This is a genomic window from Aeromonas sp. ZOR0001, from assembly GCF_000801015.1.
GTDB classification, from domain to species: domain Bacteria; phylum Pseudomonadota; class Gammaproteobacteria; order Enterobacterales; family Aeromonadaceae; genus Aeromonas; species Aeromonas veronii.
This window is the reverse complement of record NZ_JRJY01000033.1, coordinates 76,480-134,150: the sequence shown is the minus strand read 5'-3', so window position 1 is coordinate 134,150 and position 57,671 is coordinate 76,480. Positions and strand designations below refer to the sequence as shown.

Below are 57,671 nucleotides of genomic sequence, written 5' to 3'. Positions count from 1 at the left end.
ACACCGGTCTGGAAACCGAACACCGGAGAGATCTCGCCAGCGTAAGCAATGGGGCCACCCTCTTGCGGGTTCTTGGTAGCAAGGCGGGCGAAGACAAAGGCGAGGCCCATGGCGCCTACCAGACAGATTGCCCAGCTAAAGACAGAGATGGAGCCGATGGTGGCCAGTGCCGAAGGCAGCAGCGCGATGCCACTCCCCATCATGTTGCCGGCCACCACACCTGTACAGGCGATAAGGCCAATCTTCTTGCTCGTATCTAGGGACATAAGATCTCCGGTTCTATAAAAGGTCGGGTCGTCACATACACATTTGGCGGAACGCCCCGCCAAAGAATGGGCACAGACTAGGCCTCTCATCCCCGGAAAACATAAAGACCAGCTAACGGATAAAAATATGAGGCAACTTTTTTCGCCGCCTCGTCACTTTTGATAAAAACCATTTAAAAACAGTAAATTGACATCACATCACACAGCCGTCTTGATAAAACCTTGATATCCTTCCGCCCCATTTCTGCCCCTTGATAACCCCTTTATCTCGCCGTCTTGATATTTTTGGCCAGATAAACCCGGGATAAAGCAGCTCCCATTGCGCCCCCCTGCCCTTGCGGCCATTTGGAAGCCCTGCGGATCATCACCCTGAGTAGCCGCTCACCTCCTGCTTGACCCTCCGCTCGGCTCATCACAATCCAGGCTCAGAGGTAAAGCGCAACGGCGATAACCGGTCAGCAATGAGAAATTAGTCGTGACAGACAGCTTATCCCGCCGCCAACAATGAGCAGATGTCACAAGCTGCGTGCGCGGCGTGAAGCCGAACAAACGCGAGTGCAGCGAATGCCGCGGGCAAGACAAAGGCAGATAGTGGGGAGCAGCGGAGGATAAATCGGGCCGCACCAGAGCGACTATCCCCGGTGGCAAACAAGCAGGATTGAAACAAGCAGAAACAGCACAGGCCGCCCGAAGGCAGCCTGTGGATGAGGTCGGCAACCGCACCGACCGGGGGAAAACCAACACTGCGGTGTTAGAAGAGCTTCACCTTGCTCTGGCCCAGCGCATTGAACAGGGCCGGGGTGAGGCTCTCCATATTGCTGTAGAAACCGAGCTGCTGGCAGAGCAGATAGGTCTGCTCGGTCGCCTCCATCAGGAAGGCCTGACTGTAGGCATCACCCGCCGCCTCGGGGCGACCATCCAGCTCCGCCAGCTTGCCCTGCAGTATGTAATAGAGCACCGAGCGGCCGCGACTCGCCGCCTTCTCCAGCAGATAGTTGGCCTGCTGTTGCTGGCCGTTGAGGATCGCCTGCAGGGTCAACGCCTCCCACACCCGGGCTGGCAGGACGCCGCTGTTTTGCACCACGCTGGCGAGATGGGTGCCAATCCCCTGCAGTCGCTCGCTCTCGGATTTGCCCGCCAGGGTGGCCAGCGCCTCGCCCGCCAGATAGCGCTCCGCCAACAGCAGCGGCTGATCCGGATGGGCAATCAGCGCCTGCTCCAGCAGATCGATGCCGCGCTTGAGGGCGACCGGATCCCGGCTGTTGATGTAGTACTGCGCCTCCATCATCGCCATCAGGGAGGCATCATCGATCGGCCAGCCCATCCCCGGCTCGGCATCGGGTTGGTCGAGGGCGCGCAGCAGATCCTGGCTGCTGGCCTGCAACACGCCGTGCACACTGTGGCGACTGAGCTGGTACTGATGGCTGAACAGCACCCGGTTGGTGTTGATATTGCGATACTCCAGATCGAGATAGGTGCCACGGGGCTGGCGGGTGACCCGCACACTCAGCTCCTTGCCGGGCATGATGCCCCCCATCAGAGTGGTGGCGCCGTACTGCACCCGCAGCGGCGTAGCCACGGCCACTTCCCCCATCAGGGCTCGGGTAATGCCATCGGCGAGGCGCACGTTCTCGTTGTTGTCATCCATACCGGAGTGGAAGCGGAACACCAGCAGATTGGGATCCAGCATGGCATGCACCTGGGGGCTTGTGTGCTGGTAGCTGAGCATGCTGACAATGGCGATCAGCACGATGGCCACGAAGATATCGAAACTCACCATCTTCCAGCGACTGCGGGCATCCTTGGCATGGGTGGAGATGGCGCGGGTCAGGGGTCCGGCGGGAAAAGGGGCAACATTGGGCTGTGCATCATCATCCTGCTCAGCCGCGGGCGGGCTCAGATCGGAGAGAGTCGGGTTGTCGGAGAGAGCGGTATTGACCGCAGGAGCAGGCTGCTCGTCCGCCATCACCACGGAAACCACCTGCAGCGGCCTTACCGGTGCCACCAGCTTGTAGCCGCGCTTGGGTACGGTGACGATATAGTCGGTCGCATCGGTGCGACCATCTTTGAGGATCTTGCGCAGTTCGAAGATGGACTGGGTCACTACCTGATCGGTCACCTCGGCGCCATCCCACACCTCATTGATCAGGGCATCGCGGCCAAACACGGTGCCGGCATTGTGGGCCAGAAACCGCAACAGATTGACCAGTCTGGGTTCGAGGTAGACCTCGCGGTCGGGGCGACACAACATGTTGTCGTCAACGCTCAGGGTCCAGTCGTGGATCTCAAAAACCGATTCGCTCATGATTCACTCGCTGCAGATGGTGACAATGCACGATGAGAGAGACGCAAAACCCGGGCTGACTGAACGGAACAAGGCGCTATCACCACAGGTGACAGATAGAAAGAGAACCGAAGCAATCACATCTCTGAGAGTCAGTCTGGCCAGGCCATCCTGTTTACGTCTGAAGGGCATCCTTGCGGGCATTCCGACCACCGGGATCGGAAGGGATCACTTTAAGCAAAACGGGAGCTGGATCCCACTTTTTTTGGCTATAAATCGCCGTTGAGTTGATCCGACACCGCACTTTTCGGCAAATAGCGTGCCAACTAGTATTCATATGAACATCCCATATGCCGGAATCAAAAAGCCCTGAACATCAGGGCTTTCTCATTTCTTCGACCATCGGGGAGACGTTACTTCGCTACCGGAAGAGCATCCTGCTGACGACTGCGGCGCAGATGACGCCGCCACAACGAGAAGCCGCCGTAGCCAAGACTCAGCGCCACCGCATAGAGCAGCTGAGTGGCGAGCGCCACCAGCACCAGAGCGCAGAGCAGCACGCTTATCCCCGCCAGCCCCTTGCCCACCCCGCCGAGCAGGCGCCAGCCCGCCGCCATGCAGAGCAGATAGACCAGCACGAAGTTGCCGTTGGCGTAGCGGATCAGCTCATCGAGCGGCAGTCGCAGCCAGATGATGAGGGTGATACAGAGCAGGCAGATGGCGAGCACCAGACCGAGCGCCCGCAGCGGCGCGCCGCGCGCGGTGAGCACGGCCAGCGAGGGGGGTAACTTGCCTTCCCGCGCCATGCTCCAGATCAGCCGGGCAAAGCCCTGAATGTAGATGTTGATGCTGGCAAAGCAGGAGAGGTAACCGAGCACCGCCACCAGCCACTTGGCGGTGGGGCCGAACAGCAGCGCCAGCAGGGAGGGGATGGCGGTGGCATTTTTCGCCTCATCACCGTAGAGGCCATATTTGAGCACCACCAGCGAGTGGATCCAGTAGATAAGTCCCGCCAGCAGCACCCCGCCGAGCAGGGCGATGGGGTAGTCCCGCTCCGGCCGCTTGAACTCCTCCCCCATGTGGGCGAAGGCTTCCAGCCCGACGAAACACCAGAACATCACCGCCAGCGCGGTGGCCATAGGGGGCCACTCATCCGCGCTAGGCAATGGCCGGGCCGCATCGCGCCAGCTCACCTCCCCCTTGAACCAAATGAGCAGGGTGAGCCCCAGAATGGCGAGCGCAATCAACAGTTGCAGGTTGCCGGAGGAGCGCGCCCCGCGCAGCCCCAGCAGGAATACCCCGAGCAGGGTGAGCAGCTGGATGGCCCAGAGGGTCCACTCCCCCATCTCGAACAGGGCATGCCAGAAACCGGCGGCAATCATCAGGGCGGCAGGCAGCCCCACCGGCAGCACCGCCAGAAACAGGAAGGCGGAGAAGCGCTCGGCGCCGTTGCCAAAAGCGAGGCCAATCAGGTGCGGCGCACCGCCCGCATGGGGATAGCGACGACCGAGGCGAGCGAAGGTAAAGGCGATGGGCAGCACCAGCGCAATCAGCAGCAACCAGGCCCAGAGCGAGGCCCCACCCGCCAGCGAGGCGGCAGTCGCCGGTACCACGAAGATCCCGGTGCCGAGCAGCGAGGTGGCGAGCAGCCCCATCCCCTGCCAGAGCCCGAGATCCTTTTTCAACCCAGACATATCCTTTTGTCCTGACTAAAAAAACATCCCGCCATGTTAGGCTTGCCCCGCCCCTTTGTTAAGCACGGCAGCGAGAATATGCAGCCTTTTATTCAGGCTCGGACTCAGCTTGCAGGGATTCGGCCAGAAAATCCCCCAGCAGGGTGATTTTGAGCACCTGCCGCCGCGCCGCCGGATAGATGAAGTAGAGGATCTTGGCCGGGCTCTGATAGCGGCCAAGCAGCGGCAGCAGACGTCCTGCAGCGATATGCTCACGCACCTGTTCGGCGGGCTGTAAGGTGATGCCAGCCCCCGAGAGCGCAGCCGTCAACAAGGCTGGCCAGTGATTGATGCGCAGGCGCGAGGCGACCCGCACCTCCTCGCTCTGGCCATCCTCCCCGACAAACTGCCAGCGCTCGTGCTCCCCCCAGTTGCCGTGCAGGCACTGGTGGCGAACTAGATCGGCCGGATGACGGGGCACGTCGTAGCGATTGAGGTAGTCGGGGGCAGCGCAGAGGCGGTAGTGCTGGGTCAGCAGCGGACGGGCGATCAGCGCCTCATCCTGCGGGCGCAGGGTGCGGATGGCGGCGTCGAACCCCTCCTCCACCAGATCGACCCAGCGCGGGGTGAGCTGCAGATCCAGATCCAGCTTGGGGTAGCGGTCGAGAAAAGCGGGCAGCAGCGGCACCAGCCGGTGGTGGCCAAAGCTGAGGGGGGCGGCGATGCGCAGCCGTCCGGCCGGCTCGGCCAGCAGATTCTGGGTGAGCGACTCGGTCAGTGCCATCTCCTCCTGTACCCGCTGGCAGCGAGCCAAAAACAGCTGGCCCAGCTCGGTGAGAGTCTGCTGGCGGGTGGTCTTGTGAAACAGCTTGCCCCCCAGCCACTGCTCCAGTCCCAGCACATGCTTGCCCACCATCTGGGCGCTGATCCCCTCTTCGCTCGCCACCGCGCTGTAGGAGCCGAGATCCACCACCCGGGTGAAGATACGCATGCTGGTCAATCGGTCCACAACCCCTCCTTTTTGCCCGTTTCAAGGCCGTTTGGCCCGCGACCAGGACCCTGATTCACAACCAAAAGTTTAGTAAGAAATGGATTTTAGCCAATTTATTCAACTTTTAGTTACCAATACAGTGATGCAGTCCCTTCCCCACAGGATAAATTCCCATGAAAAGTACCTATCTGGCCGCATTACTGGTCGGTCTGCTGGCCAGCGGCGCCAGTCAGGCCGCCGAGAGCAGCTTTATCAGCAACCACGACCATGCCCCTGCCTCAGCAACTCAAGCCCGGCCCGATATCTTTCGGGTCAGCCTGCTCGGCACCGGCACTCCGGTGCCCCAGATCAGCCGGGGCGGTTACAGCACCCTGGTCGAAGCGGGCAACCAGAAGCTGGTGTTCGATTTTGGCCGCAACTCCGCCACCCGCCTGTGGCAGCTGCATATCCCCATCGGCCGGGTCAACGCCTTCTTCCTCACCCACTTTCACTCCGACCACACCAACGGGCTGGCGGATCTCTGGCTGACCGGCTGGCTGCAACCGGCCTATGGCCAGCGCCACGCGCCGATGGAACTCTTCGGCCCCAAAGGCACCACAGCTCTCGCCCGTGGCTTGCAGCAGGCCTACGCCACCGACATCGCCACCCGGGTCAAGGATGAGGGAACGCCGCTGGACGGGGTGGAGATCAACAGCCACGAGGTCACCGCCGGGGTGGTCTACAACCATGACGGGGTCAAGGTGACTGCCTTTGACAACGACCACGGGGTCAACATCAAGCCGTCATTCGGCTATCGCATCGACTACCACGGCCACAGCGTGGTGCTCTCCGGCGATACCCGCTACAGCCCCGAAGTAGTGAAGCAGGCCAAAGGGGCCGATCTGCTGGTGCACTGCGTCTCCATGACCTCTGCCGAGCAGATGAAGGCCAACCCCGGCTACAAGGCGATCGCCGGTCACCTCGCCTCCCCCGAGCAGGCGGCCCGGGTAATGAACGAAGCCAAACCGGCGCTGACCGTGTTCAGCCATATCGGCCTCAACGGCAAGATCAGGGTCAAAGATCTGGCGCAGGATCTGCGCGCCCGCTACACGGGCCCCTTCGTCATCGGCAACGACCTGATGCAGATTGATCTGCCCACCACGGCCTCCGGCAAGGGCTATGCCCTCTGGCAGTCGGAGAATATCGACAATAAATAGATGGCACGGATGCCGGTCAGCCATGGCCGGCATCCGCAATCGACACCGGGGGCTATCTTTAAGGGGTGTTTGACCACAAGGAGTTATCCCTATGAGCCTGAAATGGAAGCACCTCGCCCTGGCCACTCTTCCCTTGTTCGGCATGTCGGCCGCGCAGGCGGCGGTGTTGACCAGCCTTGAATGGCCCCCTTACACCAGCGCCAGCCTCCCTGAACAGGGCAAGAGCAGTCAGGTGGTGACCGCAGCCTTTGCCCTGGCTGGCGACCCGCTGACCATCAAGTTCTATCCCTGGCAGCGGGCCGTGGACGAGGCAACCAACAACCCAGAGGTACTGGGTTATTTCCCCGAGTATCTCGACCCCAAGAGCGGCTGCCTCTTCTCCGACCCCATAGGTAACGGCCCCCTCGGCTTTGCCCAGCGATCCGATCAGCCGGTCACCTGGCAGAGCCTTGATGACCTCAAGGGCAAGAAAATTGGTGTCGTCACCGGCTATGTGAATACCACCGAGTTCGACGAAAAAGTGGCCAGCAAGGCGCTCTCGGCCGATGCCACCAGCTCGGACAGCCAGAACCTGCTGAAACTGGGCAACGGTCGACTCGATCTGGCGGTCATCGACCAGAATGTGATGACCTATCTGCTGGAGAGCGATCCCCAACTCAAGGATGTTGCCGCCAACCTCGGCTTCAACGACAAGATCCTCGAGGACAAGTCCCTCCACGTCTGCTTTACCAACTCTGCCAAGGGGAAAGAGGCGCGGGACAAATTCAACAAGGCGCTGGCCAGCGACGAGGTGAAGAAGCTGATGAAGTAGCGATACCGCATCCGCTCGCCGCCCCAAACAGCCATAAAAAAAGCCGCCTCTTGCGAGGCGGCTTCTTCATTCAACTTGGTAACCGGAGTTATCAGGCAATCAGCTTGTAGATGATACCGGACATGGCGATCAGGCCGATGATGGTCACGAAGCCGTTGCTGATGTTGCCAGCGTATTTGCGCATGGCCGGAACCTTGGTGATGGCGTACATCGGCATCAGGAACAGCAGCATTGCGATGATCGGGCCGCCCAGGTCTTCAATCATGCCGAGGATGCTCGGGTTGATGGTAGCGATGGCCCAGGTGGTCAGGATCATGAACACGGCAGTGACTTTGTTCAGTTGCTTGGTGTCAACGTTCTTGCCCTTCTCGCGCAGCGCCTTGGCCATCAGGCCGTTCATACCTTCTTGCGCCCCCAGGTAGTGACCCAGGAAGGATTTGCTGATGGCAACCATGGCGATCAGCGGAGCCACAGTACCGATAACCGGGTTATCGAAGTGGTTGGCCAGGTAGGACAGGATGGAGATGTTCTGTTCTTTGGCAGCAGCCAGGTCAGCCGGGGAGAGGCTCAGTACGCAGCTGAATACGAAGAACATAACGGTCATCACCATCATGACGTGGGCGCCCAGCAGGATGTTGCTGCACTTCTTCTCGGCACCTTCACCGTAACGACCTTTGTTGTCCACCGCGAAGGAGGAGATGATCGGGGAGTGGTTGAAGGAGAACACCATTACCGGGATAGCCAGCCACAGGGTCTTGATGAAGTCACCGTTGAAGGCGTCGGACAGGGCCGGAGCTTCAGTGATGATGGCACCGTTCCAGTGCGGGATCAGGTAGAACGCCAGACCCATCAGGGTGAGCACGAACGGGAATACCAGCACGCTCATCGCTTTGACAATAACCTGGCCGCCCAGACGAACAACCGCCATCAGACCGAGGATCAGGGCCAGTGACAGAACGGCACGGGGAGGTGCAGACATGCCCAGCTGGTGAACAATCACGCTCTCGACGGTGTTTGTGATGGCGACTGAATACATCAGCACGATCGGGTAGATGGCAAAGAAGTAGAGCAGGGTGATGAATTTGCCTGCGGTCTTGCCGAAGTGCTCTTCTACTACTTCAGTGATGTCGCCATCACGGGTAGAGCCGGACAGCACGAAGCGGGTCAGACCACGGTGAGCAAAGAAAGTCAGCGGCAGCGCCAGGATCAACATGGCAACCAGCGGCCACAGGCCACCCACACCGGCGTTGATTGGCAGGAAGAGCACACCGGCACCGATCGCGGTACCGTACAGACCCAGCATCCAGACCACATCGGCCTTGTTGACGCCGCGGGAGGTGTTGCTGGCTAAACGACCATCAGCTGCAATATTCATGTCAGACATACGTTGTTCCTGTCATCTAGGAAAATGGGATTCTTGTTTGGTCGGGCCTTGGCCCGGTTCCATCTCCCTGGAACGCCTGCTGTCCGTCCTTGAAATTAACCTCTCGCCCCCCGGCAACCTGGCCATCACTCCTTGTGACAACAGGATTGCAACAAACAACAGTGCGAGATTTTGACCCTGAGGGTCGGCGCCCGTCTCACTTAACAACCGATTAACGCGCGCCACTCTTGATGGGCTGACTTTAATTAAATGCCCTTATTAATCACAGCGTTTTTTTGAATTAATCAACCAAAGTTTGATTTTGGTCGCCTTTCAGACGACCAAGATCACACTCAAAGCGCCTTATTGTGAGTTTTTTTTAACAATTCAACTTAGTTTCACTGGAATCAATGGCCTGCGAGCAGCTACATATTTGCAACAAGCCACCCGTTTAGCGCGGATTGTGTGCAGCACGGCCTTGGCGTACCCTTGTGACTCACGCCTTTTTGTTGATTGATGATGACCATTACCCGTACCGATCTCGCCGAACTGGCGGTATTTGCCGCCGTCGCCCGTCACCGCAGTTTCAGCAAGGCCGCCCTCGAACTCGGGGTCTCCGCCTCCGCCCTCAGCCATAGCCTGAAGGGACTGGAAGCCCGTCTGGGGGTGCGGCTGCTCAACCGCAGCACCCGCGCCGTGGTGCCGACCGAAGCGGGCCAGCGGCTGCTCAAGCAGCTGCTCCCCACCCTCAATACCCTGGAAGAGGCGCTTTGCGAGCTGGCCCGCAACAGCGATGAACCGGTGGGACGACTCAAGCTCTGCGCTCCGCGCGGCGCCATCGACAGCCTGCTGGCACCTGTGCTGATCGACTATCTGGCCCGCTATCCGCGGATGCAGGTGGAGGTGGTGGAGCAGGAGCTGATGCCCCGGCTGATTGAAGATGGTTACGATGCCGCGCTCTTTTATGGCGATCTGCTGCCCAAGGAGATGATCGGCATCCCCCTCGGCCCTCCCCAGCGCTATCTGGTGGTGGGCTCCCCGGCCTATCTGGCGGAGCACGGTACGCCGGAGCACCCGAGCGAGCTGAGCCGCCACGCCTGCATCGGCTATCGCCTCACTCCGCACCATCACTATCGCTGGGCCTTTGCCGCCGATGGCACCATGCTGGAGATCGAAGTAACCGGGCCGCTCACCACCAGCACCCCGGCCCTCTATCTGGGCGCCGCCGAGGCGGGGCTGGGGCTCGCCTACTGTCTGGAAGAGGAGGTGAGCCAGAAGGTCGCGGAGGGGAAACTGCTCACCGTGCTGGAGCCCTGGTGCCCCACCTTTGCCGGCTTCTACCTCTTCTATCCCAGTCGGCATCAGCTGGGCAGCGGGCTGCGCATCCTGATCGACATGCTCAAGGCGCACTACCAAAACCCCGGATTAGTGAGTAATACTCAGCAATTCATCAAGTGAAACCCTGATTATCACCAAATAAGTATTAATCTAGACTAGCTGTTCGATAATCGAACTCCCCGAGAGAACAGATATGTCTGCCTATTTAACACTGCGGCAACGGGCCATGACCCGTCGCTTCTGGGCTTACGCCCTCCCCTCCATTCTTGCCATGCTGGTCTCGGGGGCCTACTACCTCATCGACGGCATCTTCGTCGGCCACTATGTGGGCGCCGCTGGCCTCGCCGGGATCAACCTGGTCTATCCGGTCATCATGGTGCTGATCGGTCTGGCCGCCATGATCAGCATGGGGGCCGCCACCGCCATCTCCTTCCAGCAAGGGGCGAAAAACGACACGCTAGCCCGTCAGGCGCTGGTCAACGCCCTCTGGCTGCTGGCCGGTCTCGGGGTAGTTGCGCCGGTGCTGCTCTATTACACCCACACCGATATCCTGCTCGGGCTGGGAATTGAACAGGGCACCGAGACCTGGAAACAGGCGAGTGACTACCTCACCTGGATTGGCGGCGGTACCCTGCTGCTGGCCAGCAATCTGGCGGTGCCCTATCTGCTGCGCAACGATGGCCGCCCGAAACTGGCCATGGTGCTGGTGAGCAGCGGCGCCGTGCTCAATATCATCCTCAACTACATCATGGTGGGTCGGCTGGGGCTGGGATTAATCGGTACAGCGCAGGCCACCCTGATGGCAGAGGGTGCGGTGAGCCTGATCGGCCTTGGCTACTTCTTTACCCCCTGGGCGCGGCTGCGCCTCAGCTGGCGGGATCTGGTGCCCAACCTTCCCGCCATGCCGCACCTGCTCTTTACCGGTCTGCCGAGCCTGATTGCCCAGTTCAACCTCGGCCTGCTGCTGATGCTGCACAACAGCCAGCTGATGGTGTACGGCAATGTGAAGGATCTAGCGGGCTTTACCGTGGCCGGTTACACCGAAGCTGTCTTTATCGTCATTCTGCAGGGGCTGGCGTTCGGCATTCAGCCGCTCATCAGCAAGGCGGCGGGGGCCAAGCGCCACCGCAACCTCAAGTACCTGATGGAGATGGGGCTCAAGTTCACCTTTATCTACGGCATGCTGGTGTGGCTCACCATCCAGCTGCTGCCGGGACAGGTCGCCATGCTCTATACCGGCGACAAGGATCCCGAACTGCTGGCCGCTGCCATCAGCAGCCTGACCCTCAACCTCGGCGCCATTCCGCTGGAGGGGATCATCATGTTCGGCATAGTGCTGCTGCAATCCATGGCGCGTACCCGTCAGGCACTGGTCATCTCCATCGCCAAAACCGTGTTGCTGCTGCCGCTCATCTTCCTGCTGCCGCAACTGTGGGGCCGTGATGGGGTGCTGATGGCCCAGCCCGCGACCGTGCTGCTGCTCACCCTGCCGCTCTGCTGGCTGCTGTGGCGCGAGTGGCTGCGCCTGAAGATAGCCTGCGCGCCAAAAGCCAAACAGCGCCCACAACCGGCCCGCGCACGCGCCGCCGTCCAGCTGGCCCGTTAAGGCCACCCATCCCGCAAAACAATAAAAAACCGGCATCCATTGATGCCGGTTTTTGCTATATGGACGGGTCTGCCTGCTCTTACACAGGGATTCAGGCCAGCACTGCTGCCCACACTTATGCCAATACTTCTGGCCTGAGCTGGGCCATCAGCCCCGGGTTGTCGGAGTAATCCACCGGAATGGCCACCACCGCAGGCCCCTCCACCGCCAGTGCGGCCCGCAGGGTGGGGCGCAGCTCGTCGGCCGAGCGCACCGCGAAACCGGCCGCCCCGAACGATTCGGCATAGCGTTTGAAGTCGATGGGGCCAAAAGAGACGCCGGAGGTGCGGCAATACTTCTGCTGCTCCTGCATCGCCACCATGTTGTAGCCGTTATCGACCCAGATGATGTGAACGATATTGCTCTTGAGCCGCACCGCCGTCTCCAGCTCCATGCTCGACTGCATAAAGCTGCCATCCCCCGATACCGAGATCACCTTCTCACCCGGCCGCACCAGCGCCGCACCGATGGCCCACGGCAGTGCCACCCCCATGGTCTGCTGACCATTGGAGATCAACACCTGACGGGCGCGGAAGCTGTAAAGGTAGCGGGCAATCCAGATATGGAAGCTGCCCATGTCGACGCAGAGGGTCATGTCGTCGCGCACCAGATCCTGCAGCTCGCGCACGATACGCAAGGGGTGAACCGGATTGCCGTGCAGATCGTCGGCCCGCATCGCCAGTCGCAACCGCTGCTGGCGCACCCCTTGCAACAGCCGATCCACCTCGGGGGGACGGATTTTCGGATTGCCCATGATGCGGGTCAGCTGCAACAGGTTGGCACGGATCGACCCCACCAGCTCGGCGGTCGGGCAGTAGCTGCTGTCGATATCGGCAGGCAGCACGTCGATATGGAGGATGCGCCGCTCCCGGTCGCCATTCCACAACACGGGGTCGTACTCGATGGGGCTGTAGCCGATGCAGATCACCAGATCAGCCCCTGCCAGCAGCTGATCCCCCGGCTGGTTGTTAAAGAGCCCCACCCGTCCGGCAAAGTCATCGAAGTGGCAACTGTCCACCACCCCGGCAGCCTGATAGGTACCGGTCACCGGCAGCCGCGCCTTGTCGAGGAAGGCGCGCACTGCCTCGGCATTCTCCGGCCGGCTCGCCATCAGGCCGAGCAGCACCACCGGATTCTGGGCGTTGCGCAGCAGGGTCAATGCCTGCTCCATATTCTGCTCATCGGCGCAGCCCGGCTCCGGCACCTCGCGGGGCACCAACACATTGCCCTGCACCGGCTTGTTGATGATGTCCATCGGCAGGCTGACGAACGCCGCCCCCGGCCGTCCCAGCTCGGCGGCGCGAAAGGCGTTGGCCATCACTTCCGAAATTGCCGCCCCGCTGTTGACCTGGGCACTGAACTTGGTGACCGGACGGCAGAGGTTGACCGTATCCATGCTCTGATGAGTGAGTTTGAGGCCATCGGCACGGCGAACCGCACCGCCCAACGCCACCATGGGGTCCCCCTCCGAGGTGGCGGTCGCCAACCCGGTAATAAGGTTGGAGCAACCGGGGCCCGAGGTGACCAGCGCCACCCCCGCCTTGCCGGTGAGACGCCCCACGGCGGCCGCCATAAAGGCGGCGTTCGCCTCGTGGCGCACCACTATGGTCTCGATGGGGGAGTCCTCCAGCGCATCGAACACCCGGTCAATCTTGGCCCCCGGGATCCCGAACACCTGCTTGACCCCTTGCGCCTCCAGATGACGAACCACCAGCTCGGCACCGCACTTCCACTGTCTGTTTTCCATGATATTGCTCCTTGTCTATCAGCCTTCGGCGGCCTGAATGGCGCGATCGAGATCGGCGGGGTTGAGGTCGGCCTGCCGGAAAGCGGGATCCGATGGCAGGGCCAGATTGAGGTGACGCACCACAGAAAGTCGCAGGGTGCCGTGGGCCATGGTGTAGTCGAGCAGATGACCGCCCCCCTTGCGATCGGCGGTGATCATGTGCTCGTGAAAGCCCGCTACATTAACTCCCTGCACGAACGGCGGGCAGCGAAAGCCCACCAGAGTTCCCGCCACCGCGGCAAAGCGGAACAGCGGCTGCTGTTCGATAGCTTCCAGCATGGGGCGATAGGGGGGCTCCTGACGCGGCACGGTTCGTACCTTGGCCGTTTCAAACTGGCCGTCGAGGCGCAGGGCGACGAAGACGTTGTCGGAACCCACCAGCCGATCCACCCACTGGTGGATCTCGTCACGGCTCAGGGGGTGATCGAAGCGACGCTCCAGACAGGGGCGAAAATGGGTCATCACCGCAAAGGGGGTCTTCTGATCGGCGCGGGCGGGCCGGGCCGAGCCATCGGAGCGCAACTGGTGGATCTGGCGCTCGAAGGCGATCAGCTCGCCATCGAGGTGGTTGAAGGTGCCAAGGCCAAAGTCGCCGTGGCGCAGCAGCTCGCTCATGGTGGTCTCCCCTTCGTAGACCCCCGCCAGCAGGGCGCTCATCAGGGAACTCTGGTAGATCTCGCCACCGTCATGCTGCCTGCGCCAGCGGGAAAACTGCTGGCTCACTTCGAGGGCACAGCTGCACCCGGCACTGTCAGATGTTGCAATATGTTCCATTCGGGTTTCACCTCCACCGTGAATCCTGTTAGCGTTCGGATCCAATGGTGACTTGGTTCACATTTCAACACCAATACGCTGATCCCATGACTTTGAGACTCAATCGATATGGAACTTCGTACGCTCCGCTACTTCATGGCCGTTGTTGAAAAGCAGAATTTCACCCGCGCAGCCGAATCACTCAACATGGCCCAGCCGCCCCTGAGCCAGCAGATCCGCAAGTTGGAAGAGACCCTGGGCACCCCGCTGCTGCGCCGTTTGACCCGCAGTGTCGAACTGACCGAGGCGGGCGAGAGCCTCTATCGGGATGCGGCGCAGATCCTGGCGCTGGCCGATGCGGCAAAACTGAAGGTAAAGCGGATTGCTCGGGGCGAGCAGGGGGCGCTGAGGATCGGCTTCGCCGGTTCCACCGTGCTCCACCCTGCGGTGCTGACCCTGTTGCACGACTATCGGGAGCGCTACCCCGAGGTAGCCCTCAGCCCGCAGGAGGGCACCATGCCGGCACTGGTGGAAGCGCTGCGCAACGATCGGCTGGACGCCGCCATCTTGCGGCTCCCCTGCCGCGGTAGCGAGGGATTTGCCCACCACCTTATCGAGCAGGAGCCGCTGCTGATCGCCCTGCCGACCAGCCACCCCAAGGCCAAGCCGGGCCCCTTGCCACTGGCCTGCCTGAAGGACGAGAGTTTTATTCTGTTTCCCCACGCCATCGGGCCCGGGCTCTATGACGGCATCGTGGGTCTCTGCCGAGAGGCGGGCTTCGAGCCGATACTGGGGCCTGAATGTCCGCAAGTGATCTCCACCGTCGGCATGGTGCAGGCGGGCTTTGGCGTGACTCTGGTGCCCAGCTCAGTGGCGGCGCTGCGCCCGCTCGGGGTCAGTTATCACCCCATTGAGGGCAACGGCATGATGACCAGTATCAGTCTGGCGACACGGCCACACCCAAGCAGTGCCGTGCTGCGGCACTTTATCGCCCAGATCCGTGCCGCCCAGATACGACAAGGCCTCCCGAAGGAGGCCCTGTTGAACAAGCTTGAACCGGCCTGATGGCCAGCTTGCCTGATGCGACGGCTTATTTAACGGTACTGCTTATTTGACAGTCACCCGGGCAAACTTGCGCTTGCCGACCTGATAGACAGCGGTACCGGCACCGATGAGTGCCTTGCCATCGTCCAGCTTCTCGCCATCCACCTTGACCGCGCCCTGCTTGATCATCCGCAGCGCTTCGGAGGTGGTGGCCACCAGATCGGCCTCTTTCAGCAGGTTGGCAATGGCCAGACCTTCGCCTTCCAGAGCCAGCTCGATTTCCGGCATCTCGTCCGGGATGGCGTTCTTGGAGAAGCGCTGGGTGAAATCTTCGTGGGCCGCTTCTGCCGCAGCAATGTCGTGATAACGGGCGATGATCTCTTTGGCCAGCCAGATCTTCACGTCGCGCGGGTTGAGAGTACCGGCAGCGATGCCTGCCTTGAACTCTTCGATTTCAGCCAGCGGACGGAAGGAGAGCAGCTCGTAGTAGTTCCACATCAGGTCATCGGTGATGGACATGATCTTGCCGAACATCTCGCCCGGAGCGTCGTGAACGCCGATGTAGTTGCCTGCGGACTTGGACATCTTCTTGACGCCATCCAGACCCACCAGCAGCGGCATCATCAGCACACACTGGGTCGCCATGCCGGCATCTTTTTGCAGCTCGCGGCCCATCAGCAGGTTGAACTTCTGGTCGGTACCACCCAGCTCAACGTCCGCCTTCAGCGCGACCGAGTCATAGCCTTGCAGCAGCGGATAGAGGAATTCGTGAATCGCGATGGATTGGCCGCCGGTGTAGCGCTTTTTGAAGTCGTCGCGCTCCATCATGCGGGCCACGGTCTGCTTGGCCGCCAGCTTGATCATGCCGGTCGCCCCCAGCTCGCTCAGCCAGGTCGAGTTGTACTCGATGCGGGTCTTGGCCGGGTCGAGGATCTTGAACGCCTGCTCCGCATAGGTGAGGGCGTTGTGCTTGATGGCCTCTTCGGAGAGCGGCGGACGGGTGGCGTTCTTGCCGGAGGGGTCACCCACCATGGCAGTGAAGTCACCGATCAGCAGGATCACTTCATGGCCCAGATCCTGGAAGGTCTTCAGCTTGTTGAGGATCACGGTATGACCCAAGTGAATGTCGGGGGCGGTCGGGTCCATGCCCAACTTGATGCGCAGCGGGCGCCCTTCCTTCAACTTGGCGACAAGTTCTTCTTCAACCAGAATTTCTTCCGCTCCGCGCTTGATCTCGGCTAGCGCCACCTCGAGCTGGGACATTTTTTGACTCTCCATCACGATTCCACAGGGCCAAACATATTACTGGAATGGCGGGCCAATTGGAAAGGCTGTAAAATCCGTCCATTCTGCCCGACTTCATCTGCTTCTCATGGTTATTTGGCACGCCTTCAACGCACTCCCCCACTGGCACCGCAAGATGGTGCTGATCTTGAGCATCATGATCATGATGCTGGCTGCCTGGCCAAGCGAACAGGCAGTAGCAACACGGGTCGATGAAAACGGCAACGAAATTGCCCTGCGGGAACCGGCCAACGACAACGCGCTAAACGACGAGCTGCCAGCCGAGGCCGCCCAGCCCGTTACCCCGCCCAAACCGCGCTACATCACCAAGCAGGTGAAAGTACGCCGTGGCGACAACATGGGGGTGATCTTCCAGCGCATTGGCCTGAGCACCACGGATCTGCACCTGATCGACCAGCTCGAGGGCAGCGATCCCCTGCGCATGCTGCAACCGGGGCAGGAGCTCACCTTCAAGCTGACCGAAGATGGCCAGTTGCACAGCCTCTATTACCCCCACAGCTTGGAGCAGGCGCTCAAGGTGAGCCGCAAGGAGGAGACCTTTGTCGCCCGCAACGTCAAGATCGCCCTCGACACCCGCGAACAGGTAAGCAAAGGGGAGATCCGCTCCAGCTTCTGGGGCGCCGCGGTGGATGCGGGAATGACCGAAGATCAGATCATGGACTTGGCCGCCATCTTCGGCTGGGATATCGACTTTGCCCAGGACTTGCAGCCGGGGGACAGCTTCCGGGTGGTCTATGAAGACAAGTTCCGCGACGACGAGCGGGTCGCCTCTGGCGATATTCTGGCGGCCGAGTTCGTCAACCAGGGCACCGCCTACCGCGCCGTGCTCAATGAAGATGGCAACTACTACACCCCGGAAGGGAAGGCGATGCGCAAGAGCTTCCTGCGCGCGCCGGTCAACTTCAAATACATCAGCTCCAACTTCAACCCGCGCCGCCTCCATCCTGTGACCGGCAAGATCCGCCCCCATAACGGCATCGACTATGTGGCGCCGGTGGGCACCCCCATCATGGCGGCGGGCTCCGGCAGCGTGGTGGCCGCCGGTTACAACCAGTTCAACGGCAACTACGTCTTTATCAAGCATGCCGGCAACTATGTGACCAAGTACCTGCACCTCTCCAAGCGCACCGTCAACAAGGGGCAGCGGGTGAAGCAGGGGCAGACCATCGGTACCCTGGGTGGCACCGGCCGCGTCACCGGCCCGCACCTGCACTACGAATTCGTGGTGGGCGGCATTCACAAGAACCCGCGCACCCTCACCCTGCCGCAGGCAGAGACCCTGAGCGGCCGCGAGCTGGCCAACTTCAAAAAGCTGGCGATGCCGCAACTGGCCAAGCTCGACAACCCCGAGCTGCAGCTGGCCCAGAACAAGCGGGATAGTCGCGGCAACTAAGTCATCAGGGCTGGCAGGGTGAAGGCCCTGCCAGCCCCTTTTATTGAACCCGCGCCAGGCAATCAGATTGAAATGAGTCCACTTTCGGGCATAAGATGAGATGGAACACCGGGAGCGGCATGTGGCACGGAAGCAAGGGCTTATCTATCCTGTCTCTCTCACTCTTTTTCCGGTCCGCATTGAGGATGCAACATGGTTGAGCGTTATAGCGGTCTGATGTCAAAGACCACGCCATGTGGCATGGGATGAAAGCCGTTCCCCTCTTCACCCTCTCTGCACACCGTATTTTCGAACAGCAATGTAAGGAGACACCATGGCTGAGCGCTATATCGGTCTGATGTCGGGAACCAGCATGGACGGCATTGATGCCGTGCTGGTGATGATCGCCGGGGATGAACTGCGGGTCGAAGCGGCGCTTTGTCACCCCTGGCCGCAAGAGACCGCCCGCACGCTGCATGCCCTCTGCACCCCGGGCGACAACGAAATCGACCGCATGGGGGTGGCCGATAATCTGGTAGCGCGAGAGTTTGCCGCCGCCACCCACGCGCTGCTGGCCAAGGCGAAGCTTGAGCCCAAAGATATTCGCGCCATCGGCAGCCACGGCCAGACGATCCGCCATCGCCCCCAGCTTGGCTTTACCCTGCAGATCGGCAACGCCGCCCTGCTAGCGGCGCTAACCAGCATCGACGTTATCGCCGATTTTCGCACCATGGATATGGCCCTCGGTGGTCAGGGGGCGCCGCTGGTGCCCGCCTTCCATCAGGCGCTGTTTGCCAAACCCGGCGCCCTGCGAGTGGTGCTGAACCTCGGCGGCATCGCCAATATCTCGGTGCTGCCGGGCAATCCGGGCGGTGTCTATGGTTTTGATACCGGCCCGGCCAACACCCTGCTCGATGGCTGGTATCGCCGCCATCAACCCCACGGCGGCAGCTATGACGCCGGTGGCAAATGGGCAGCCAGTGGCAAGCCCATCCCGGCCCTGCTGGAGAAACTGCTGGCTCACCCCTATTTCGCCGCCCCCGCCCCAAAGAGCACCGGACGGGAGATGTTTACCCTCGATTGGCTCGATGGCGAGCTGGCAGACACTTCATACGCCCCCGTGGATGTGCAGCGCACACTGCAGGCGCTCACCAGCCACAGCATCGCCCGCCAACTGCCCGCCCGGCCCGAATCAGTCGGTACCAGCCAGCCGAAAGCCGAGCTGTTTGTCTGCGGCGGCGGAGCCCATAACGCCCCCTTGCTGAAGGAGCTGGCCAGCCTGCTGCCTGCATGGCGCATCGCCAGCACTGCCGAGCTGGGCCTTGCCCCCGACTGGGTGGAAGGCGCTGCCTTTGCCTGGCTGGCCATGTGCTTTGTTCACCGCAAGCCGGGTAACCTGCCCGCCGTCACCGGCGCCAGCCGTCCGGCTGTACTGGGGGCGCTTTATCCTGCCTGAGTGATGACAAGGGGGCTGCGGATCAGTGTGCTCCCTTGAACAGACGCACAACCTGTTGCCGGATCGGTGCAAACAGCGGGGGCTTTGGCGGCTCCAGATTGATATGCCGCCGCCCGGCACGGGTTTCACAGCGAAGCAGATTCTGGATGTAGTGATGGTGGGAGCGATGGATCAGCTGTGAAGCCTGATACGCCCACAGTCTGGGCACGCCCCACAGGGTGCTGGCAATCGCCCCGACGATGCAGAAGAAAGCGGGCTCCTGAATTCCCATCCGGCTGGCGTTCTCCAGCGCCTCCTTGAGCGAGTTGGAGTGAGCAATACAGGTCATGATATTGACCATGAAGGCGTCGTAATCATCCTCCCCACCCTTGCCAACACGCGCCGTCAGGGTCGCCGCGGGCTGATAACCAAACTGATGGCCGATATTTTCCAACACCGTATTCCGCTGGCGGATCACCTTGCCATAAAACATCAGCATCACCATGCAGTCGATCGCCTTGCACAGCGCCTCGTAGTGGGGATGGCTCTTCTTGGGACGCGGCGCCGTGGCGAGAGCCAGCTCTTCAGAGATGGCCAGCAGGCCCACAGGTACGGCGGTGCTGACAAACGAGAGATCAATCGACAGCTCCAGCCCCTCCTCCCCTTCCATGCGGGCCACAATCACATGTTCACCAAACAGCCGACGCTGGCGCTCGATAAAGGCGCCAAAGACCAGATCACGAAACTGCTTTTGCGGATAAGGGGTATCGAGCAGGCTCTCGATGGTCATGATGGCGGCGGATACCCGGCCGCGCAGTCGGTAATCGGCAGGAATGGGAAAGCTCTTTCCCAGGCGAGGAGGTAACCGCTGCCCAGATGTTTGACAATACATATCGCCCAGAACGAAACCCAGCATAAATCCTCCACAGTCAGGTAATGATGATCGCGATGCGATCTCGCTTGCCAATCCTGGGCAATGGCCTGCCGGTGCATCGATTCTCTCCGTCAGGGCTCCTTGATTACCTTATTAATCATACGATTAATAGCGAGTGAAAAAAGCGACCTGACTCGCAATCACGCCACTAATTAACGGTTTCATCAAGAAACCATAAAAAGAGGTCGATAAATCCATTTTTTGACGCATTTCCCTTTAAAAACAGCATATTGAACTTTATACCTGCGAAATCACCTGAGCTGTTCCCGAGCCCTGAAAACCATCCCAATCATCACAACCAGCCACAGATAAGAGGGAGATCAGACAAAGCTGCAAAAAGTGGAAAAACCTATGATGCGGGGCAACCCCACCCATCGGGGGATGCAACCGGCGTGAAAATAAGCGGATTGCCACCACCTCCCCTCCCTCATCCAGCGCCATCTCTCATCCAGCGCCACCGCTCCCGCACGCTGTCACGCCAACGCCAACGCCAACGCCAACGCCAACGCCAACGCCAACGCCATGCTCCCCACTCCTGTGCAGCAGGAGCAAATCCGCCGTGCAAATTCATGGCATATAATTTTATGGCGCGAATAACAGATCCCGGCTGCCAGCAAGGCGTCATCGAGTATGCCGGAATCATCATTAACAGAGAGGAATGCAAAAGCCGTGAATTATATTCCAGAGGTATCTTTAATAAGGTGGATATGCATATTCACGGGGATTTTCATAGCCCCTTAAAAGAGCTGAAAAAAGATATCCATGCACCATAATATGCATTATTTGCACATCGGCGCATAATATTAACCCTTTATTCACACGCCAATATCCCGCAGAGGGGGAGAGCAAACCCAGTCAGGGCAAGGCTGTCCGCCGGTTCGGCACCATTTGCGCACAAATTGGCTCCTATTTCGGGTGAATTGAATAGCAATATGATTAAATTTGCGCCCATTGAGCCATCTCATAGAAATGCAATCAGCGGTTTGCAACCCCTGATAGCCACTCATAGAATCGCAGCGTCTGAAATATCTACCCTGTCCTCTTCTCCCTTATTCCTCTCAGCGATTGAGTGGATCACAAATAATAACCGAGGATGCCGCCGCTGGCGCAGTGCCGTGGCGCACAACAAGATGGGGTAAACCTGTACCTGAATGAACAACAAATATTAATAAGAGGCATATCTATGAGTGGCACCATCATCAAGTCGGCAAGAAATACCCCCCATGCACCCCAGGATCTGGGTCCCTGCACCCAAACGGTGGCGTTTTCTCATTACAACAATATCTCCGCCCAGCTGCCGGTCGATCCGGCCACCGGCAAGATGGTGAGTGGCGATGTCACTGCGCAGGCCAGACAGTGCCTGAGCAACCTCAAGGCAATCATCGAGAGCATCGGCCATGTGATGGACGATATGGTCAAAGCGACCATCTTCCTGAAAGAGATGGCGGATCTGGAGGCGGTCAACGCCGTCTATCGCGAATTCTTCCCGGGCTATCTGCCGACCCGCACCACCCTCGCCGTCGCCGCCCTGCCGCTGGGCGCGCTGGTGCAGATCGATGCCATCATCTCCAACGGCGAAGGCACCTTCCCGCAAGCCCCCTGCCAGCTGATTAAACTGGCCCGCAACAGTGACAAGGCGCCGCACAATCCGCTCTCCACCCATACTGTGGCCTTCTCCCACTACAACAATATCGGTGCCCAGCTGCCGGTCGATGCGGCCTCGGGCCAACTGGTCGCCGGTGACATCAAGGAGCAGGCGGGCCAGTGCCTGCGCAATATCAAGGCGGTGCTGGAGAGCATCGACGTGCCGTTTGACGATATCGTCAAGGTCACCGTCTATCTGACCGATCTGGCCGATCTGGAGGCCGTCAACGAGGTCTACACCACCTTCTTCCCCGACTCCGCCATCGCCCGCGCCGTGGCCTATCTGCCCGCCCGCTCGGTAGTCAGTGCCGCCGCTCTGCCCATGGGGGCACGGGTGCAGATGGATGCGGTCATCTCCCACGGTGACGGCACCCCGCCGCAACTGGTGGAAGATCGTCACAATCTGGTGATCCGTGCCCGCAATACCGACAAGGCACCGCGCAGCCCGCTGCACACCCAGACCGTTGCCTTCTCTCACTACAACCATCTCTCTGCCCAACTGCCGATAGACCCCGCCACCGGCAAGATCCTGGCTGGCTGCATCAAGGAGCAGACCGCCCAGTGCCTGAGCAATATCAAAGCGATTGTGGAGAGCATCGGCCATGTGATGGACGATATCGTCAAGGTCAATATCCAGCTCGCCAATATCGCGGATCTGGATGCGGTCAACGCCATCTACACCAAATATTTCCCGGGTTATCTGCCTGCCCGCACCGTGATTGGCGTGAGCGAGCTGCCCGCTGGCGTCCTGGTGCAAATTGATGCGGTAATGTCCAATGCGGAAAGCACCCCGCCGCAGGTGTAATGTTGCGGGAAATAAAAAAGAGACCGGCTGATGGCCGGTCTCTTTTTTGGTAACAGGGAGGAACATTATTTTTATTGAATCGCCTTAAAAACGCGAACGTCCGATTATGCTTCGCTAATCGAACCTGCGAGCTCAGCCTCATCAGTATGAAACATTCTTCTTATGAAGAACCGAAAGTAACTTTGTGAAGTTAGATAGTCAACTCCAAGATATGGCATGTCACCATGAATGGGATGTTCAGTAAGGCCATAAAAATGAGATGCTTTATAATCAAGATCTGTTACATCTTCATATAACCGCCTTAATAAGCCTGTTGGTCTTACAAGAAAGCTATGACAGTAAACATCCTCTAGAAGAGACCGTTGATATTCTTCCCAATCTAAAAAGCCTTGATCAATATCTCCTTTTTCCCCATCTGTTGTCTGAGTGACCGCTTCAACAACACTCCGACCTATTATAAATAGCTGAGAGCTCCACACCGCATATAAATCAGACATTGTATCTTCATTATCATCGCGTGGAACTCCTTTTTTAATTAAGTCACAAATGTTTGGCAAATAATTTAGTGGCGCAGGAATCTCACTTGGTTTAATTTTTTTATTATCGACCAAGTACTGTGCACTTGCAGCCGCATAAGGGTTCAACCCAACTAATACAAGGGAGTTGGTGTATGGGAATTTTTCAGACAGCTCTGACCAAAGTTGAGAGCAATATACAAAACCATGAATCCCTGATTCTTCCATTTTTTGAGCGGCAATTGTCGATATACTATTGAATTGCTCTCTTAATTCAGCAGAGGGATTTTCTCCCTTAGGAGCATCCCAACGTTCTTCATCGTACTCCCAGACAATCTTACAAACACTAAAGTTATCTTCTTTAAAAATAACATGACTGAACGTTGCCAACTCATTATCTGTCGGAATCCATAACTTCAGCCTCAAAGAGGCTATATTACTTGGATCGTCAAAATAGGGGATCAGAGCAACTATTTTCCGATTATCAAATGTTAATGTTTGAATGACAGCATCTCGCGCGATACGAGTTTCCATCGGTGATATCAAAATATAAACACTATCTTCTCTACTCATAGCAGGAAATAATGTTGTCAGATGGTTTGAATATGCAAGCAGCTCAGTAAATGCTTGTCTTTCAGTCTGTTCACTTTTCTTTAACTCTATAATCCCCACCCCAGTATCGCCAGGAAATGTAGCTAAAAAATCAGCTCTAATTGTTGAATTTGATTGCTGTTCTAAAGGAACTTCACACCCAATTAATTTAATGCCGTATAGTTTGGCGTGAAACTCCTCCAGTTTTTTGTTGATTCTATTTCTTATTAAATTCTGTGCTGAAACGTTTGATAAGTCATCTTCAAATTTAAAAATATCTAGACCTACAGGTTCATCTAAGAACGAGTCAAAGCGCTCTCGATTACTCCAAATACAATCCTGTATTTCTCTTTCGGTAAAAGATATTTTTCCCATGTCGATCCTTATTTGTACTTTATTAAAGTTTAACTTTTCGCATTACTTGCAACCCTATCAATATTATTTACTTCTATCCATAAATGATATTTATAAATTTCAATAAAAAAAGCGCCTCCCGAGGGAGGCGCTTTTCAGTTCTATACAAAGCAATCAGGGATTACAGGGACTCTGCGGTCGCAACCACATTTTCCACGGTAAAGCCGAATTCCTTGAACAGCAGCTCGGCCGGTGCAGACTCACCGAAGGTGGTCATACCAATGATCTTGCCGCCGAAACCGACGTACTTGTACCAGTAGTCAGCGATGCCGGCTTCGATGGCCACACGCTTGGTGACGGAAGATGGCAGGACAGACTCTTTGTACTCGGCAGATTGAGCGTCGAACACGTCGGTAGACGGCAGAGAGACCACGCGCACGGCACGGCCCTTGGCAGTCAGCTGCTCGTAAGCGGCAACGGCCAGTTCCACTTCGGAACCGGTGGCGATCAGGATCAGCTCCGGAGTACCGGCGCAATCCTTCAGCACGTAGCCACCCTTGGCGGTATCGGCCAGCTGCTGGGCAGTACGGTCCATCTGGGCCAGGTTCTGACGAGAGAAGATCAGCGAGGTCGGGCCGTCGGTACGCTCGATGGCGTGTTTCCAGGCGATGGCAGATTCAACCTGGTCACACGGACGCCAGGTGCTCATGTTCGGAGTCAGACGCAGGGAGGCGATCTGCTCAACCGGCTGGTGAGTCGGGCCATCTTCACCCAGACCGATGGAGTCGTGGGTGTAAACGAAGATAGCGCGCTGCTTCATCAGGGCGGCCATGCGCAGGGCGTTGCGGGCGTACTCCATGAACATCAGGAAGGTAGCGCCGTAGGGGATGAAACCACCGTGCAGGGCGATACCGTTCATGATGGCGGACATGCCGAACTCGCGTACACCGTAGTGGATGTAGTTGCCGGAGGCATCGTCGTTGGTCAGGGACTTGGAGCCGGACCACATGGTCAGGTTGGACGGCGCCAGGTCGGCAGAGCCACCCATGAACTCCGGCAGCAGCTTGCCGAACGCTTCCAGAGAGTTCTGGGACGCTTTACGGGTAGCAATCTTGGCCGGGTTGGCTTGCAGGGTTTCGATGATCTTGGCGGATTCGGCAGCCCAGTTGGCCGGCAGTTCGCCAGCGGTGCGGCGCTTGAATTCGGCAGCCAGCGTCGGGTGAGCGGCTTCATAGGCAGCGAACTTGGCAGCCCAGTCGGCTTCCAGTGCAGCACCCTTCTCCTGAGCGTTCCACTCGGCAGCGATATCGGCCGGGATAACGAACGGAGCGTGGTCCCACTTCAGGAAGGCACGAGCAGCGGCGATCTCGTCGTTGCCGAGCGGTGAACCGTGGCAGTCGTGAGAACCGGATTTGTTCGGGGAGCCGTAACCGATGATGGTGCGGCAGCAGATCAGGGTCGGCTTGCCGGTCTCGGCCTTGGCGGCTTCGATGGCGGCATTGATGGCTTCCGGGCTGTGACCGTCAACAGCCGGGATTACGTGCCAGCCGTAGGCTTCGAAACGCTTGACGGTGTCGTCGGTGAACCAGCCTTCTACGTGACCGTCGATGGAGATACCGTTGTCATCCCAGAACGCGATCAATTTGCCCAGTTGCAGGGTACCTGCCAGGGAGCACGCTTCGTGGGAGATACCTTCCATCAGGCAGCCGTCGCCCATAAAGGCGTAGGTGTAGTGGTCAACGATATCGTGGCCCGGCTGGTTGAACTGCTCAGCCATGGCTTTTTCGGCGATCGCCATACCAACGGCGTTGGTGATGCCCTGACCCAGCGGGCCAGTGGTGGTTTCCACGCCCGGTGCATAGCCGTACTCCGGGTGACCCGGGGTGCGAGAGTGCAGTTGGCGGAAGTTTTTCAGATCGTCGATGGAGAGGTCATAACCGGAGAGGTGCAGCAGGGAGTACAGCAGCATGGAGCCGTGGCCGTTGGAGAGAATGAAACGGTCGCGGTCGGCCCACTTGGGGTTGTTCGGGTTATGTCTGAGGTGGCTACGCCACAGCACTTCGGCGATATCCGCCATTCCCATGGGGGCGCCCGGGTGACCGGAGTTGGCTTTTTGAACGGCATCCATACTCAATGCACGAATGGCATTGGCAAGCTCTTTACGAGAAGGCATCTGAATCTCCTGCGATTGCTTCATTTGATGGCCAAGATTAAGGCGCGTTATTGTCCCAGCAGGGCGCGCGGCGTGCAAATATTATCTGGATGAATAAAGTGGCTTTGGGAGGACAATCGCTTTTCTTGCCCTCTATTGACCAAAGCAACCAGAGAAAAACGTTTGATTTCCATCCCTTTCGGGATAGGAGAGCACCGCTTGTGACCCATTGGACACTGCGCGACAAAATAGTGCTGGCAATCGGGGGGGGCGCTAATTAAAATAGACGTCCAGATGTAGATACCTCTACACCATCCCATTCATCCGGTTATTGCTGTGGCGATAACCCAGACAAGCTGAGACTCTTATCATGGCAAAGCTGTTTACTTCCGAGTCGGTCTCCGAAGGCCATCCCGACAAGATTGCGGACCAGATCTCCGATGCGGTACTGGACGCCATCCTCAAGCAAGATACCAAGGCACGCGTTGCCTGCGAGACCCTGGTCAAGACCGGTATGGTCATGGTGGCCGGCGAAGTAACCACCTCTGCCTGGGTTGATATCGAAGAGATCGTGCGTGATACCGTACGTGAAATCGGCTACACCCACTCCGACATGGGCTTCGATGCTGACTCCTGCGCCGTGCTGAACGCTATCGGCAAGCAGTCCCCGGATATCAACCAGGGCGTTGACCGCAGCGATCCGCTGGAGCAGGGCGCTGGCGACCAGGGCCTGATGTTCGGCTACGCCACCAACGAAACCGACGTGCTGATGCCGGCCCCCATCACCTACTCTCACCTGCTGGTGAAGCGTCAGGCTGAAGTGCGCAAGAACGGCACCCTGCCGTGGCTGCGTCCGGATGCCAAGAGCCAGCTGACCTTCGCCTACGACGACGCAGGCAAGATCATCGGTGTGGATGCCGTTGTGCTGTCTACCCAGCACGCCGAATCCATCAGCCACAAAGATCTGGTTGAAGCGGTACGCGAAGAGATCATCAAGCCGGTGCTGCCGGCCGAGTGGGTCAACAAGGACACAAAATACTTCATCAACCCGACCGGCCGTTTCGTTATCGGCGGCCCGATGGGTGACTGCGGTCTGACCGGTCGCAAGATCATCGTCGACACCTACGGCGGCATGGCCCGTCACGGTGGTGGCGCCTTCTCCGGTAAGGATCCGTCCAAGGTTGACCGCTCCGCTGCTTACGCCGCCCGCTACGTTGCCAAAAACATCGTTGCCGCCGGTCTGGCCGATCGCTGTGAAATCCAGATCTCCTACGCCATCGGCGTGGCCGAGCCGACCTCCATCAGCGTCGAGACCTTCGGCACTGCCAAGGTCGCCGAAGAGCTGCTGGTCAAGCTGGTACGCGAGCACTTCGAACTGCGCCCGTATGGCCTGATCGAAATGCTGGATCTGAAGCGCCCGATCTACCAGGCTACCGCTGCCTACGGTCACTTCGGTCGCGACGAGTTCCCGTGGGAGCAGACCGACAAGGCCGAACTGCTGCGTTCCGCCGCTGGCCTGTAAGGCTCGCTGTTGTGATAGAAGGGGAGCCTGGCTCCCCTTTTGCTTATCCGCCATTTGACGAGATGTTGATGTCTGCCACCCCTGCCCAGCTTGTCGCCCTGCTGCAACAACGCGTAGAAGCCTGTTTTGTGCAGGCCGAGGCGCGCCTTGGCCGCACCTTCCCCCGCCCGCAGATCTACTGCAATATGCGGGGCCGGGCGGCGGGATCGGCGCGGCTGCAAACCTGGGAGCTGCGCTTCAATCCCGCCCTCTATCAGGCCAACCAGCAGGCGTTTCTGGATGAGGTCGTGCCCCACGAGGTGGCCCATCTGCTGGTCTATGCCCTGTGGGGTGAAGGTCGCGGCAAAAGCCGGGTCTTGCCCCACGGCCGCCAGTGGCAATCGGTGATGCGGGAGCTGTTCGGCCTTGAGCCCAGAACCACCCACAGCTTCGATCTGGCGGTACTGGCCCAGTGCACTGTGCCCTATCGCTGTCACTGCCAGCAGCATCAACTGTCGATACGCCGCCACAACAAGGTGGTGCGCGGCGAGGCCCGCTACCACTGCCGCCGCTGCAAGCAACCGCTGGAGCGGGAACGGCCGGAGCCAGAGCAGTAAGCCAGCGTGTGTCGCGCCCCTGTGGTAGGGTGCCCACCATCGTTCGTCAATCACCCCGTTTTGCAAGGAATCCCATGCGTTTCATCTCCTCCCTCGCCCTGACCCTGCTGGCCGGTTTGCCGCTGCTCAGCGCCCCCCTGCACGCCCAGACCTTTCGCGAAGCCAAGCAGGATCTGGTGAAGCTCTACCGCAGCCAGCCTGCGGTCACCACCTTTTACTGCGGCTGTGACATCGACTATCAGGGCAAGAAAATGAGCCCGGATCTGGCCAGCTGCGGCTATGAGCCGCGCAAGCAGGCCAAGCGAGCCGCCCGCATCGAGTGGGAACACGTGGTCCCGGCCTGGGAGTTCGGCCACCAACTGCAATGCTGGCAGGATGGCGGTCGCAAGAACTGCGAAAAAGCGAGCCCCGAGTTCAACAAGATGGAGGGGGACATGCACAACCTCTTCCCCGCCATCGGCGAGGTGAACGGCGATCGGGCCAACTACCGCTTCTCCGACTGGAACGGCAAGCCGGATCAGTACGGCCAGTGCCAGATGCTGGTGGATTTCAAGGATCGTCGGGTGCAGCCGCCCAAGGGGCCGGTGCGGGGCCAGATTGCCCGCGCCTACCTCTACATGAGCCAGCAGTATGGGCTGCGTCTGGCGGCGCAACAGCGTAAACTGTTTGAAGCCTGGGATCGCCAGTACCCGGCAGAAGGCTGGGAGTGCGAGCGCAACCGCCGCATCGGCAAGCTGCAGGGCAATACCAATCCCTTTATTGAAAAGCAGTGCCAATAACCCCATTTGACCAGGGAGGGGGATCGCCCCTCCTATCATGAAACCCTTCTTCACCGCAGCGTGAGCCTTGCTCGCCGCAGGATATAAAGGGTTTCCAAGCAAGAGACTGACAAGCAGCCATGCGCATTCCACGTATCTATGAACCGGCCACCCTGCAAGTTGGCCAGACCATCGCCCTGTCGGAAGACGGCGCCAACCATATCGGCCGGGTACTGCGCATGCAGCCGGGCCAGCAGCTCGAGCTGTTCAATGGCGATGGCAATCAATACCCCGCCACCATCGCCAACGTCGGCAAGAAGTCGGTGGAAGTGACCATCGACAGCTGCGACGTCCAATCGGTGGAGTCACCGCTGGCCATTCATCTGGGTCAGGTGATCAGCCGTGGCGACAAGATGGACTTCACCATCCAGAAATCGGTGGAGCTGGGCGTCACCTGCATCACCCCACTCTTCTCCGAGCGCTGCGGCGTCAAGCTGCCGACCGATCGGCTGGAGAAGAAGCGCGAACAGTGGCAGAAGGTGGTGATCAGCGCCTGCGAACAGTGCGGCCGCAACGTGGTGCCAGAGGTGCGCATGCCGATGGAGCTGGACGCCTGGCTGGCGGAAGAGACCAAAGAGCTCAAGCTCAACCTGCACCCGCGGGCCGAGTACAGCATCAACACTCTGCCCGTTCCCGAGCACGGCGTGCGCCTGCTGATTGGCCCGGAAGGGGGCTTGTCGAGCGACGAGATCGCCCGTACCGTGCAGGAAGATTTCAAAGAGATGCTACTGGGGCCGCGGGTGCTGCGCACCGAAACCGCCGCCCTGACCGCGATTACTGCGCTGCAGTGCCGCTTTGGCGATCTCGCTTGAAACCAGTCCAATGTCTTACTACGAGGTCGTGATCAAGGCTCATGCGCTGCTCGGAATCCTCACGTATATCTATACGCTCCAGTTCCTGCGCTGCTCTTTACCTTGCTGACGACCTCTCGCGACAGACTTTGAACAGGTTTTAAGAATCTCACTCGCAATCGAGCCACAAGAAGGATATTCGGATGACCATTAAACTCGGCATCGTGATGGACCCCATCTCGGCCATCAACATCAAGAAAGATTCCAGCTTTGCCATGCTCGAAGAGGCGCAAAAGCGCGGCTATGAGCTCTTCTATCTGGAGATGAAGGATCTCTACATGGAAGCCGGTCGCGCCTTTGGCACCATGCGCCCGCTCACCGTCAAATATGACTATGCCGACTGGTACACGCTGGGCGAGGTGGTGGATCAGCCCCTCTCCAACCTCGATGTGATCCTGATGCGCAAGGATCCGCCGTTCGACACCGAATTTATCTACGCCACCTACATGCTGGAGCGGGCCGAGGATGAGGGTTGCCTTATCGTCAACAAGCCGCAGAGCCTGCGCGACGCCAACGAGAAGCTCTACACCGCCTGGTTTGCCGAGCACACCCCGACCACGCTGGTGACCCGCCGCGCCGACAAGCTGCGCGCCTTCCACGCGAAACACAAAGACGTGATCCTCAAGCCGCTGGACGGCATGGGCGGCGCCTCCATCTTCCGCATGAAGGAAGATGACGCCAACGTCGGCGTGATCATCGAGACCCTGACCGCCCACGGCAGCCAGTACTGCATGGCGCAGACCTATCTGCCCGCCATCAAGGATGGCGACAAGCGGGTACTGGTGGTGGACGGTGAACCGGTTCCCTACTGCCTCGCCCGCATTCCGGCGCAAGGCGAGACCCGTGGCAATCTGGCAGCCGGTGGCCGTGGCGAGGCGCGTCCCCTGAGCGAATCCGACTGGGCCATCGCCCGCGCGGTGGGCCCGACGTTGAAAGAGAAGGGGCTTATCTTCGTCGGCCTCGACATCATCGGCGATCGGCTGACCGAGATTAACGTCACCAGCCCGACCTGCATTCGCGAGATTGAAGCAGCCTTCGACGTGCACATTACCGGCATGCTGATGGATGCCATCGAGCGCCGGCTGGGCAAATAATCGCCAGGCAGGCTAAACCGGCCTGTTCAGGGGTTACCCGCCCCCGACAAGCCCGAAAACAGAGAGGGTGGCCCAGCGCCACCCTCTCTGTTTCAAGGCAATCCGGAAAGGGGCGGGATCTCGCCCTGCCCAAAAAGCGGTTTTTCCCATGGGGATCAACTGCCATAATTGACCTCAAATACCTTTGCACTATTTGGCCTCTATGCAAACACTGCAAAATCACTTCCTGCTTGCCATGCCAAGCCTGACAGATCCCTATTTCGAACGCTCGCTGGTCTATCTGTGCGAGCACAACGAAGAGGGCGCCATGGGACTGGTCGTCAACATTCCGGTCGAGATGTCGCTGGAAACCATGCTGACCCAGCTCCAGCTCAATCCGCCCAACAACCCGGAACTCAAGCAGCCGGTACTGCAAGGGGGGCCGGTTCACGCCGATCGCGGCTTCGTGCTGCACAGCTTCCGCCCCGGTTTCAACTCCACCCTGCAGGTGGGGGATGAGATGATGGTGACCACCTCCAAAGATATTCTGGAAACCCTGGGTACGAGCGAGGCTCCTGCCCATTGGCTGGTGGCCCTTGGCTATGCCGGCTGGAGCGCCGGGCAGCTGGAGCAGGAGCTGGTGGATGGCGCCTGGCTGGTGATCCCCCCCAATCCGGCTCTGGTGTTCAAGACCCCCATTCACAAACGTTGGCAGCAAGCTGCCGCCAGCATAGGGGTGAACCCGGTTCACCTCTCCAGCGATATCGGCCACAGCTGATCGGCTGGCCCGCTCCGCTCTCTATTTCGAGGATTTATCAGTTATGTCATCACGCAGCATCATGGGCTTTGACTATGGCACCAAGAGCATTGGCGTCGCCATCGGTCAGGAGCTGACTGGCACAGCCCAGCCTCTGCGCGCCCTCAAGGCCAACGACGGCATCCCCAACTGGGACGAGATTGAGAAGCTGCTCAAGGAGTGGCAACCGGATCTGCTGGTGGTCGGTCTGCCGCTGAACATGGATGGCACCGATCAGGAGATCACGGTACGGGCCCGCAAATTCGGCAACCGGTTGCATGGCCGTTTCGGCAAGCCGGTGGAGTTCAAGGATGAGCGACTCACCACCACAGATGCCCGCGCCCGGCTGTTTGAGCGAGGCGGCTATCGCGCGCTGGAGAAAGGCAGTGTGGACGGGGTATCGGCGCAGCTGATCGTCGAAGCCTGGATGGAAGAGCAGTACAACTAAGCCATCCACAGCAAGGCAAGGGTCGCAACCCTTGCCTTGTCTCGCACTATCCTCCCCTCATTACGCCTGTGATTGACCCGCGACCAGCCCTTCGACCTCTGTCGGCGTCGCATTCATCATCCGGTTCAGCCAGGGCACCATCAGCCCCATCACTACCGCAATCAGCAGGGTCACCATCCCGATCTTGCCAAATACGCCGGAGTAAATGGGCAAAGTTTGCAGCGGATCCGTCATCCCTTGCGGCACGGCGGTAAAAGTCGCCACATAGCCACCCAGCAGGGACGCCATCGCTTGAGTCAGGAACCACATTCCGAGAATGAAGCCCATCAGGCGTTGTGGCACCAGCGCGGCGACCATCGCCAGTCCCAGGGCACTGATCATCAGCTCGCCCAGACTCTGGAACAGGTAGATAAGCACCATAAACCAGGGGGAGGTCAGCCCCTGCTCATCGGCAAACCACCAGCCGGATGCCGCCGCCGTCAGAAAGCCCAGCGAGCAGAAGAACATCCCGAGGGTGAACTTGAGCGGCATGGTGAGATCCCGCCCCTTGCTGCCCATCCGGGTATAGATCATCGCGAGTACCGGGCTACCCACCACCACCCAGAAGGGGTTGAGCGCCTGGAAGCTGATGGGGTTGACGCTCATGCCCAGCATTTCGTGGTGCATGTTGTTGATGGCAAAGAAGTTCAGAGACGTCGGCATCTGGGCATACAGCACATAGAAGAGCACCGCCTCCAGCATCAGCACGAAGGCCACATACATCTTGTTGCGGCCCACAGTGTCGAGCCTGCACGCCTCGCGGAAGAAGAATATCACCACGGCGATGGTTACCGTCATCAATACCATGTTGGCGATCACCACGTGGTGCATCAGCCAGGCGCAGAAGAAGACCATGGCTACCGAGCCCAATATAACCAGCAGCAGCTTGCTGTAATTAAGTGGCAGGTAATCCGGCGCGGAGCCAATATCCTTGACCATATTGCGGCAGGCAAAGAAGGTGAGCAGCGCAATAATCAGCCCCACCCCGCACAGGTTATAGGTCACGGTATAGCCGTAGTGATCGGCAATCACCGGAGCGAGCGAGAGGGAAATAAGGGAGCCGATATTGATCGACATATAGAACAGGGTAAAAGCCCCATCCAGCCGCGGATCTTTTGGCTGGTAGCATTTTGACAGCAGGCTGGCCGGATTGGCCTTGAACAGACAGTTACCGACTGCAATGGTGCCCAGCGCATAGAAAATCAGGTCGGGATTGTAGATCGACAGACCGGTCATAAAGTAGCCTATCACCAGCACTACGGCCCCCAGCACCATGGTGCGCTTGGTCCCGAGTACATGGTCACCGACATAGCCACCGACCGAGATCAGACCATATACCAACGCCGAGAAGGCACCGAAGGTAATAAAGGATTGCTCTTGGGAAAAACCCAGTTGCTGCACAAAGAAAACCGCCAGGATCCCCTGCACGCCGTAATAACCGAAGCGCTCCCAGAGTTCGACGAAAAATATCATGAAAAAGGGTTTGGGTTGTTGTAACAACCCGGTCGGTGCTGTTGCTGGACGCATATCAACCTGCCTTTGCTGAGATTTATTTTTATTAATCTGGTGGTGGCTGCCGCACTATTTTTGCCCGCCATTGCCATAACGGGGAGCGCAGTCAGCCTGCCAATCTGGCTATTTTCGGGTGCACGGGCCCCGTTCGATGAAAGGTGTTTTTCATCTAGCCGGTTTCAATTACGGGTTATCGGGGGATGGTGAGTGGCGTCTCCCAGTACAGTTACCGGATCCGGGTTCTACCTTTGCTGCATCCCTTTACTCAAGCCGGTCTATCAACCTTGATGCTTATTCCCCTCAGCTCCGTCACTCATGGCTGGTGGCCAGATAGCCGGGGCATGATACGGCCACAGACGACCTGTGGGGTGGGCTCACTCCGCGCTCTACTGGCAGTCACCTACGCAGGCGCTATCTAACCCCGCCATTCCAAGGTGTGCCATGCTATATCACTGCAAATACAGGAACTTAATGGTCGATCACACTTTAAAATTGACCATTAGTGAAGTTTTCTAATGAAACCACATGAATTTTTTTCGTGAAAAGAGCTTCACTCGAGACGTGAAACCAAGGCCAATCTGTGCATAAAGAGAGTTGAATGGCACACAGTTGAACCCGAACTCGGCACTTAAGTCGTGCCAAAGCCCGCTCATCCGAGCGATGCGACAACAAAAAGCCGGAGCTGATGGCTCCGGCTGATCGATGGGCACAGTCACGCTCACATTAGCGTGGCGATTCGTCGTTGTAGAGTCGCCGGATCTCGTTGCGCAGCCACATCACCTTGGCATCCTGATTGTGCCGCTTGTGCCACAGCAAGATGAAGGCGATCTCCAGCTGGGTGTAGAGCTTCTCGGGGAGCGGCAGCGGCATGGCGATCAGATTGCCGTGATGCCGACTGGCATAACCACCGCAGTAGGAAGGGGCCACCGCAATCAGTTCGTGGCTCGACTGGGAGGCAATATGCAGCGCCTGCTCGAAGCTGGAGACCATGATGGGCACCTCCCGCTTCAGCCCCTCGTCCTCCAGCAGACTGTCGAGAGCCCAGGTATCGTTCGCTTCCCACACCATGCTGATCTGGGGGCAGGCCAGAAAGTTTTCCAGCGACCACTTCTGCCCGAGCAATGGGTGATCCTTGCGCAGGAACACCACCGGGCGATCGGTGAACAACACCTCGTGATCGATGTAGTAGGGCAAGCGGTTGATCTTGGCCCGAGAGCGGCCATGGGTCTCGCGGGCACAAAAGCCGAGATCCGCATCGCCGTTGACGATGTCGTTGAGGGAGTGGTGATCCCACCCCAGCATCCTGACCACAGAGTTGGGGTACTTCTGGTAGATGGTCATGGGCAGATCGCTCAGGAAGCTGATGTAGAAAGGGGACTCCATCACCAGCGTGAAGCGGGCACCGTCGGGGATCGCCTCGCTATTGAGCGAGGTGATGCTGTCGGTGAGCTGGAACCAGACCTTCAGCTCCTCCTCCAGGGTCAGGGAGAGGTTGGTGGGCTGCAACCCCTGCCGCACCCGCACAAACAGGGGATCGTCAAACCACTCCCGCAATTTGGCCAAAGACTTGCTTACCGCCGACGGAGTGACACAGAGCTTTTTGGCCGCCCCTGCCACACTGCGCTCCTGCATCAGGTACTTGAACACCACCAGCAGGTTCAAATCGAGTTCACCCAGATTGCGCATATCCCCTCTCATCTTCCATCAGCCCTGCGACCGCGCTTCACGGACCGCGAGCCATGGTAACAGCCCTTTGACAGCCAGGTAACTGAGCAGAGCCAGCATCAGGGCATAGATCAGCATCTCGGACGGAGTAAAGCCAAGTTGGCCCAGCAGCCAGATATAGAGGCCGGAGAGGCTGATCTGCATGATGCAGAGCACGGCGCTGGCAAACGCCACATTGTGCTGACAACCATCGAGCGCCTCCCCCATCGCCACTCCGAAGCCACAGGAGAAGCCGACACAGACCAACGCAAATCCCGGTAACAGCAGATGGATATTGCCCCCCAACTGCCAGCACCCGAGTAGAAAACACGCAGCCAGCAGATAAGCCAGATGGGATACCGCCAGCACCTTGTGCTTGCCAAGCCAGCGCAGCAACAGCGGCGTCAGGAAGGAGGTGGACATGCTCACCCCGGCCATCACCATCATCACGATGGAGTACTGCTCTGTGGTGAAACCAAACTCCTTCATCAGGATCAGCGGTGAGACGCTGACATAGACCAAAATAGAGGTCACGCTGGCACTGGTCAGCAGGGAGAGCAACATAAAGCGCGGGGAGCGCAGCAGGGCAAATGGCAGCGCAGCACCACTACCCGGTTGCCGAGCCGGGCGGGTCTCTTTGAGCAGAAGCAAGTTCACCAGACCGCTGACGGCCGCCACCAGCGCCATCGCCATGAAGATCCCGCGCCAGTCAAAATGGGACAGGATGAGGTAACCGAGCACCGGCGCCAGCACCGGGATCACGCAGATGATCCCGTTAATCATTGAAAGTGCCATCGCCAGCCGCTCCTGACTCAGCAAATCCCGCAGCACGGTAAAGGTCATGATATAGAGCGCCCCCGCCCCGACTCCCTGCCAGAAACGGCCGAAATAGAACTGGCCAATCCCCTCCGCATTGCCTGCCACCAGCGAGGCGAGGACAAAGATCAGCGCCCCCCCGAGCACCACCCAGCGCCGCCCGAAGCGATCGGCAATCATCCCGCCCAGCAGCACGGTGGCGGCCATACCGAACAGATAGATAGAGAAGGCGGTGTGGATCTGCGCCTCGCTCGCCTGCAGGGTATCGGCAATCTGGGGCACGGCGACCAGATAGAGATCGATCCCGACCGGATAGAGAATGATCATCAGACAAGTGCACAACAGGAATACAGGCATGAACGCTCCATAACAGATTGGCGTGCCGATGCCTGCCAGATCACAGCGACAGGCGAACAGTGGCGGCGCCAAGGTGGTGACAAAGGTAGCAACGCAGCGCGTCGCAATGGGGGCAACTATATGGGCGCCCAGCGCCCTCACCTAGTGAAGAGATGGCGATCGGTACATTCCAATCAGGAAATATTCTATTAAGTTGCGTGCCTAAGCGGCCATATTGAATCGACCAGAGGCCGTAATAAACCGGGTCACCGCCCGTCTGTTATCCGCCTTCGCCCTTGCGGGCGTATAAGCTGTAGGTGCGACGCAATACAGGGAATGTGTATGAAGGGAATGAAGAGAGAAGAGCAGATTGCCGGGCTGCTGGAAGCACTGGAGCAAGTCATTCTGGGCAAGCCGCTGCAACTGAAAATCGCGCTGGTGACCCTGCTGGCACGCGGTCATCTGCTGATCGAGGATCTGCCCGGTATGGGCAAAACCACCCTGGCCCACGCGCTGGCGCAGGTGCTGGGGCTGGCATGCAGGCGGATGCAGTTCACCGCCGATCTGCTCCCCGCCGACCTGCTGGGGCTGCAGATTTTTGACCCCCAGCAACAAACATTTCGCTTTCACCCCGGCCCCATCTTCACCCAGGTACTGCTGGCGGACGAGATCAACCGCGCCAGCCCCAAAGTACAGAGCGCCCTGCTGGAGGCGATGGCCGAGGGCAAGGTGAGCATTGAGGGGAATACGCATCCCCTCCCCGATCCGTTTTTCGTCATCGCCACCCAGAATCCGGCGGATCAGGCGGGCACCTATCCACTGCCGGAATCCCAGCTCGATCGCTTCGCCGTGCGACTCTCTTTGGGTTTTCCGCCACGTGAGGCGGAGCGCCAGCTGCTACGCGGCCACCAGCCGACTGGCCCGTTGCCCGCCATGCTGGATGCTGCCGGACTCGCCACCTTGCAAAGCGAAGGGGATGCCATCCATGTTTCCGATGCCACCCTCGACTACCTGCTGGCACTGGTGCACCAGAGCCGCTTTGATGGGGATCTGCCACAGCCCCTCTCCCCCCGGGCAGCCCAGACCTTGCTGGCGGTGAGCCGGGCCTGGGCGCTGGTGACGGGGCGGCGCTTCGTCACGGTGGAGGATGTGCAGGCAGTCTTCCCCTATGTGGCCGAGCATCGGCTGCGGGGCAGCTTTGGCGTACAGCACGGCGAAGCCTGTCCCCTTAGCCAGCGATTGCTGGCCTGGGTCGATCCGGACAATCCCTGATGAGCAAATTGCTAAACCGTTGGCAGCAGTGGCGAGCCCGCTGGCAGCGGCGCTGGCTCGACCGCCGCATTCCCCCGGCCCGCCAGATCACGCTGGGTACCCGCAGCCTCTTTATCCTCCCCACCCGCATGGGGCTGCTCTATCTGCTGGTGCTGCTCGCCATCTATCTGCTAGGCACCAACTACCAGAACAATCTGGTACTGCTGGTGGCCTACTGCCTCGGCAGCCTGTTTATGGCAGCCATGTGGCTCACCCACCGCAACCTGCTGGGGCTGGAGCTACTGGGAGGCCCGCTGGTACTGGGGGAAGCGGGTAGCCAGCTTCCTATCCGTATCTTGGTGCAGAGCCCGCGCCCGGTGCAGGCACTGCGTTTTAGCCTCAACGAAGGGATTCTCTGGCTCGCACAGGCCGACGCTGTGCCCAGCTCAGTTATCCTGCCAGTATCGGGCTCGCACCGCGGGCCACTGCTCCTTGGTCGATTGCGGGTCGAGAGCCGCTACCCCCTCGGTCTGTTTCGCTGCTGGTCCCTGCTGGACTTGCAGTTGGAGGGCTGGCTCGCCCCCAAACTCGCGTTCGGGGCGCTAAGAGGGGAACATGCGACCGAAAGCGAGGGGCATCAGGGCCAGCCAGCGCCAGCTACTCTCGGTGACTTCGATACCCTGCGGACACATCAGGCCGGTGAACCACTGAGCCGGGTCGCCTGGAAGCAACTTGCCCAGGGGCGCGGCCTGCTGACCAAGCAGTTCAATGAACCGCAGCAGGATGACACTCACCTCACCTTGCAGCGGGTCGCGGGTGGGGATCTGGAGCAGCGGCTGGCGGTGCTGGCCTGGTGGTGCGTCGATTACGGCAAGCGGGGCATCCCCTTCACCCTGACACTGACAAACCAGACGCTGGGACCCGATAGCGGCGCCGCCTTTGTGCAGCGCTGCCTGCTGGCACTGGCCCAATTCGATGCAACACCGCCGAAGAGCACGCCAGATGCTGCTCGATAACCGCCGCCTGCTACCACTCATCGCCCTGCAACAGCTGCTGCTGGTCGCGGCGCTCTGGCCCCAGTTGCAGCTCTGGGTAGTGGCAGTAGGCACCACCACCCTCGGCGTCCGGGCCATGATGCTGTGGCGCGGCTGGCCGCCCCTGCCTGCCCGCTGGTTGGCGCTGCTGGCCATCACCACTGTGCTGTTACTGGGGTTGCAGTGGCGCACATTGGGCACCCTGCCTGCCCTTATCAATCTGCTCTGGCTCGGCTATAGCCTCAAGATGATCGAGGTTCAGCGCGAACGGGATATCGAGCTGGTGCTGCTGCTCGCCTTCTTTCTGATCGCACTGGCGCTGGTGCAGCGACAGAGCATCGGCTGGACGGCCGGAATGACAGTAGCACTCTGGCTGGCAGTGACCGCGCTGGTGGCCGCCATCGCCCCCGAGCAGAAACGGCCTTGGCGCAGTGCGGGCGGCGCTCTGCTGCTGGCGCTTCCCCTGCTTATCACTCTTTTTTTGCTGCTGCCGAGGCTCCCCCCCCTCTGGCAGATGCCCACCACCAGCCGCGCCCTGTCGGGGCTTTCGGAAGAGCTGGCCCCCGGCGATATCAGCGAACTGGTCAACTCCTCCGAACTGGCGTTTCGGGTCACTTTTGCCGATGGCCCGCCCCCTGTCCGCGAGCGCTACTTTCCGGTGATGCGCCAAGAAGTTTTCGATGGCCAGCGCTGGTTGCTGAGCCCCGAGGTCAGGGCGTGGCAACGGACAGTGCCGGTGCAGACCGGGCTGACCCTTCTGGCATCCTCTTCACAGGCCAACACTCAACTGGCAGATAGTCCGTTACCCGCCGGGAGCTACGAGGTGATCGCCGAGCCCCAGCGCCACCGCTGGGCCTTTGCCCTGAGTGAACCGCGTCTGCTGGCGGGCCCGGTGCTGCTAACCCCTCTAGACACCCTCTATCGACAGGGGAGCGGCGAGGTGGCGATCCGCTATCGGATTGGCCGCGGCGAAGCACAGATCGAGGACGACCACCAAGCCGCCCAGCGCAACCTGCAACTGCCAGCCAGAGGCAACCCGAGAGCGCGCGCCTATGGCCAAGAGCTTGCGGCACGCTATCCAGAACGCGCAGCGCTGGTCGCCGCCCTGCTCGCGCAGTTTCGCAGCCAATCCTATTACTACACTCTGACCCCGCCACGGCTTGGCCGTGACGGGGTGGATGAGTTCCTGTTCGATACCCGACGCGGCTTTTGCGGCCACTACGCCATGGCGACCGCTTTCGTACTGCGCGCTGCCGGTATTCCGGCACGGCTGGTCACCGGTTATCTCGGCGGCGAGTGGAATCCCACGGGCAACTATCTTGCGGTACACCAGTTCGATGCTCATGCTTGGGTGGAGTATCTCGATGAAGGGGGATCATGGCGGCGAATCGACCCCACGGCTGCGGTGGCGCCGGAGCGTATTGAAGGCGGCGTGAGGGAAGCGCTGAGCGACGAGTTTACCGCTGCCGACCCCCTCGCTTTGCAGCGTTATCGCAACTGGGCTCTGCTCAATCAGCTGCGCTGGTGGGGCAACAATATCGACTACCAGTGGAGTCGCTGGGTGATTGGTTACGATGCGGGCCAGCTCTGGCAGCAAATTGGCCTGCGCTGGCCTGCACTGGCGAGTCATACACCCTGGTTGATCCTCGCCAGCCTGATGCTGGTCGCCCTGCTGGTGAGCCTGCCCCTGCTGTTGCCCGCCCGCCTGCCGCCAGAGCGGCGCATCTGGCAGCCCTTGCTCAAACGGGGCAAACGCAGTGGTTACCTACCCCAGCCCGCCGAAAGCATGGGGACATGGTGCGAGCGGCTGGCACGGCAGCGTCCCGACCTTGCCCACGCCCTGCTAAAGAGTGCGTGGCTCTATCGACTCTGGCGTTATGCCCCCCTCAGCGAACGGCAACAAGGGCGCTGCGGGCGCCAGTTACGACGGCGTGTCAGACAGCTCGCCCAGCGCTGGGATCAGCCGCCGAAGAGCGGCTCATAAAAGAAGGGGGAGCCACCGGCTCCCCCTTCAGGTTTTAATCAAGAGGTCTGACTCACCGCTTGTTACTTTTTGGTCGGATTGTCCCAGATCCCCTCTTCCAGCTGGGAACGGATCTCGGGGTATTTGTTGGCATCGAAGGTGGGCACCTTGCCCAGCCGGAGCTGGTCGTTGTAATCCTTGGCCAGCTTGATGGCAACGCTGGAGAGCAGCAGGATAGCCACCAGGTTGACGATGGCCATCAGTCCCATGGAGACATCCGCCATCGCCCACACGATCGGCAACTCACCCACGGCACCGAACATAACCATCCCCAGCACGAACACCCGGAACAGCATCAGGCCACCCTTGTGGTTGTGCTCGAGGAACACCAGATTGGTCTCGGCATAGGAGTAGTTCGCCACGATAGAGGTGAAGGCGAAGAAGAAGATGGCCGCAGCAATGAAGATGTTGCCACCGCTGCCAATCTGGGAGGAGAGCGCCCGCTGGGTCAGCTCGACACCGGTCACGCCGGAGCCCGGCTCAAACTGACCGGACATCAGGATGATGGCGGCGGTACAGCTGCAGATGACGATGGTGTCCATAAAGACCCCCAGCATCTGCACATAACCCTGGGAGGCCGGGTGCGGCGGATAGGGAGTGGCAGTCGCCGCAGCGTTGGGCGCAGAGCCCATCCCCGCTTCGTTAGAGAAGAGACCGCGCTTGATACCGTTGATCATCGCCTGGGAGATGGCATAACCCAGCGCACCCGAGCCTGCCTGCTCAATCCCGAAGGCGGACTTGATGATCAGCATGAAGACATGAGGCAACTCGGTGATGTTCATCGCCACGATCACCAGCGCCAGCAGGATATAAGCCAGTGCCATAAAGGGCACCACCAGCTCGGCAAAACGGGCAATGCCACGAATGCCGCCGAAGATAATCAGGCCGGAGAGCGCCACCAGCGCCAGACCGCTGACCCAGTCAGGAATGCCAAACGCCACCTTCATCGCCAGACTGATGGAGTTGGCCTGCACCGCGTTGAACACCAGGCCAAATGCCAGGATCAGGCAGAGCGAAAACACCACCCCCATCCAGCGCATGCCAAGGCCTTTCTCCATGTAGTAGGCCGGGCCACCACGGTAGTTGCCATCCTCATCCTTGACCTTGTAGAGCTGGGCCAGGGTGCTTTCAACGAAGGCGGTCGCCATGCCGATAAAGGCAATCAGCCACATCCAGAAGATGGCGCCGGGGCCACCCAGATAGATGGCGACAGCCACACCGGCCAGGTTGCCGGTGCCGACACGGGCGGCAAGGCTGGTACAGAGGGCCTGGAAGGAGGAGATGCCTGCGTTGTCCGATTTACGGCTGTTTTTCAGCACGGAAAACATGTGGCCAAAGTGACGGATCTGGATAAAACCCAGGCGGAAGGTGAAAAAGATACCGACCCCGATGAGCAGGTAGATGAGCACGGCTCCCCACATCAGGTCGTTTAGCATCGCAATCAAGGTGTCCATAATTCTCTCGTTGTTATTCACATCCATGGCCAGTCTGCGCTGACCGTTTTCTGTCTGTCGTTTAATTAGCGTTTCGCTAAAGGGGCGGAATCTAGCACAGCGGGAGAGCCCGGAATAGTGATCCCGGTCACGCGAGACACAAAAAACGAACGGTAAAAGCCCATAAAGCTCCATTTAAATCGCAAATTTCAACAAACTCAATAATTCAATCAGACAGGCCACCATTAAGCCCCATAAGAGAACCTTTTTGATATATCCCTGATGAGCTATGCGAAAACGCAAACGCTTGCATGAAATGGCTTTCAAACGGAGACATTTCGCCAAACGTTTTCGCTGTAATTAAATTTCAAGTACGTAGCGAGATAATTTATGTGATCGACGACACAAATATGGATATTGGCTAAAAAAGTTCAGCTGAAAGCAAACCGGAGCGAGGTCGGAATGAAATGTAAAAAACCTTACTAATCATATAGTTTCAAGCCATAAAACGGGATAACTCAACAGCCTGAATGTTTAACAACCAAGCGTCCCTATTGCAGGATGCAGCACATCAGTATTAATTAGGCAGGCAATGACGATGGGCCGCCCCCATCGCGCTTTTCTGAGCCTGAGGCACCAAGATCCTGTAATTTTATTTCAGAACCACCGTCTCAAGCCCGCAACCCAGGGATTACTCCCTCATTAAGAGATGATATTCGCTATGGCCGATAAATTAACCCAGCTGAAAGCCCTGACCACTGTTGTTGCCGACACCGGTGATATCGAAGCCATCAAACGCTATCAGCCCATCGATGCCACCACCAACCCCTCTCTGGTTTTGAAGGCCTCCGAGATCCCCGAGTACGCTCCGCTGATCGAAGACGCCATCAAGTGGGCCAAAGCCCAGAGCCAGGACAAGGCACAGCAAATCATCGACGCGGGCGACAAGCTGGTCGTCAACATCGGTCTGGAAGTGCTGAAGATCGTTCCGGGCCGTATCTCTACCGAAGTGGATGCCCGTCTCTCCTTCGATACCGAAGCCAGCATCGCCAAGGCCCGCAAGCTGATCCGTCTTTACAACGAAGCGGGTATCAGCAACGACCGCATTCTGATCAAGCTGGCCTCCACCTGGGAAGGGATCCGTGCCGCCGAGGTTCTGGAGAAAGAGGGTATCCAGTGCAACCTGACCCTGCTGTTCTCCTTCGCCCAGGCCCGTGCCTGTGCCGAAGCCGGTGCCTTCCTGATCTCCCCGTTCGTGGGTCGTATCCTCGACTGGTACAAGGCCAAAAATGGCCGTGATTACACCGCCAGCGAAGATCCGGGCGTGGTCTCCGTCACCTCCATCTACAACTACTACAAGCAGCACGACTACCCGACCGTGGTGATGGGCGCCAGCTTCCGCAACACCGGCGAGATCCTGGAACTGGCCGGTTGCGACCGCCTGACCATTGGCCCGGCCCTGCTGGAAGAGCTGAGCAAGACCGAAGGCGCCGTGGTACGCAAACTGGACTACACCGGTGAGCGCAAGGCCAAACCGACTCCGATGACCGAAACCGAATTCCGCTGGGAACTGAACCAGGATGCCATGGCTCACGAGAAGCTGGGCGAAGGCATCCGCATGTTCGCCATCGACCAGGGCAAGCTGGAAACCATGCTGGCAAGCCGCCTGTAATCGGTTCTTTTTTCTGATAAAAACCGGGCCCCCACCAAGGGGCCCGGTTTTTTTTCATGGGCTTTTTTAGCGCTGTCATAGAGTCGTCACGAAAACGTTTTAATTTCAGATTCGTTATGTTATACGGGTGGTGAAAACGATAAAAACCAAGGAGGGAGCCATGGAAATGTTCAACTTCGATTATGACGAGGTGGTTGAACTCGGTTCGCGTAGCCGCGGGACAACGGGAAAAAAACGTAAATGGCGTGAAATCGAGGCGTTGAAAGACAAACATCGCCTGCAGAAGGAGCTGCAATCCATCGATATCGCCTATGAAGGTCTTACAGACGAGATTGAACTGTAATACCGCCAGACACCTGTAAAAGCGCTCCGCACAGCCGGGGCGCTTTTTATGCCGCAATCGGATGATCAAGCGGCTTGTCATGCCACCGCCAGCAATGCCAAACGATGCTGCAGGCTAATGATAGTCATCACCAACAGCGTGGCATACCAACCCTGCCCCACACCCACGAATGTAGACCTGCGCCGTTTCAGGGCGTGTTGGGGCACTCACCTGAATGGCAGATCAACCGCAATAAAAAGCCCCCGTCGCTGACGGGGGCCTGAATACTCGGGATTGACGGCTGCGCTTAGCAGTAGCCGTAGCCCAGCAGACGCTGGTAACGCTGCTCCAGCAGTTGCTCGGTATCGAGCGGACGCAGTGCGTCCAGATCCTGCTTGATGCGGGCCTTGAGGTTTTTGGCCATCTTCTCCACATCGCGGTGAGCACCGCCGAGGGGCTCGTCGATCACGTGGTCGATCAGCTTGAGCTCTTTCAGACGCTGGGCAGTGATACCCATCGCTTCGGCAGCCACAGAAGCTTTGTCAGCACTCTTCCACAGGATGGAGGCACACCCTTCCGGCGAGATGACGGAGTAGGTGGAGTACTGCAGCATGTTGACGCGGTCACCCACGCCGATTGCCAGCGCACCACCTGAACCACCCTCACCGATCACGGTGCAGACCACCGGCACGGTCAGACCGGCCATCACTTTCAGGTTGCGGGCAATCGCCTCTGACTGGCCACGCTCTTCGGCACCGACGCCAGGGTAAGCGCCCGGGGTGTCGATAAAGGTGATGATCGGCATCTTGAAGCGCTCGGCCATCTCCATCAGACGCAGGGCCTTGCGGTATCCTTCCGGACGCGGCATGCCGAAGTTGCGCTTGATTTTCTCTTTGGTCTCGCGACCCTTCTGGTGACCAATCACCATCACCGGCTCACCGTCGAGACGGGCGATGCCGCCGACGATAGCCTTGTCATCGGCATAGGCGCGATCGCCAGCCAACTCGTCGAAATCGGTGAAGATATGCTCGATATAGTCAAAGGTGTAGGGGCGCTGGGGATGACGCGCCATCTGGGATACCTGCCAGGCACCCAGATCACCGAAGATCTTCTTGGTCAGCTCTTCGTTTTTCTTCTCCAGCCGGCGGATCTCGTCTTTCAGATCCACGGCGTGATTGCCTTCACTCACATGTTTGAGTTCATCAATCTGCGCCTGCAACTCGGCAATCGGCTGTTCAAAATCCAGAAAAAGACTCATAGGGCCTTAGAACCTCTAATCAAAAACCAATTCAACCCGCTCTCGTCCAAGCAGGACTCGCAAGTCATCTATCAGTTGATCGGTGGGCGTCACCCGCCACTCGGTACCGAGCGTCAATCGCACCCGGGAGCCGGGGCGACGATAGTTTACCTGAACCGGACAGACTCCGGCACGGGCGGGCTCCAAAATCTCGCACAAACGCGGGAAAAAGCGATCATCAATCCGCTGTTCATCGAGGGAGATGCGGATTGCTCTGGCAAAACGCTCCCTCGCATCGTTGATATCCAGTAATTCTCGAGCAGACATTTTAAGGCCACCGGAGAAGTCATCAAAGCTGACCTGTCCAGAAACCACCAAAATGCGGTCTTTTTGCATCAATTCTTCATATTTTTCCAGCGCTTCACTGAACAGGGTCACATCGAGGCGACCGGAACGGTCGTCCAGGGTGAAGATCCCCATCTTGTTGCCACGCTTGGTCACCATGCTGCGGGCCGCAATCACCAGCCCCGCCGCCGTGGTCACGGTATCGCGGGAGGTGGGATGCAGATCGCACAGGCGACCCGAGGTATAACGACGCAATTCGCTGCTGTACTGGTTGATGGGGTGACCGGTGAGATAGAGCCCGAGGGTCTCGCGCTCCCCTTCCAGCCACACCTTGTCAGGCCAGTGCGGCACGTTGGCAAACGCCTTCTTGACGTCGTCAATCTCTTCGGTGAGCACGCCGAACATGTCGACCTGCCCCACCGCCTGCGCCTTGGCGTGCTGCTCGGCGGCACGCATCGCCTCCTCCAGCGTTGCCATCAGGGCGGCGCGGTGGGGGCCGAGCCGATCCATGGCGCCGGAAAGGATCAGCTTCTCCATCACCCGCTTGTTGAGCTTCTTGATGTCGACCCGGTTGCAGAAGTCGAACAGATCGCGGAACGGGCCGTCCTGATCCCGGGCGCTCAAGATCGCATCGATGGGGCCTTCACCGACCCCTTTCACCGCCCCGATCCCGTAGACGATATGGCCATCTTCGTTGACCGAGAAGCGATAGCGGCCGGTGTTCACATCCGGCGGAATCACGGTGAGCCCCATCCGCTGACACTCATCCACCAGGGTCACGATCTTGTCGGTGTTGTCCATATCGGCGGTCATCACCGCCGCCATGAACTCGGCCGGGAAGTGGGTCTTGAGCCAGAGGGTCTGGTAGGAGACCAGCGCATAGGCGGCGGAGTGGGATTTGTTGAAGCCGTAGCCCGCAAACTTCTCCACCAGATCGAAGATCTTCATCGCCAGTTCGCCGTCGACGCCATTCTTGACGGCGCCCTCCTCGAAACCGGCCCGCTGCTTGGCCATCTCCTCGGGCTTTTTCTTACCCATCGCCCGGCGCAGCATGTCTGCGCCACCGAGCGTGTAGCCCGCCAGGGTCTGGGCGATCTGCATCACCTGCTCCTGATAGAGGATGATGCCGTAGGTCGGTTCCAGAATCGGTTTCAGGCTCTCATGCTGCCACTTCTCGTCCGGATAGGAGATCGCTTCATTACCGTGTTTGCGGTCGATGAAGTTATCCACCATGCCTGACTGGAGCGGGCCCGGTCGGAACAGGGCCACCAGTGCGATCATGTCTTCGAAGCAGTCGGGACGCAGCCGCTTGATGAGATCCTTCATACCGCGAGATTCCAGCTGGAATACCGCCGTGGTCTCGTAGCGCTGCAGCAGGTCGAACGACTTCTTGTCATCGATGGGGATGGCGGCGATATCCACCGGCGGCTTGCCCTCTTTGGCAAGACGCGGGTTTATCATACCTAGCGCCCAGTCGATGATGGTGAGAGTGCGCAGACCCAGGAAGTCGAACTTCACCAGACCGGCGTATTCCACATCGTTCTTGTCAAACTGGGTGACCGGGTGATGGCCCTCATCATCGCAGTAGAGCGGCGCAAAGTCGGTGATCTTGGTGGGTGCGATCACCACGCCACCGGCGTGTTTACCAGCGTTGCGCACCACCCCTTCGAGACGACGAGCCATGTCGATGAGGTCTTTGACCTCCTCATCCTGCTCGTAGAGCTCGGGCAGCTTGGGCTCGGCCTCGAATGCCTTGGCAAGCGTCATGCCCGGATCCGGCGGGATCAGCTTGGAGATACGATCCACAAAGCCGTAAGCGTGGCCCAGCACCCGGCCCACGTCCCGCACTACTGCCTTGGCCGCCATGCTACCGAAGGTGATGATCTGGGAGACCGCATCCCGACCATACATGTCGGAGACGTGCTCGATCACCTCGTCGCGCCGGTCCATGCAGAAGTCGACGTCGAAGTCGGGCATGGATACCCGCTCGGGGTTCAGGAAACGTTCGAACAGCAGGTCAAATTCCAGCGGGTCGAGGTCAGTGATCTTGAGGGCGTAGGCCACCAGAGAACCCGCCCCCGAGCCCCGGCCCGGGCCAACGGGAATGCCGTTGTCCTTGGACCACTGGATAAACTCCATCACGATGAGGAAGTAACCCGGGAAGCCCATCTGGTTGATCACTTTCAGCTCGATGTCGAGACGCTCGTCATACTCGGGACGACGCTCGGCCCGCACTTGCGGATCCGGGAACAGGAACTCGAGACGCTCCTCCAGACCCTCTTTCGACTTGGCCACCAGAAAATCTTCTGTGGTCATGTCGCCGGTCGGGAAGTTGGGCAGGAAGTACTCGCCAAGACGCACCGTCACGTTGCAGCGCTTGGCGATCTCCACCGTGTTTTCCAGCGCCTCGGGAATGTCGGCAAACAGCTCCGCCATCTCCTCCTGGCTGCGCAGGTACTGCTGGGGGCTATAGCGACGGGGGCGGCGTTTGTCCATCAAGGTATAGCCATCGTGGATGGCAACCCGGATCTCGTGGGCGTCGAAGTCATCGGCGTTGAGGAACACCACCTCGTTGGTGGCGACCACAGGCAGCTCGAACTCGGTGGCGATGGCCACCGCCATGTGCAGGTAGACCTCTTCGTCGGGTCGACCGGTACGCAGCAGTTCGAGGTAGTAGGCATCGGGGAAATGGGTCTGATAGAAGGCGACACACTGCTCGGTCATCTGCCGGTTGCCCTTGAGCAGGAACTTGCCCACATCCCCCTCGCGGCCACCGGAGAGGACGATCACCCCCTTGGCGTGTTCGGCGAGCCAGCTCTTGTCGATGACCGGCCGCCCCTGTACGTGGCCGCGCTGGTAACCGCGGGAAATAAGCAGGGTGATGTTCTGGTAGCCGTCGTTATCCATGGCCAGCAGGGTGAGGCGGAACTGCTCGTCGCCGAGCTCATCGCTCTGCACCCAGAAGTCGGCACCGACGATGGGTTTGATCCCCTTGCCGTGGGCGGCGCCATAGAAGCGCACCAGACCGCACATGTTCATCTGATCGGTCAGCGCCAGCGCCGGCATGTTGTTGGCCGCCGCCGCCCCGACGATGGGGTTGATCTTCTGCAGGCCATCGACCATTGAGAAGTCGGAGTGGACTCGCAGGTGGATAAAACGGGGGTCAGCCATCGTCATCTCCTCTCGCTGCTCAAACTAAATGGCATGGTCTACTCGATCCCCAGTGCGCGGCGCACCGGTTTGAAGCTCTTGCGATATTCGGGCAACGGGCCACGCTCGGCCAGAATGGCGAGGTGCTCAGGCGTAGGGTAACCCTTGTGGCGGGCAAAACCATACTCGGGATGACGGCTGTCCAGCTCGGTCATCTCGCCGTCGCGGGTCACCTTGGCGAGGATCGAAGCGGCGCTGATGGCGGCCACCAGGCTATCGCCCTTGACCACGGCACGCGCTTCCATCGGCAGCGCCGGACAGCGGTTGCCATCGATAAAGACCAGCTCGGGGGTGACCTTCAACCCCGCCACGGCGCGCTGCATCGCCAGCATGGTGGCATGCAGGATGTTGAGCTCGTCGATCTCCTCCGGAGTGGCGCGACCAATGGCCCAGGCGAGCGCCTTCTCTTGGATCTCGTCAAACAGGGCGAGGCGCTTCTTCTCGGAGAGCTTCTTGGAGTCAGCCAGACCGACAATGGGATTGGCGGGATCGAGAATGACAGCAGCGGTGACCACGTCACCCACCAAGGGGCCACGACCCACTTCGTCCACACCGGCAACCAGCTTGTCGTCAGGAATATCGATCATCATCTTGTAGCCTTGAATCAAAACAGGCCCCGTGGGGCCTGACAGGGGTCGACTGGCGCGGCATCACCGCTCGGAAAACGGATTAACGGGCTGCGCGGCGCAATCGACGGTCCGAAATAGCGTTATCTGCCGAGCAGATCCGCCACCGCATCGGCGGCCTGCGAGTCGGCATTGCAGCGGATCAGCTGGTGCAGCTCGGTGAAGGTGTTGACCAGCGCACTGTTGTCGTGCTCGAAGTACTTGCTCACCTCTTCCACCAGATTCTCCGGGGTGCACTCGTGCTGGATGAGTTCCGGCACCAGCATGCGACCGGCGAGCAGGTTGGGCAGAGAGACAAATTCGGTCTTCACCAATCGCTGGGCCAGCCAGTAGCTGAAGGGCTTGAGCTTGTAGCCCACCACCATCGGCTTTTTCACCAGCATGGCTTCGAGCGCCGCGGTGCCGGAGGCCAGCATCACCACGTCAGCGGCGATCATCGCCTCGCGGCCCTGCCCTTCCAACAGCACCATGTCGAGACCCGGTGCTACCTCGGCCTTGATGGCCATAAACTGCTCACGCCGTTTCTGGTTGACCAGCGGCACGATGAAGCCGAGATCCGGATAGCGCACCGTCAGGTGTTTGCACGCTTCGAGAAACAGGGGGGACATAAAGCCCACTTCTGCGGTACGGCTGCCCGGTAGCACCGCCAGCCAGCGGCGATTGGCATCGATACCGAGATTGCGACGCACGGCAGCCTGATCCGGCACCAACGGAATATCATCCGCCATGGTGTGACCGACAAAACGGCAAGGGGCGTCGAAGCGGTCGTAGAAGGCTTTCTCGAATGGCAGGAAGGCGAGCACCATGTCGGTAGCGGCCTTGATCTTGTGAATGCGGTTCTGGCGCCAGGCCCACACCGAGGGGCTGACATAGTGAACCGTCTTGATACCGGCGCGGCGCAGTTTCAGCTCCACTCCGATATTGAAATCCGGTGCATCCACGCCGATAAAGATATCGGGCGGATTGGCAATAAAGTGGCGCAACAGTTCGCGACGAACCTTGAGGATGCGCGGCAGACGGCCAAGCACCTCGGTAATCCCCATGACGGAGAGCTCTTCCATCTCGAACAGCGCCTTGACGCCGAGGGCCTGCATCCGCGGCCCGGCGATCCCTTCGAACTGCGCATCCGGGTAGCGGGCTTGCAGCTCGCGCACCAGACCGGCAGCCAGAATGTCGCCGGAGACCTCTCCGGCGACGATACCGATACGAACCGGATCAGGCACGGATGATCCCGCGCTCGTTGTCTTTGAGGAAGTCCACATAGAGCTGGACGGCCGGTTCGGCTTGCGCCATCTCGATCAGCACCGGCAGCACCTCTTCGATGGTCTTGCCGGAGCGGAAGATCTCTTTGTAGGCACGCTTGACGGCGGAGATCGCCTCGGCGCTGAAACCGCGGCGACGCAGACCTTCGGAGTTGACCCCGAATGGCTTGGCGTAGTTGCCGGCGGCCATCACGTAAGGCGGCACGTCTTTGTTCAGGGCGGCGCAGCCACCGACGAAAGCGTGGGAGCCAACTCGGCCGAACTGGTGAATGGCGGAGAGACCACCGAAGATCACGAAGTCACCGATCACCACGTGGCCCGCCAGGGTCGCGTTGTTGGCGAAGATGCAGTTGTCACCGATGATGCAGTCGTGGGCAACGTGAACGTTGACCATGAACAGGTTACCGCTGCCCACCTTGGTCAGGCTCTGATCCTGAATGGTGCCACGGTGGAAGGTGCAGTTCTCGCGAATGACGTTGTTGTCGCCAATCTCGAGGAAGGTGCGCTCACCGGCGTACTTCTTGTCCTGGCAATCCTCACCGATGGAGGTGTGCTGGAAGATCTTGTTGCCGCGACCAATCTTGGTCGGGCCCTTGATCACCACATGGGAACCTACCCAGGTGTTGTCACCGATTTCCACCTCGGCGCCGATGACAGAAAAGGGGCCGATTTCAACCCCTTTACCGATCAGGGCAGACTCATGGACGATGGCAGTATCGTGAATGATGGCAGTCTGGTCGATCACGTGTGTTAAACCTCGCGTTTGGCGCACATCAGCTCGGCGGTACAGACCACTTCACCGTCGACGGTAGCGACACCGGTGAACTTGGCAATACCGCGACGCTCTTTCAGGAACTCCACGTCGAGCACCAGTTGGTCACCGGGGCCGACCGGGCGCTTGAAGCGAGCGTTGTCGATAGAGGCAAAATAGTAGAGTTCGTTGGGAGACGGCTTGCCCACCATGGTAAAGGCCAGGATACCGGTGGCCTGTGCCATCGCTTCCAGGATCAGAACGCCCGGGAACACCGGCTTGGCCGGGAAGTGCCCCTGGAAGATCGGCTCGTTGAACGAGACGTTCTTGATGGCACGCAGGGTTTTGCGCTCATCGCTGATCTCGTAGTCGTCTACACGATCCACCATCAGAAACGGATAACGGTGGGGCAGCAGATCCATGATTTCCTGGATACCCAGGCTCTTCTTTTCAGTAGTCAAAACAGTACCCTATACCAATCGTGATTATTCTTGATCCAGCTTCTTCTCAAGCTTGCTTAACCGCTTGTGCATCTCTTCGATACGCATCACCCGGGCGGCGGTCTTGCGCCACTCTTTATTGGTTTGCAGAGGGATGCCGGAAGAGTAGACACCGGGCTCGGTAATGGGTCGCATCACCATGGCCATACCGGTAACGGTGGCCTGGTCGCAGATCTCCATATGCCCGTTAAAGACGGAAGCGCCGCCAATGATACAGTATTTGCCGACCTTGAGACTACCAGCCATCACGGTAGAGCCCGCCACGGCGGTGCCGTAGCCGATCTCGACGTTGTGGGCGATCTGGCACTGGTTGTCGATGATGACGTTGTCAGCGATGCGGGTATCTTCCAGCGCACCGCGGTCAATGGTGGTACAGGCACCGATCTCGACCCGGTTGCCAATGGTCACACCGCCGAGCTGGGGGATCTTGATCCACTCGCCACGCTCGTTGGCATAACCGAAACCATCGGCGCCGATCACTGTGCCGGATTGAACCAGACAGTCGGTACCCATGGTCACATTGTGATAGAGGGTGACGTTGGCCCACAGCCGGGAGCGGGCTCCCAGCCGGGTATTTTTGCCAACAAAACAGCCCGGGCCAATGCGTACATCGTCACCCAGCACGACGCCGGATTCGATCACTGCATTGGCGCCGATGGCCACTCTCTCGCCCAGTTGCACGTCAGCCGCGATAACGGCGCTCGGATGAATATCCGTGGCCGGCTGCGGGGTAGTGTCCAGCAGTTGGGCTACCCGGGCAAAGCCCACATAGGGGTCTTTGAGCACCAGGGCATTGGTGGGACAAAATGGCAGATCCGCTTCTGTAATGAGCACGGCGGTCGCCTTGCTCTGCTCCAGATAGTGCCGGTACTTTTTGTTGGACAGGAAGGTGATATCCCCCTCCCCGGCCTTTTCCAGTGTCGCTACCTTGCGGATTTCCAGGGTTCCGTCGCCATGGACCTGGGCCCCCAGTTGCTGGGCCAGCTGTGCGAGAGTGAATGCCATCAATTAGTTGCTCTTGCTTACCTGAGAAATAACCTGGCCGGAGATGTCCAGCTTGCTGGCGGCATACGGGGCGGCATTGCGCTCCAGCACCAGATCGTAACCATTGCTCTTGGCGATGGAATCGATGGCAGCCTGCACCTTGGTCAGGATCTTGTTGCGCTCTTCGGACTGACGGCGACCGTTGTCCTGCTCAAAGGCTTGACGCTTCTGGTTGAACTCCATCTGCAGCTTGGCCAGCTTCTCCTGGTTCTGCTTCTTCTGCTCGGCGCTCATGAAGGCTTCATCCTTGCGGAACTTCTCGACCAGCTTCTGGCCTTCCTGTTCCAGCTTCTGCAGCTCACGCATACGCGGCTCGAATTCACCTTTCAGCTTGGCTGCAACGGCTTCACGCTGGGGCAGCTTTTGGAAGACTTCGCCCATATCAACCACGGCGATCTTGGTCTCAGCGAAGGCAGAACCCATGCCGGCAGCCATCAGTGCAAAGCTCAAACCGGCTACTTTCAACGCTTTATTCACACTTACTCCTTGTTCCCTCATGGCGAGGGCTACCTGATTTACCCGATTATGCAAGCGGCGTTAGGACCGTCTTGTTACCTAGTGAGGCACGCATACCGCGCGTCCCATCATTGAAGACCCCCACCTCATGGGTGGGGGCGAAACTCTGCTTAGAAAGTACGACCGATGTTGAAGGAGAAGAACTCGGTGCGATCCCCTTCGTATTTTTTGATCGGCTTGGCCAGGGCAAACACCAGCGGGCCCATCGGCGAGAGCCACTGCAGGGAGACACCGGCAGAGACCCGGATATTGCCCGGACTGGAGTAGTCTTGACTCACATAGCTACAGTTGGCATTACCGCTGGGATCGCAGGTATAAGCACTGTTGGCAAAATCAGTGCTCCAGACGGTACCTGCATCAATAAATGCGGTGGTACGGATCTGCGGACGGTAGGTCTCGGAAACGAACGGGGTCGGGAAGACCAGCTCGAAGGAGGCAACCGCCAAGGCATTACCACCGACTGAAGTATCCGAGCCTTCGTAATTGCCAGTAGGTTCTGGTGCTTGACAAGAGGTTCCAACACAGACCGGCGGCTTATAGGTCGCGTAAATAGCCTTGGGACCAATGGTATTGCTCTTGAAGCCACGTACCGTATCGAAACCACCGGCATAGTAGTTTTCGAAGAACGGCAGCATGCTGCTATCGCCATAGCCGTTACCGTAGGAGACGCGCCCCTTGCCGATCATCACCCAGCTATGATCCGCATCGAGCGGGAAGTAGTGGGCATCTTCGGCGGAGAGCTTGTAGTACTGCAGCTCCATGCCCGGCACAGTCACCTTGGCGTTCACTCGTTGACGCTCACCGGCGCTCGGAAACATCCCCTTGTTCAGGGTTGAACGGGTCCAACCAGCGGTGAGATCAACAGTCACGAAATCAACACTATCCTCACCCTTGGCATAGAGATCCCAGAACTGATCCATCTGTACTGACTGACGATTATCATTCCACTGGTCGTAGCAATAAGTATTACTGGACGTTGGTGGATTGTCCCTGATGCACTCTTGGAATTTGTCGTTACTAAAGGTCGGCCGACTCAACTTGGAGCTTTCAATACCGGTACTGAAGTCGAGACGGTTGAACTCGTTGACCGGGAAGCCGCTGGAGAGACGGAAACCGATGGTTTCGTTCTCGTAATCGACGATATCGGCATCATCGGCGCGGAACTGGTTGTAGTAGACCCGACCACCCAGGCTGACACCATCCACGGTGAAGTAGGGGTCGTTGTAGCTCAGGTCAACGTTCTTGGAGTAGTCGTTGGTGCTGGCGTTGATGGAGACCTTTTTACCGGTACCCATAAAGTTGTCCTGGGAGATCCCCGCCTGCAGGCTCAGACCCGATTCGGTACCGTAACCGATACCGGCGTTGATGGAGCCTGCTGGCTGCTCCTTGACCTTGAAGTCGAGGTCAACCAGGTCATCGTTGCCCGGCACCCGCTTGGTGTCCACTTCGACGCTCTCGAAGTAGCCAAGGCGGTTGAGACGGCTCTTGGACTGCTCGATGTTGTCGGAGGAGAGCCAGGTGCCCTCCATCTGGCGCATCTCGCGACGCAGTACCTGATCTTCGGTGGTGGCGTTACCGCTGAAGTTGATATTGCGCACATAGACACGGGGGCCCGGTTCAACGTTGACGATCAGCTCCACTTCCTTGGTCTTGTCATTGATCTGCGGGAAGGTGACTACTTTCGGATAGGCATAACCGTAACGACCGAGGAACTTGGAGAGCACCTCTTCGGTATGAGTCACCTGACTGGCGGAGTAGGTGCTGCCAGCAGCAATCGGGATCAATCCCTTCATCTCGCCACCGCGATCGATCAGGTCACCCTTGAGCTGGACGCCGGAGACCTTGTACTGATCCCCTTCCTTGATGTTGAGGGTGACGTAGACGCCCTTCTTGTCGGGGGTCATGGAGACCTGGGTAGACTCCTGCTGGAAGCGGATATAGCCGCGGTCCATGTAGTAGGAGCGCAGGGTCTCGATATCACCGGCCAGTTTCTGCTTCTGATAGCGCTGATCGGCGGTGAAGTTCCACCAGGGCACTTCGTCGCGCAGGGAGAGCTGGGCAATCAGCTTCTCTTCAGGGAAGACGCTGTTGCCGACAATGTTGATCTGCTGGATCTTGGCCGCTTCCCCTTCCACGAAGGTGAACTTGAGGTCGACCCGGTTGCGCGGCAACGGGGTGACGATGGCCTTGACCTTGGCGGAGTATTTACCCACGCCATAGTAGAAATCTTCCAGCCCCTTCTCGAGGGAGGTGAGCACGGTGCGATCCAGCGGATCGCCCACACGGATACCGGAGGACTCCAGACTCTGAGTCAGTTGCTCCTCTTTGATATCCTTGTTGCCGGCAAACTCAATGCTGGAGATGGTTGGACGCTCCTTGACCATCACTTGCAGCACCTGGCCGTCACGGTAAACCTTAACATCCTCGAAGTTACCCGAGGCATAGAGCTTTTTGATGGCGCTGGCCAGAGCCACGGAATCGACGGTATCACCGACCCGGATCGGCAGGTTCAACAGTGCGGCACCCAGGGTCACCCGCTGCAGACCTTCGACCTGGATATCTTGCACCACAAAAGAGGCAGGGGCCGCCTGGGCCAGGAAACTGGCACCCAGCAGGCAACTCAACACCAATGCTTTTTTAACAGCCATTTTGTTCTTATGTGTCCTTGTTGATGCTCTGGCCTCAGAGGCGAGCGAAATCGTTAAACAGCGCAATGCCCATCAATAACATCAGAATGGCGGCGCCGATCCTGAAACCCACTTCCTGTATTTTCTCTGATACCGGCTTGCCGGTGACCGCTTCGATCAGGAAATAGACCAGATGGCCACCATCAAGCACCGGCAGGGGGAACAGATTGATAATTCCCAGGTTGACGCTGATCAGCGCCAGAAAACTCAAGAAATAGACCAGACCATAGTCGGCACTGCTGCCGGCGCCCTTGGCAATGGAGATGGGGCCGCTCAGGTTGTCCAGCGACACGATGCCACCGATCAACTTGCCAATCATGTCAAAGGTGAGCGTTATCAGGCTCCAGGTCTTGTCCGCGCCATGCCACAGCGCCTGCAAAGGCCCATACTGTAACAGAATTCGATATTCATCCGGTAATGGAACCAGTTGCGGCGAGAGACCGACGAATCCTACCAGCTTGCCCTGCACCTTGCGGCTATCCGGGGTCAGGGTCAGGTTGAGATCACTGTTGTTGCGCTCAACCACCACTTGCAGGGGTTCGCCCGGTGCCTGCTGCACCAGTTCGACAAACTGGGCCCACGCGGTAATAGGCTGATCGCCGACCTGTTTGATACGGTCACCGACCTGCAGCCCCGCCTTTTCACTGGCACTCTTGGCCACCACTGCAGCCACGACTGGCAGCACTTTGCCACTCAGGGGGACGATCCCCAAGCTGCCTATAGGCGACTCTTTATCCGGATCGAAGGTCCAGCCGGTCAGCGACAAGGTTTTATCGGTGGCATAGCCGGTATTGGGTGCCTGCACCTTGAGAGTCACTGCATCATCACCCAGATGACTGATAAGAGCGTAGGTGACGCTCTCCCAGTCACCGGTCAGCTCATCGCCGACCCCGACAATCTCCATCCCGGGCAGCACACCCGCCTCGGCCACGATGGATGCCGGACGCACTTCACCGATCACCGGCTTGACGCTCGGCACCCCGATGATAA

Annotated in this window: 46 protein-coding genes (2 of these 46 only partly in view); 21 read left to right on the top strand and 25 right to left on the bottom strand. The window is 59.0% G+C overall.

Annotation, left to right across the window (positions count from 1 at the left end; all coding sequences use genetic code 11):
• The 4 genes from cadB to L972_RS03785 form a co-directional block, all read right to left on the bottom strand.
• On the bottom strand, positions 1-266 hold the beginning of the coding sequence (cadB, locus tag L972_RS03800) for a cadaverine/lysine antiporter (protein ID WP_005338486.1). Its footprint begins 1,069 nt before the window's first position; only the first 266 of its 1,335 coding nucleotides appear in the window; it begins with the start codon at positions 264-266; its stop codon lies off the left edge, out of view.
• Between the two features lie 751 nt (positions 267-1,017).
• The gene (cadC, locus tag L972_RS03795) at positions 1,018-2,571 is read right to left on the bottom strand and encodes a lysine decarboxylation/transport transcriptional activator CadC (protein WP_047435697.1); all 1,554 of its coding nucleotides are present in this window, start codon (positions 2,569-2,571) and stop codon (positions 1,018-1,020) included.
• Between the two features lie 392 nt (positions 2,572-2,963).
• On the bottom strand, positions 2,964-4,244 hold the full coding sequence (gene yjeH / locus L972_RS03790; protein ID WP_047435694.1) for an L-methionine/branched-chain amino acid transporter: 1,281 nt from the start codon (positions 4,242-4,244) through the stop codon (positions 2,964-2,966).
• Between the two features lie 88 nt (positions 4,245-4,332).
• A complete protein-coding gene (locus tag L972_RS03785) occupies positions 4,333-5,232 on the bottom strand; it encodes a LysR family transcriptional regulator (protein ID WP_047435691.1) in 900 nt (299 codons plus the stop codon).
• Positions 5,233-5,387: 155 nt separating this feature from the next.
• On the opposite strand from L972_RS03785, the gene L972_RS03780 reads away from it, so the two are divergent.
• Positions 5,388-6,410, top strand: a complete 1,023-nt coding sequence (locus tag L972_RS03780; RefSeq protein ID WP_047435688.1) for an MBL fold metallo-hydrolase — start codon at positions 5,388-5,390, stop codon at positions 6,408-6,410.
• Positions 6,411-6,501: 91 nt separating this feature from the next.
• Entirely contained in the window at positions 6,502-7,221 is a 720-nt protein-coding gene (locus L972_RS03775; protein WP_047435685.1) for a substrate-binding periplasmic protein, read from the top strand.
• 91 nt (positions 7,222-7,312) lie between these two features.
• Here the strand turns inward: L972_RS03775 and L972_RS03770 are convergent, their stop codons facing one another.
• Positions 7,313-8,605, bottom strand: coding sequence for an HAAAP family serine/threonine permease (locus L972_RS03770; RefSeq protein ID WP_005338498.1), 1,293 nt, complete (start codon positions 8,603-8,605; stop codon positions 7,313-7,315).
• Between the two features lie 498 nt (positions 8,606-9,103).
• On the opposite strand from L972_RS03770, the gene L972_RS03765 reads away from it, so the two are divergent.
• Both L972_RS03765 and L972_RS03760 read left to right on the top strand, forming a co-directional pair.
• The gene (locus L972_RS03765) at positions 9,104-10,042 is read left to right on the top strand and encodes a LysR family transcriptional regulator (protein WP_042055187.1); all 939 of its coding nucleotides are present in this window, start codon (positions 9,104-9,106) and stop codon (positions 10,040-10,042) included.
• Between the two features lie 73 nt (positions 10,043-10,115).
• The gene (locus L972_RS03760; RefSeq protein ID WP_047435682.1) at positions 10,116-11,528 is read left to right on the top strand and encodes an MATE family efflux transporter; all 1,413 of its coding nucleotides are present in this window, start codon (positions 10,116-10,118) and stop codon (positions 11,526-11,528) included.
• A 115-nt stretch (positions 11,529-11,643) separates the two neighbouring features.
• Here the strand turns inward: L972_RS03760 and alsS are convergent, their stop codons facing one another.
• Complete coding sequence (gene alsS / locus L972_RS03755) at positions 11,644-13,314, bottom strand: acetolactate synthase AlsS (protein ID WP_047435679.1); 1,671 nt, start codon at positions 13,312-13,314, stop codon at positions 11,644-11,646.
• An 18-nt stretch (positions 13,315-13,332) separates the two neighbouring features.
• Positions 13,333-14,127 carry an acetolactate decarboxylase gene (gene budA / locus L972_RS03750; RefSeq protein ID WP_005338506.1) on the bottom strand — a complete coding sequence of 265 codons (795 nt, stop codon included), beginning with the start codon at positions 14,125-14,127 and terminating at the stop codon, positions 13,333-13,335.
• 108 nt (positions 14,128-14,235) lie between these two features.
• On the opposite strand from budA, the gene L972_RS03745 reads away from it, so the two are divergent.
• On the top strand, positions 14,236-15,171 hold the full coding sequence (locus tag L972_RS03745; protein WP_047435676.1) for a LysR family transcriptional regulator: 936 nt from the start codon (positions 14,236-14,238) through the stop codon (positions 15,169-15,171).
• A gap of 42 nt (positions 15,172-15,213) precedes the next feature.
• Here L972_RS03745 and tyrS read toward each other — a convergent pair whose 3' ends face one another.
• Complete coding sequence (gene tyrS, locus L972_RS03740) at positions 15,214-16,413, bottom strand: tyrosine--tRNA ligase (RefSeq protein WP_047435671.1); 1,200 nt, start codon at positions 16,411-16,413, stop codon at positions 15,214-15,216.
• A 109-nt stretch (positions 16,414-16,522) separates the two neighbouring features.
• Between tyrS and L972_RS03735 the strand changes: the two genes are divergently transcribed.
• Both L972_RS03735 and L972_RS03730 read left to right on the top strand, forming a co-directional pair.
• Positions 16,523-17,848: a peptidoglycan DD-metalloendopeptidase family protein gene (locus L972_RS03735; protein WP_005358749.1), complete on the top strand. Its 1,326-nt coding sequence runs from the start codon at positions 16,523-16,525 to the stop codon at positions 17,846-17,848.
• Positions 17,849-18,161: 313 nt separating this feature from the next.
• Positions 18,162-19,283 (top strand): anhydro-N-acetylmuramic acid kinase, encoded by a 1,122-nt coding sequence (locus L972_RS03730; protein WP_047435669.1) that lies wholly within the window; start codon positions 18,162-18,164, stop codon positions 19,281-19,283.
• Positions 19,284-19,305: 22 nt separating this feature from the next.
• On the opposite strand, the gene L972_RS03725 is transcribed toward L972_RS03730, so the two are convergent.
• A complete protein-coding gene (locus tag L972_RS03725; RefSeq protein ID WP_019445246.1) occupies positions 19,306-20,178 on the bottom strand; it encodes a hypothetical protein in 873 nt (290 codons plus the stop codon).
• A gap of 248 nt (positions 20,179-20,426) precedes the next feature.
• On the opposite strand from L972_RS03725, the gene L972_RS21280 reads away from it, so the two are divergent.
• Positions 20,427-20,969 (top strand): hypothetical protein, encoded by a 543-nt coding sequence (locus tag L972_RS21280; protein ID WP_156127040.1) that lies wholly within the window; start codon positions 20,427-20,429, stop codon positions 20,967-20,969.
• Between the two features lie 410 nt (positions 20,970-21,379).
• Entirely contained in the window at positions 21,380-22,645 is a 1,266-nt protein-coding gene (locus L972_RS03710; protein ID WP_047435659.1) for a RidA family protein, read from the top strand.
• A 104-nt stretch (positions 22,646-22,749) separates the two neighbouring features.
• Here the strand turns inward: L972_RS03710 and L972_RS20565 are convergent, their stop codons facing one another.
• Both L972_RS20565 and tkt read right to left on the bottom strand, forming a co-directional pair.
• Entirely contained in the window at positions 22,750-24,126 is a 1,377-nt protein-coding gene (locus L972_RS20565; protein WP_081990684.1) for a hypothetical protein, read from the bottom strand.
• A gap of 160 nt (positions 24,127-24,286) precedes the next feature.
• Positions 24,287-26,278 carry a transketolase gene (gene tkt / locus L972_RS03705; RefSeq protein WP_005338517.1) on the bottom strand — a complete coding sequence of 664 codons (1,992 nt, stop codon included), beginning with the start codon at positions 26,276-26,278 and terminating at the stop codon, positions 24,287-24,289.
• 349 nt (positions 26,279-26,627) lie between these two features.
• On the opposite strand from tkt, the gene metK reads away from it, so the two are divergent.
• The 7 genes from metK to ruvX all read left to right on the top strand — a co-directional run bounded on the left by metK (position 26,628) and on the right by ruvX (position 32,361).
• Positions 26,628-27,779, top strand: a complete 1,152-nt coding sequence (gene metK / locus L972_RS03700) for a methionine adenosyltransferase (RefSeq protein WP_005338519.1) — start codon at positions 26,628-26,630, stop codon at positions 27,777-27,779.
• Between the two features lie 68 nt (positions 27,780-27,847).
• Complete coding sequence (locus L972_RS03695) at positions 27,848-28,375, top strand: SprT family zinc-dependent metalloprotease (protein WP_047435655.1); 528 nt, start codon at positions 27,848-27,850, stop codon at positions 28,373-28,375.
• Positions 28,376-28,449: 74 nt separating this feature from the next.
• Entirely contained in the window at positions 28,450-29,154 is a 705-nt protein-coding gene (locus L972_RS03690) for an endonuclease (RefSeq protein ID WP_021229195.1), read from the top strand.
• A 119-nt stretch (positions 29,155-29,273) separates the two neighbouring features.
• Positions 29,274-30,005, top strand: a complete 732-nt coding sequence (gene rsmE, locus L972_RS03685; RefSeq protein ID WP_047435652.1) for a 16S rRNA (uracil(1498)-N(3))-methyltransferase — start codon at positions 29,274-29,276, stop codon at positions 30,003-30,005.
• A gap of 182 nt (positions 30,006-30,187) precedes the next feature.
• Complete coding sequence (gshB, locus tag L972_RS03680) at positions 30,188-31,138, top strand: glutathione synthase (protein ID WP_047435649.1); 951 nt, start codon at positions 30,188-30,190, stop codon at positions 31,136-31,138.
• A gap of 202 nt (positions 31,139-31,340) precedes the next feature.
• On the top strand, positions 31,341-31,895 hold the full coding sequence (locus tag L972_RS03675; protein ID WP_005349793.1) for a YqgE/AlgH family protein: 555 nt from the start codon (positions 31,341-31,343) through the stop codon (positions 31,893-31,895).
• A gap of 43 nt (positions 31,896-31,938) precedes the next feature.
• Positions 31,939-32,361 carry a Holliday junction resolvase RuvX gene (ruvX, locus tag L972_RS03670; protein ID WP_005343821.1) on the top strand — a complete coding sequence of 141 codons (423 nt, stop codon included), beginning with the start codon at positions 31,939-31,941 and terminating at the stop codon, positions 32,359-32,361.
• A 60-nt stretch (positions 32,362-32,421) separates the two neighbouring features.
• Here the strand turns inward: ruvX and dtpB are convergent, their stop codons facing one another.
• The 3 genes from dtpB to L972_RS03655 all read right to left on the bottom strand — a co-directional run bounded on the left by dtpB (position 32,422) and on the right by L972_RS03655 (position 36,789).
• Complete coding sequence (gene dtpB / locus L972_RS03665; RefSeq protein WP_047435646.1) at positions 32,422-33,927, bottom strand: dipeptide/tripeptide permease DtpB; 1,506 nt, start codon at positions 33,925-33,927, stop codon at positions 32,422-32,424.
• A gap of 708 nt (positions 33,928-34,635) precedes the next feature.
• A complete protein-coding gene (gene yidZ / locus L972_RS03660) occupies positions 34,636-35,598 on the bottom strand; it encodes an HTH-type transcriptional regulator YidZ (protein ID WP_047435643.1) in 963 nt (320 codons plus the stop codon).
• A gap of 18 nt (positions 35,599-35,616) precedes the next feature.
• Positions 35,617-36,789, bottom strand: a complete 1,173-nt coding sequence (locus L972_RS03655) for an MFS transporter (RefSeq protein WP_047435641.1) — start codon at positions 36,787-36,789, stop codon at positions 35,617-35,619.
• 321 nt (positions 36,790-37,110) lie between these two features.
• Between L972_RS03655 and L972_RS03650 the strand changes: the two genes are divergently transcribed.
• The 3 genes from L972_RS03650 to L972_RS03640 are packed head-to-tail and all read left to right on the top strand — an operon-like array spanning position 37,111 to position 41,037.
• Positions 37,111-38,040 (top strand): AAA family ATPase, encoded by a 930-nt coding sequence (locus L972_RS03650; RefSeq protein ID WP_407060759.1) that lies wholly within the window; start codon positions 37,111-37,113, stop codon positions 38,038-38,040.
• Positions 38,040-39,035, top strand: coding sequence for a DUF58 domain-containing protein (locus tag L972_RS03645; protein WP_047435638.1), 996 nt, complete (start codon positions 38,040-38,042; stop codon positions 39,033-39,035). The genes L972_RS03650 and L972_RS03645 overlap by 1 nt, the downstream gene beginning before the upstream one ends.
• Positions 39,022-41,037, top strand: a complete 2,016-nt coding sequence (locus L972_RS03640; RefSeq protein WP_047435635.1) for a transglutaminase family protein — start codon at positions 39,022-39,024, stop codon at positions 41,035-41,037. Before L972_RS03645 ends, L972_RS03640 begins: the two co-directional genes overlap by 14 nt.
• A gap of 62 nt (positions 41,038-41,099) precedes the next feature.
• Here the strand turns inward: L972_RS03640 and L972_RS03635 are convergent, their stop codons facing one another.
• Positions 41,100-42,530, bottom strand: a complete 1,431-nt coding sequence (locus L972_RS03635) for an alanine/glycine:cation symporter family protein (protein ID WP_013724018.1) — start codon at positions 42,528-42,530, stop codon at positions 41,100-41,102.
• Positions 42,531-43,230: 700 nt separating this feature from the next.
• Here L972_RS03635 and tal point away from each other — a divergent pair.
• Together tal and L972_RS03625 are read left to right on the top strand one after the other, a co-directional pair.
• Positions 43,231-44,181: a transaldolase gene (gene tal, locus L972_RS03630; RefSeq protein ID WP_047435632.1), complete on the top strand. Its 951-nt coding sequence runs from the start codon at positions 43,231-43,233 to the stop codon at positions 44,179-44,181.
• A 160-nt stretch (positions 44,182-44,341) separates the two neighbouring features.
• Entirely contained in the window at positions 44,342-44,524 is a 183-nt protein-coding gene (locus L972_RS03625) for a DUF3545 family protein (RefSeq protein WP_005338547.1), read from the top strand.
• Positions 44,525-44,810: 286 nt separating this feature from the next.
• On the opposite strand, the gene accA is transcribed toward L972_RS03625, so the two are convergent.
• From accA to rseP, 10 genes are all read right to left on the bottom strand, one after another.
• Positions 44,811-45,761 carry an acetyl-CoA carboxylase carboxyl transferase subunit alpha gene (accA, locus tag L972_RS03620; RefSeq protein ID WP_005338549.1) on the bottom strand — a complete coding sequence of 317 codons (951 nt, stop codon included), beginning with the start codon at positions 45,759-45,761 and terminating at the stop codon, positions 44,811-44,813.
• Positions 45,762-45,776: 15 nt separating this feature from the next.
• Positions 45,777-49,256 (bottom strand): DNA polymerase III subunit alpha, encoded by a 3,480-nt coding sequence (gene dnaE / locus L972_RS03615; protein WP_042081101.1) that lies wholly within the window; start codon positions 49,254-49,256, stop codon positions 45,777-45,779.
• Positions 49,257-49,294: 38 nt separating this feature from the next.
• On the bottom strand, positions 49,295-49,885 hold the full coding sequence (gene rnhB, locus L972_RS03610) for a ribonuclease HII (RefSeq protein ID WP_136501479.1): 591 nt from the start codon (positions 49,883-49,885) through the stop codon (positions 49,295-49,297).
• Positions 49,886-50,004: 119 nt separating this feature from the next.
• The gene (gene lpxB / locus L972_RS03605) at positions 50,005-51,144 is read right to left on the bottom strand and encodes a lipid-A-disaccharide synthase (protein ID WP_040098041.1); all 1,140 of its coding nucleotides are present in this window, start codon (positions 51,142-51,144) and stop codon (positions 50,005-50,007) included.
• On the bottom strand, positions 51,137-51,928 hold the full coding sequence (gene lpxA, locus L972_RS03600; RefSeq protein WP_081990683.1) for an acyl-ACP--UDP-N-acetylglucosamine O-acyltransferase: 792 nt from the start codon (positions 51,926-51,928) through the stop codon (positions 51,137-51,139). Before lpxA ends, lpxB begins: the two co-directional genes overlap by 8 nt.
• Positions 51,929-51,933: 5 nt before the next feature.
• A complete protein-coding gene (gene fabZ / locus L972_RS03595; RefSeq protein WP_005338559.1) occupies positions 51,934-52,395 on the bottom strand; it encodes a 3-hydroxyacyl-ACP dehydratase FabZ in 462 nt (153 codons plus the stop codon).
• A 24-nt stretch (positions 52,396-52,419) separates the two neighbouring features.
• Positions 52,420-53,439 carry a UDP-3-O-(3-hydroxymyristoyl)glucosamine N-acyltransferase gene (gene lpxD / locus L972_RS03590; protein ID WP_005338561.1) on the bottom strand — a complete coding sequence of 340 codons (1,020 nt, stop codon included), beginning with the start codon at positions 53,437-53,439 and terminating at the stop codon, positions 52,420-52,422.
• A 3-nt stretch (positions 53,440-53,442) separates the two neighbouring features.
• The gene (locus tag L972_RS03585; RefSeq protein WP_005338563.1) at positions 53,443-53,955 is read right to left on the bottom strand and encodes an OmpH family outer membrane protein; all 513 of its coding nucleotides are present in this window, start codon (positions 53,953-53,955) and stop codon (positions 53,443-53,445) included.
• A gap of 149 nt (positions 53,956-54,104) precedes the next feature.
• Positions 54,105-56,642: an outer membrane protein assembly factor BamA gene (gene bamA / locus L972_RS03580; protein ID WP_047435627.1), complete on the bottom strand. Its 2,538-nt coding sequence runs from the start codon at positions 56,640-56,642 to the stop codon at positions 54,105-54,107.
• Between the two features lie 34 nt (positions 56,643-56,676).
• Positions 56,677-57,671, bottom strand: partial view of a sigma E protease regulator RseP gene (gene rseP / locus L972_RS03575; protein ID WP_047435624.1) — the 3' portion only. It continues 358 nt past the right edge of the window; 995 of the gene's 1,353 nt are visible here — the last part of the coding sequence; its start codon lies beyond the right edge, outside the window — the gene reads right to left on this strand; its stop codon occupies positions 56,677-56,679.

Coding starts and splice junctions, on each gene's coding strand:
- yidZ (WP_047435643.1), bottom strand. CDS start 35,598: ATGCGCAATCTGGGTGAACTCGATTTGAACCTGCTGGTGGTGTTCAAG.
- L972_RS03735 (WP_005358749.1), top strand. CDS start 16,523: ATGGTTATTTGGCACGCCTTCAACGCACTCCCCCACTGGCACCGCAAG.
- L972_RS03655 (WP_047435641.1), bottom strand. CDS start 36,789: ATGCCTGTATTCCTGTTGTGCACTTGTCTGATGATCATTCTCTATCCG.
- L972_RS03710 (WP_047435659.1), top strand. CDS start 21,380: ATGAGTGGCACCATCATCAAGTCGGCAAGAAATACCCCCCATGCACCC.
- gshB (WP_047435649.1), top strand. CDS start 30,188: ATGACCATTAAACTCGGCATCGTGATGGACCCCATCTCGGCCATCAAC.
- L972_RS03730 (WP_047435669.1), top strand. CDS start 18,162: ATGGCTGAGCGCTATATCGGTCTGATGTCGGGAACCAGCATGGACGGC.
- cadC (WP_047435697.1), bottom strand. CDS start 2,571: ATGAGCGAATCGGTTTTTGAGATCCACGACTGGACCCTGAGCGTTGAC.
- accA (WP_005338549.1), bottom strand. CDS start 45,761: ATGAGTCTTTTTCTGGATTTTGAACAGCCGATTGCCGAGTTGCAGGCG.
- metK (WP_005338519.1), top strand. CDS start 26,628: ATGGCAAAGCTGTTTACTTCCGAGTCGGTCTCCGAAGGCCATCCCGAC.
- L972_RS20565 (WP_081990684.1), bottom strand. CDS start 24,126: ATGGGAAAAATATCTTTTACCGAAAGAGAAATACAGGATTGTATTTGG.
- L972_RS03760 (WP_047435682.1), top strand. CDS start 10,116: ATGTCTGCCTATTTAACACTGCGGCAACGGGCCATGACCCGTCGCTTC.
- L972_RS03780 (WP_047435688.1), top strand. CDS start 5,388: ATGAAAAGTACCTATCTGGCCGCATTACTGGTCGGTCTGCTGGCCAGC.
- L972_RS03690 (WP_021229195.1), top strand. CDS start 28,450: ATGCGTTTCATCTCCTCCCTCGCCCTGACCCTGCTGGCCGGTTTGCCG.
- ruvX (WP_005343821.1), top strand. CDS start 31,939: ATGTCATCACGCAGCATCATGGGCTTTGACTATGGCACCAAGAGCATT.
- L972_RS03635 (WP_013724018.1), bottom strand. CDS start 42,530: ATGGACACCTTGATTGCGATGCTAAACGACCTGATGTGGGGAGCCGTG.
- rnhB (WP_136501479.1), bottom strand. CDS start 49,885: ATGATGATCGATATTCCTGACGACAAGCTGGTTGCCGGTGTGGACGAA.
- L972_RS03775 (WP_047435685.1), top strand. CDS start 6,502: ATGAGCCTGAAATGGAAGCACCTCGCCCTGGCCACTCTTCCCTTGTTC.
- tkt (WP_005338517.1), bottom strand. CDS start 26,278: ATGCCTTCTCGTAAAGAGCTTGCCAATGCCATTCGTGCATTGAGTATG.
- L972_RS03695 (WP_047435655.1), top strand. CDS start 27,848: ATGTCTGCCACCCCTGCCCAGCTTGTCGCCCTGCTGCAACAACGCGTA.
- dtpB (WP_047435646.1), bottom strand. CDS start 33,927: ATGCGTCCAGCAACAGCACCGACCGGGTTGTTACAACAACCCAAACCC.
- budA (WP_005338506.1), bottom strand. CDS start 14,127: ATGGAACATATTGCAACATCTGACAGTGCCGGGTGCAGCTGTGCCCTC.
- L972_RS03625 (WP_005338547.1), top strand. CDS start 44,342: ATGGAAATGTTCAACTTCGATTATGACGAGGTGGTTGAACTCGGTTCG.
- tal (WP_047435632.1), top strand. CDS start 43,231: ATGGCCGATAAATTAACCCAGCTGAAAGCCCTGACCACTGTTGTTGCC.
- L972_RS03725 (WP_019445246.1), bottom strand. CDS start 20,178: ATGCTGGGTTTCGTTCTGGGCGATATGTATTGTCAAACATCTGGGCAG.
- L972_RS03770 (WP_005338498.1), bottom strand. CDS start 8,605: ATGTCTGACATGAATATTGCAGCTGATGGTCGTTTAGCCAGCAACACC.
- L972_RS03765 (WP_042055187.1), top strand. CDS start 9,104: ATGACCATTACCCGTACCGATCTCGCCGAACTGGCGGTATTTGCCGCC.
- L972_RS03650 (WP_407060759.1), top strand. CDS start 37,111: ATGAAGGGAATGAAGAGAGAAGAGCAGATTGCCGGGCTGCTGGAAGCA.
- alsS (WP_047435679.1), bottom strand. CDS start 13,314: ATGGAAAACAGACAGTGGAAGTGCGGTGCCGAGCTGGTGGTTCGTCAT.
- bamA (WP_047435627.1), bottom strand. CDS start 56,642: ATGGCTGTTAAAAAAGCATTGGTGTTGAGTTGCCTGCTGGGTGCCAGT.
- L972_RS03745 (WP_047435676.1), top strand. CDS start 14,236: ATGGAACTTCGTACGCTCCGCTACTTCATGGCCGTTGTTGAAAAGCAG.
- rsmE (WP_047435652.1), top strand. CDS start 29,274: ATGCGCATTCCACGTATCTATGAACCGGCCACCCTGCAAGTTGGCCAG.
- tyrS (WP_047435671.1), bottom strand. CDS start 16,413: ATGTCCCAGCTCGAGGTGGCGCTAGCCGAGATCAAGCGCGGAGCGGAA.
- dnaE (WP_042081101.1), bottom strand. CDS start 49,256: ATGGCTGACCCCCGTTTTATCCACCTGCGAGTCCACTCCGACTTCTCA.
- lpxD (WP_005338561.1), bottom strand. CDS start 53,439: ATGGCATTCACTCTCGCACAGCTGGCCCAGCAACTGGGGGCCCAGGTC.
- yjeH (WP_047435694.1), bottom strand. CDS start 4,244: ATGTCTGGGTTGAAAAAGGATCTCGGGCTCTGGCAGGGGATGGGGCTG.
- L972_RS03640 (WP_047435635.1), top strand. CDS start 39,022: ATGCTGCTCGATAACCGCCGCCTGCTACCACTCATCGCCCTGCAACAG.
- L972_RS03645 (WP_047435638.1), top strand. CDS start 38,040: ATGAGCAAATTGCTAAACCGTTGGCAGCAGTGGCGAGCCCGCTGGCAG.
- L972_RS03675 (WP_005349793.1), top strand. CDS start 31,341: ATGCAAACACTGCAAAATCACTTCCTGCTTGCCATGCCAAGCCTGACA.